Raw genomic sequence first — 57,671 nt, 5'->3', positions numbered from 1 at the left:
GGCGGGCGCGCACGTAGTTGAGGGCCTGGTCGCCGGAGATCGTGACGTCGCCGGTTTCGAGGAGGACCTTGCCGAGCACCTCGTCGTCGATGGGCTTCTCGTTGTTGATGGTGACGCCGTGGACCGCGTCGACCATGTCCTTGAAGCCGTTGAAGTCGATGCCCACGAAGTGGTTGATGCGCAGGCCGGTGATCTTCTGGATCACCTTGGTGACGCACTGCGGGCCACCCACGGCGTACGCGGTGTTGAGCTTCGCGATGCTCTGGCCCGACACGACCTCGTCGGTGGTGGCGGACTTCGAGGGGTCCCAGCGGTTGCAGTCGGGCCGGTTGATCTCGAGGTCGCGCGGGAACGAGACCACGACCACGCGCTTCCGGTCGGCCGGCACGTGGGCGACCATCACGGTGTCCGAGCGGGCGCCGGGGTTGCTCTCGGCGGTACCGACGCCTTCTTCCGCGGAGGCGCCGTCGCGGCTGTCGGAGCCGACCATGAGGAAGTTCTCGTCGTTGGCCTGGGCGTCGGCGTTGCGGATGTCGGAGGAGTTCTCGTCGAGCGCCGAGACCTGCGTGAACTTGGCGTCGAACCAGTTCACCGCGCCCCAGGCCACACCGGTGCCCAGGAAGACCAGCACCGCCAGCACGATGAGCACGATCCGCCCGATCCGGACGGTCCGCTCGCTGTGGCGCTGCTTCTTCTCCTGCAGCCGGGTCTGCGGGGCGCGCTCTTCGGGGTTCTCGTCGTCGGCGTCGGCCGGGACCGCCTTCTGGATCCCCGTGGGTGCCACCACGCGCTGCAGGGCCGTGCGCGTCTGCTCGAACAACGCGACGGGCCGCGCGGTCAGCCGCGCCATCCGCTCGCGCCGCTTGTCCTCCTCCGCCAGCATCTCGTCGTGGGCGGCCGAGAAGCGCGCGAGGGTGTGGTCGATCTTCCGGCGGTACTGCGTCGCCTCGTCGATCGCCTCCATCTCGTCCGTCATGGTCAACGGATCGAGCTCCGACCGCGGGGGCACCCCGGCGGGCCGCGCCGGCGTCCGACGCTGGCGCGGCGGCAGTTTGCCGTCGACGGGCGGGGTGAGCTGGGTGCGCTCCCCGACGGGGGAGGTGAGCTGGGTGCGCTCGGCTCCCGGGGCGGCTTCGCTGTTGTGGTCGGCTTCCGCGCCGGGGTCGTTCTCGTCGAAGCCGTCGGCCGCGAGGCCTTGGTCCGCGCCAGGCACGCCGGACCTGCCAGGCACGCCGGTCTTGCCATTGACGGCGCCGTTCGGCCCGGGCCGGCCATTCGCGCCGGCCTGGGGCCGCCGCTTGCCATTCGTCCCGGCAGCACCGTTGGCTCCCGGCACGCCGTGCGGCCCGGAGGTGCCATTCGGTCCCGGCTTGCCATTCGCTCCGGCAAGACCATCAGGTCCCGGCATCCCGCCCGGGCCTGGCACGCCGTTCGGTCCCGGCTTGCCGTTGGAGCCAGTCTTGCCATGGGGTCCGGCACCGCCATTGAGCCTGGACGCGCCGTTGGTCCCCGGCATGCCATTGCCGGCGGCGTTGCCATTCGGCCCGGCCTTGCCGTCAGGGCCGGCAACGCCGTTCGCGCCCGGCATGCCGCTGCCATTCGGCCCCGGCTTGCCATTCGCACGGGCAGGACCGCCGGGGCCTGGCATGCCGTTGGCGGGAGGCATGCCATTCGGGCCTGCCTTGCCACTGGGCCCGGCAGCTGCCGGCAAGCCATGGGGGCCGGACGTGCCATTCGGCGCGGACTTGCCACGGGGTCCGGCAGGCCCAACTGCGCCTGGCACGCCGTTTGCGCCGGTCATGCCATTCGCGTCGCCTCGCGGCGCCGGCTTGCCGTTGGGACCCGGCTTGCCGTTCGGGACGGCAGGGCCGCCGGGGCGTGGCATGCCGGTGGCGGGAGGCATGCCGTTCGGGCCCGGGGTGCCCTTCGGGGTGGCAACGCTGCCTGTGCCGGGCATGCCGTTCGGGGCGGGGCGTTGGCCGTTGGGGCGGGCGGGGCGTTCGGCCGGGGGTAGTGGGGCGGCGCCGGTCGGGCCGGGGGTGCGGCCGCGGGGGCGGCCGGTGGGGGGTTCGGGTGGCGCGGATGTGCCGTGGCGGCCGGGGGGTTCGGCGGCCGGGAGGTCGGAGAAGTCGGGGCCGTGGTCGGGCACGGCGTGGCTGCCGCCGGCGGCCGGTGGCTCGGGGGCGCGGCGGCGGCCGGTGGGGAGGGGCTGCGAGGTCGTCGGCCGGCGCGGCGACGGCGGTTCCGGGGCGGCCCGGCGGGGTCCGCGCGCGACGGACGGCTCGGGCGTATCCGCGGCGTGCGAGGCCCGGCCCGGGGAATCCGCGCGTGGCACAGGGCCGCCCGCCGAAGGTGCGGCGGGCGGATCGTCGTCGGGTCGGGCGCGGCGGCCGCGCGGTGGCGGCTGCTCGGCGCGGCGCGAGCGGGAAGAGGTCGAGTCAGCGAGGTGTGAAGTGCCGGGGCCGCCCAGGCGGGAGCTGCCGTTCGACTCCGCCAGGTGTGAGCTGCCATCGAACCCGGAATCGTCGGCGTGGCGCGAACCGGGCGCTGCTGAGCTGCCGCGGCCGTTGAGCCGGGAGCTGCCGTTGGGCTGCGCGAGGTGTGAGCTGCCGTTGGACTCGGCCAGGTGTGAGCTGCCGCCTGGCTCGGGGTCATCGGCGCGGCGCGAGCCCGAGCGGGAGCCGGGCGCGGGAGAGTAGCCGCCCAAGCGGGAGCTGCCGTTCGACTCCGCCAGGTGTGAGCTGCCGTTCGCGCGCCCGCCGGGTTCGGCGCGGCGGGAGCCCGGGTCGGAGTCTTCGGTGTCGAAGGTCGGGCGTTCGCCGGTGTGGCGGGCCACGACGTCGGAGACGCTGATGCCGCCCTGGGTTTCCATGGAGCGGCGGCGGCCGGCGCGCGTGCGGGGGGTGCCGTTGTCCGAGTGGCGACCGGTGCCGGGGAGGGGGCGATCGTCGGGCACTCGGACTCCTTTCGCACTTCGGGCGCTTACGAACCGGCGGCGGGGCCTTTCGTTCCGGCTCTCCCAGGGCACGTCGTTCCTCGGGAGGTTTTCGTTATCGTACGGATACCCGCCGTTCGTGACGACACCCTCCCGCGAATTTCTTCACCATGAGTCGACCCAAGACGGCCCGAAGCGGACGAACAGGTGAAGATTGGAGTAGGCAAAAGGGAGTAGGCCCGCGTTTACGTTACTCAGAGTGGGTAATGACGCGTATCGTTTCGCGGTCGTGATAGGCGACTTTGTTGCGCCCCGCGCGTTTCGCCGCATAGAGGAGGTTGTCCGCGCGCAGGAGCTGCCGCTGGGCGGACACCGGGCCGGCGGGAGCGTGCGCCAAGCCCGCGCTGATGGTGACATTCAAGCCGGGCTGAAGTTCTGACCAGGGGTGACGGGCGACGCGCGTGCGGGCGGCCTCGACGATCCGCACGGCCTTCGGCGCGTCGACGCCCGGCAGCACGAGCGCGAACTCCTCACCGCCGTAGCGGGCGCAGAACCCGTCGGGCGGCAGCTCTTCCTGCAGCAGGTCGGCGACGCGGCACAGCACACGATCGCCGAGGAGGTGACCGTACGTGTCGTTCACGCGCTTGAACCGGTCGAGGTCGATCAGCGCGACGGCCAGCCCGCGCGCGGCCGGCAGCCCGGGCAGCCGCTGGTCGAGGTAACGGCGGTTGTAGCTCGACGTCAGCGGGTCCCGGAGGCTGCCGGCCCGCGCGATGTCCAGCGCGGACCGCAGGTGCTCGTAGGCCCGGCGCCAGTCGCCCTGCTTGGCGAACATGCCGGCGATCGACTCGTGCAGGCTCAGCAGATCGGGAGCGGGTGTACCCGCCGTCCGCTCGTCCTCGGCCGCCACACCCACCTCCGCCACCTCATGGTTGTCGTCTTAAAGGAGCGGGGTCTTGAGGCATCGGTACGCGCGAAAGCGAATATCGCTCAAGTGGACGACGAGGGCCCGGCTTTGTCACGCACCGAAGTTCTACCCACCCAGCGACGAAAACGGCGTCTTGCCCTTGAGCTGCGCGTACTGGTCTTTGGCCCAGTAACTCACGTTTACCTCAGTTCCTTCGAGCAACTGTGCGTAATCAGGCCATGAGACCCACCGCCAGCCACCGACTTCGTCGGGGTTGGGCTCGGGGTCACCATCGACCCACGCGACGAACACCGGGCAGAACTCGTTCTCCACGATCCCCTGGAACGGCGGCGTCCGGTACCGGTACTTCGGCAGCACGCACTCCAGGTCCTGCAGCTCCGGCAGCCCGATCTCGTACGCCGCGCGCCGGCGCACGGCGTCGGGGAGCGACTCGCCCGGCGCGGGGTGCCCGCAGACGCTGTTGGTCCACACCCCCGGCCACACCTTCTTGTCCAGCGCTCGTTGCGTGATCAGCAACGCCTGGTCGCTGCGGCGCAGCACGTAACACGAGAACGCGAGGTGCAGCCGCGTCTCGCCGTGGTGGCTCGCGAGCTTCGGTCCGGTCTCTCCCGTCGGCACGCCGTCCTCCGTGACGAAGACGACGCGCTCGGACTCGGATTCGGTGATGGTGTCCACGTGACCACTGAACACCAGAGCTCCACGGACGAGGTACCGCAAGGCGGGTGGCCGTGTGGTTCATCCCGGTTCGGGTGGCGGGGCGGCACGGTGCGTGACGGCCGCGCCCCCGCGTGACCGGCTCGGGTGAACGGTTGAGTCCGAAGTGGACAAAACGCCGAGCGGCCCGGTCGGCCGACACGATCCGTCACGACCGAGACCCGAGCCCCGCCGTCCGGCCCGGCTCGGGTGAACCATCGAGCCGGTCCTTGACGCCCGGTTGCCAACCGCCCGGAAACCCGGCGACGACGGGAAATCCCCACCCCGGAGCGAAAACCGGCTCCCCGAACCGCCCGCGGCGAACCACACCGGACAGCACGGTCCGTGACACCCGCCGGCCCACAGGTCGCCGCGTGCCCGCCTCGGGTGAACGATCTTGTCCACCGGTCCGAATTGGACGGATGTCAGTAATAATTCCCGTGTGCCAACGAAACCCGGGCCGGCTCCTTCGTCAGTGGCTGCCGAGGTGCGCCACGATGAGGGAGGTGAGGGCCTCGGGGGCTTCTTCGGCGACCCAGTGGGACACGTCCTCGAGCATCTCGAACCGGTACGGCCCGGTGACCCAGTTGCCGGTGTCGAACGCCGCCGTGGAGCCGAAAGCGACGTCCTCGGTCGACCACACGTAGAGCGTCGGCACCTCGATCTTGCCGATCTTCCCGCCCGGACGGCCGCCGCGATACCAGTTCAGCGCCGCCGTGAGCGCGCCCGGTTCCTCGAGGCGCCGCACGTACTCGTCGATCCGGCTCGGCGGGATGCGGCGCTCGAAGATGTCGCGCAACGCGCGGGCGCCCTCGGCGAGCATCTTCCGCTCCGTGGCCGGGGTCGAGCGCCACTCCGTCATGTACGCCGAGCGCAGGTGCTGGTCCTCGTCGGTCTTCATCGCCGCCGCGAGAGCTGCCGGGTGCGGAGTGGACACCACCGCGAGGCTGCGCAGCCGGCCGGGGTGAGCGTCCGCGGTCCACCACGCGACGGCCCCGCCCCAGTCGTGCCCCACGAGGTCGAACTTCGGCCACCCCAGCGCATCCGCCATTGCCACGGCGTCGTCCACCAGGGTAGAAATACCGTACTCCGCCGGTTGTTCCGGTCGAACGTCCGGCGAGTACCCCCGCTGGTCGGGTGCCACGGCGCGGTAGCCGAGCACGCCGAGGGTCGCCACCTGGTGTTCCCACTCCACGGCGGCCTCGGGGAAACCGTGGAGCAGCAGCACGGGGCGGCCGTCCTCCGGTCCGGAGGCGATCGCGTCGAAAGAGCCTGCTTCGGTCGGGATGGTGAGCTGGTCGATCACGGCTCGCACTCTACGGGGGCACACCGACACTTTCCGGCGATGGCCTCTCATGCAGACCTGGGCGGAAAAAGGGGCAAGGAGCGGACCGATCAGGTCAGCCGCACCCGGGCCTTGCTGGGCCATGTCCTGTTTGTCCAGTCGTGAACGCCGTTGCCCCCGCGTCCGCGACGTGGTGTCCATAAGGGAACAACAGAGCGCGTGGCACCGCGCACTCACTTACCGTTACCTCGCCGGCTCCGGTCAGCCTTCTCGAACCTCGGAAGTGTGAAGCGGCGTCACGGCATTTGCGATGAACCGTCCTCACGACGACGTCGTGTTGGCGGAGAGCAGCTTCGACTACATGTCGACAAACGAAGAACAACCCAACCAGAGGAGAAGAGCATGGCTTCGCAGGACGGCGCCAAGGTCGATACCGGGATCATGCGTCAGGGTGCGAGCACGATCACCAGCACCGGTGACGGGATCACGAGCGTCGGGGGCCAGGTGGACTCGACCATGCAGGAACTGCTCGGCACCTGGCGGGCGGACTCCGCCACGATCTTCCACCAGGCCATGGGCGAGTTCGACAACACGGTGAAGAAGATCGTGCAGCGCCTCACCACCCTTTCCGAGCACGTCACCCAGGGTGCGGCGGACTACGACCGCGGCGACGAGGACAACACCGCCACGGCCCGCGCGCAGGCGGCTGCCATCGGCGGCGGCGGCCTCAACGGCTTCTGATCTGCTCGAAACCAACCCCCAGCTTTCTCCTGAGAGGACAGATCCATGGCTCTGGGCAACTTCCAGATCAACTTCGCCGTCATGGGCGACACCGTCAACACGGCCAAGCAGCAGGCGCAGCAGATCACCTCGCTGCTGGAAGAGATGCACAGCAAGATCCAGGCGCAGCGCGAGCACTGGACCGGTGCCGCGGCCGACGAGTTCCAGTCGACCTACGAGTGGTGCCACCAGCAGGCCCAGGTCCTGCCGCAGGCCCTCGACGCCGCTTCGCAGACCCTGTCGCACATCAACGAGGGCACCTCGACCACCGAGAGCGGCAACGCGCAGCGGTTCGCGCAGCGCTGATGCAGGCGTCGCGGGTCCCCGGGGCGCGGTGGGTCACCCGCCGCGCCCCCGGTGTCCCCACCGGGTCCGCAGACCTGAAAGGACAGTGAGCACTCATGGCATTCGACCCAGTCGTCTTCGAATCGGCCAAAACCGTCTGGGACTCGCTTCACCCGGACAACAGCGGTCCGGCGTCGACGAGCGGCCCGTTCAAGAGCCCTGGTGACCAGACCCCGCCGCCGGTCGACAACCAGTGGATCCCGCAGGGCAACGTCACCACGCCGCCCCCGGTCCCCGGTGGCGCCGACCACCCCGGCAAGGGCGTGACCGCGGTCAACACCGAGGCGATGCGCACGTTCGCCACGAACATGCAGACCCTCGCCGACGGCCCGCTGAAGGACCTGCCCGGCCAGCTCGACGGCATCACCGTCAAGCCCGGTATCTTCGCGACCGCCAACAGCAAGATCACTCAGCCGATCGTCGGACCGGGCGGGGTGCGCGACACCACGCGCGCCACGATCCAGGACCTCATCACGTCACTGCACGACCTTTCCGAAGCCGTGAACACGGCGTCGAAGGCCTACGACGACGCCGATGAGGCCAACAACATGACGATGGACAAGTACAACCAGTACTTCGGCAACGTCAGCAACGAAATCAACAACGCGGGCAACAAGCACAGCTGACCGGTCCCACGGGGGCGGCGGTCCCAGGTTCGAGGCGAACGAGGGAAGATGGCAGACAACCCGAATAACAGCAACGGGTTCCAGCAGGACGACGACGGCATCTGGCCCGATTCCAGCAGCAACGGGAAATCGAACACCACCGGTGACCCCGGCAAGGACTTCGACGGGCTGACCTGGAAGCAGATCGAGGCCGCCATCCTCGGCGGCGGTTCGATGACCGGTGGTCAGGACAACCTGGACCGGGCCTACGGCAACGTCAACTGGCAGTCGCTGCAGGCAGCCGCGGGCGTGTTCCAGACGACGCAGCTGAACCTCGCCGCCATCTCCCAAGCCATCAAGGACCAGACTGCCGCCCTCGCCGGCGACGACGGGCCGTGGAAGGGCACCGCCGCCGACAACTTCAAGGTGCTCGCAGCGAACCTGAGCGGGAAGTTCGACGCCCTCGTGCACATGATCACCGACGGCGGTGGCGGTGCGCGCGACATCCCGACCCAGCTCGTGAACTCCGCCGCCTACCTGCAGTGGGCGCAGAACACCCTTCGCTACATCGACAGCTACTACGCCGAGCAGGTCATCGCCCGCGGCAAGGTCCTCGGTGACGGGCGGGCGTTCATCTCGCAGTTCCCCGACGCGGTCGAGATGATGACCAACGACATGCGTCAGGTCGGCAACCAGCTGGCCGGGAAGTACAACACCGTCGCGACCGCGAGCTACACGCCGCCGCCGCCCGGCCAGGCCCCACCGCCGCCGCCCCCCGCGCCGCCGCCCGGTGGCGGTGGCGGCGACCTCCCGCCGCCCCCGAACATCCCGCCGCCCACCGACGTCCCGCCGCCCGGCGGTGGCGCCGGTGGTGGCGACGGCGGTGGTGGCGGCAACGTCCCGCCGCCCAACATCCCGCCGCCCCCGGGTGACACCGGTGGTGGCGACGGGACCGGTGGCGCCGGCAATCCGCCACCCCTCAACGCCGCGGCCATCCCGCCGCCGCCCGGTGACCTCGGTGGCGGCGACGGCGGTACTGGCGGTGGCGTCGGCGATCCGCCGCCGTTCAACAACCTCAGCGTGGCCCCGCCGAACCTCGACACCACCGGTGGAGGTCCCGGTGGCGGCCCCGGCCTGAGCAACTTCGACACCACGCCGCCCCCGCTCACGTCGCCGAACCTGCCGCCGCCTCCGGGCTCGATCGGTGGCGACGACGGCGGGCAGAACGGCGGCCAGAACGGTGGTCTCGGCAACCTGCCTCCGCTCACCTCGCCCAACCTGCCGCCGCCGCCCGGCTCGACGGGCAGCAACAACGGCAACTCGAACAGCGGGGGCGGGCTCGGCAACATAAAGCCGCCCGCGCTCACGCCGCCTCCCGGCGACGTCAAGGGCGGCGGTGGCCTCGGCAACCTCGGCCTCGGCGACACCGGTGGTTCCGGGAGCTCGGGTGGCGGTGGTGGCCTCGGCAACATCAAGCCGCCGGCGCTCACTCCGCCGCCGGAGACCTCCGGCCTCGGCAACAACCTGTCGAGCAACGCGCTGAACCCGTCGGACCTGCCGCCGGGCCTGCAGAACGGCGGCAACAACGGCAACCAGGGCGCGATCCCGCCGCCGCCGATGATGCCGCCGCCCACCGGCGCTGGTGGCGCGGGCGGCCTGGGCAACCAGGGGAGCGAACGGCCGGACTCGGCGGGCCTGCTCGGTGGCGTGGACAAGCCGTGGCTCACGGACATCCCGAAGGGCATCGGCGACCCGACCTCGCTCGGCGAAACCCCGCCGTTGAGCCACGCTTCGTGGGCACCGCCGCCCGGTGACGCCGGGGGGACCGGTGGCGCCGGCGGTGCGAACCTCGACGGAGTCGGCGGTCTCGGTGGCGCGGGCACGGACGGTCCCGGCGGGATCAAGGGGCTCGACTCGAGCAACCTGGTGCCGCCGCCGGATCTGCCGCAGTCGTTGACGGACCCGAACGCGTCGAACGGTCCCGGCCAGGTCGGTGCCGGTGGCGCGGGCTCGGGCATGCCGATGATGCCGCCGGGCGGCGCGGGTGGTGGCGCGGGCGGCCTGGGCAACCAGGGCAGCGAACGGCCGGACTCCGCGGGGCTGCTCGGTGGCATCGACAAGCCGTGGCTCACCGACGTCCCGCAGGGCATCGGCGACCCGACCTCGTTCGGGGAGACGCCGCCGCTCAAGTCGGCTTCGTGGGCTCCGCCGCCCGGAGCGGACGCGGGCCTCGGCGGTGCCGGTGACCTCGGTGGGGCCGGTGACAGCGGGCTCGACGGCGTGAAGGGGCTCGACTCGAGCAACCTCGTGCCGCCGCCGGATCTGCCGCAGTCGCTGGCGGACCCGAACGCGTCGAACGGTCCTGGCCAGGTCGGTGCCGGTGGCGCCGGCTCGGGCATGCCGATGATGCCGCCGGGCGGCGCGGGAGGCGCGTCGGGTGCGAACGCGCCGGCCGCCGACCGGCCCGACTCGGCCGGCCTGCTCGGTGGCGTGGACAACGCGTGGCTGGCGAGCTCGCCGACCGGTGTCGGTGACCCGAACTCGTTCGGGGACACCCCGCCGTCGAAGTCGGCCGACTGGGCGCCGCCGGCACTGTCCTCCGTGGACGGTCTCGACACGCCCGTCGTGCACGAAGGCGACAACACCGGCACGCCGGGCATGGCCGTCCCGCCGCAGAACGGTTCGGGCGGCCCCGCGCAGACGGGCACCGCGACCGAGCGGCCCGACTCCGCGAGCCTGCTCGACGGCACCACGCAGCCGTGGACGAACGGCCAGGTCCCGGCCGGCGACCCGGCCGTGGTCAGCGACACCCCGGCGGCGCCCGCGACGTCGTGGTCGACGCAGCCCGACGCGGTGCCCGCCGCGCCGGCACCGGTCGACACCACGCCGGTCACCGCGGTGCCCGTCACCCCGGTGCCGGTGGACGCCACTCCGGTCCACCCGACCCCGGTGCACCCGGCGTCCGTCGAAACCACGCCGGCCGAGCCGGTGGCCACCCCCGACGACCTGGCCCCCGTCACGGGCTGGGGCACCGGCGACCAGCCGGCCGCCGGTTCGGGTGGCTGGGCGACGAGCGCGGTCCCGGCCGTCCCGGTCGTGGTGCCGCCGGTGCAAGCGGGCTGGGGCGTGGCCGGTTCGGCCGCGACCCCGGCGAGCCCCGCAGCCCCGGCAACGCAATCGGCACAGAACACGCAGAACGCCGAGCAGCACCACGACAAGCACGACACGCACGACGACCGCGAAGGCGCGATCGCGGGCGGCGTCGGCGGTGGCGAGCCCGACGAGGTGCGCATCGCCGTGGTCCAGGCCGCGGAGGTCGTGGACACCTCGGCGTGGGATGCCGGCACGGCCGATTTCCTGCCGGGCCTGCTGCCCACCTCGGTGTTCTCGCAGCGCGAGGAGCGGGAGGAGGACTTCGTCACCGACCTGGTGGAGCGCTCGGACAAGCCGTGGCGCCCCGCGGGCGGCACGGAGGACACGCCGCACCGGTCGACCTACCGGCGCGTGCGGACCGGTCAGGGCGAGTTCTACGCCGACGAGCTGCCCACGAACGGCGGACCCGACCCCTACGAGCTCGAGTCCGAAGAGGACACTGCGGAAGCCGAGGACGGCGAGGAAGAGGAAGAGACCGAGCGCACGATGGCGGACCTGCTGAGCCAGGACGAGTCCGCGTGGGGTCGCCCGGCGAGCCGGCCTTCGGGCGTGCTCGAGTGACGGGGAAGGTTCGGAAGGAGGTGCACCGGTGAGTACGGAGACGGTCAAGCGCGGCCCGCGGGTCGCGGGTCCGGAGCTGCCCGAGGGACAGGAAGACCTGCAGGAGCCGCCGGTGCTCGCCGAGCCGGCGGCCCGGGATTTCAACTCGCTGTTGATGATGCTGCCGATGGGCATCGGGTCGATGGTGATGATCCTGGCGTTCTCGGGTGTGGGCGGCAGCTCCCCGATGACGTATGTGCTCGGCGGCGGCATGGGCGTGTCGATGATGGCCATGAGCCTGGGCCAGCTGACGCGCAGCGCGGGTGAGCGCAAGCGGAAGATGAAGGCCGAGCGCCGCGACTACCTGCGCTACATCGCGCAGGTCCGGGAGCGCGCGCGGTCGACGGCGGAGCACCAGCGGCGGGCGGTGGCGTGGAACAACCCGTCGCCGGACTCGTTGTGGTCGCTGGCGATGGGGCCGCGGTTGTGGGAGCGGCGCGTGAGCCACGACGACTTCGGCCGCGTGCGGATCGGGCTGGGGTCGCAGCAGTCGGCGCTGGAGCTGATGCCGCCGGTGACGAAGCCGATCGAGGACCTGGATCCGCTGTCGGCGATTTCGTTGCGGCGCTTCACGGAGACGTACCGGACGTTGTCGGGCATTCCGACGGCGGTCGGGCTGCGCAGCTTCACGAGTGTGGAGTTCGACGGCGACCCCGAGGCCGCCGTCGGGCTGGTGCGGGCGATGCTGGCGCAGCTGATCACGTTCCACTCGCCGGACGAGCTGCGCGTGGCGGTGCTGACGACGGAGGCGGCCCAGTCGCAGTGGGACTGGGTGAAGTGGATGCCGCACAACAACCACCCGACGTTCCGCGACCCGGCGGGCCCGTTGCGGTTGCTGGCGACCGACCACGACGAGCTGATGGACATCCTGGGCCCGGACGTCGCCGACCGCGACGACCACGACAAGGCGGTGGGTCCGAGCACGACCGAGCCGCTGGTGGTGATCGTGGCGCACCTGGCGCCGATCCCGGAGTCGTCGCGGCTGGTGGGTGCGGGTCTGCGCAACGTGGTGCTGCTGGACGTCACGGGTGCGCTGCCCGGTGGCCCGAAGGTGCTCCGGCTGACCACAAAGGACGATCTCGTCGAGTTCCCGGCCGGCACGGGCGCGGGTTCGGCGTTGCGTGACGAGCTGTCGGTGACGCAGGCCGAGGGCTTGGCGCGATTGCTGGCGCCTAAGCGCACGAGCGGCACGCTGGAGATCGCGGAGCAGCCGCTGGAGAGCGACTTCGGGTTGACGGCGTTGCTGAACATCAAGGACGTGCACACGTTCGACATCGCGGCGCAGTGGCGGCCGCGGGCGGTGCAGCGGGCGCGGATGTCGGTCCCGATCGGCGTGACCGAAGAGGGCGAGATCGTCGAGCTGGACCTGAAGGAGTCGGCGCAGGGCGGCATGGGCCCGCACGGCATGTTGATCGGTGCGACGGGTTCGGGCAAGTCGGAGCTGCTGCGCACGCTGGTGCTGGGGCTCGCGGCGACGCACTCGTCGGAGATCCTGAACTTCGTGCTGGTGGACTTCAAGGGTGGTGCGACGTTCCTGGGCATGGACCGGCTGCCGCACACCTCGGCGATGATCACCAACCTGGCCGACGAGCTGCCGCTGGTCGACCGCATGCAGGACTCGCTCAACGGTGAGATGGTGCGCCGGCAGGAACAGTTGCGCGCCAGCGGTTATCCGTCGTTGTACGAGTACGAGAAGGCGCGCGCGGCCGGTGAGCAGCTGGCGCCGATGCCGACGTTGTTCCTCGTGGTGGACGAGTTCTCCGAGCTGTTGAGCGCGAAGCCGGAGTTCATGGAGCTGTTCGTCTCGGTCGGGCGGCTGGGCCGAAGCCTCGGTGTGCACCTGCTGCTCGCGTCGCAGCGGCTGGACGAAGGCCGCATCCACCGGGTGGAGGGTCACCTGTCGTACCGGATCGCGTTGCGCACGTTCTCCTCGATGGAGTCGCGCAGTGTGATCGGCGTCGGCAGCGCGTATGAGCTGCCTTCGGAACCGGGCAACGGGTTCCTCAAGATCGACACGACGAACCTGGTGCGGTTCAAGGCGGCGTACGTGTCCGGTCCCGTCCCCGCCGGCAACGGCGAGGGCCACGCGGACGCGGCGCGCGTGAGCCGCGAGGTGGTGCCGTTCTTCACCCAGGCGCGCCCGAGCCGGTTCATCATCCGCGACGACGAACCGGACCCCGCCGAGAAGAAGATGTCCGATGTGGACGCTCTCGACGCGGCGCCGACCGGTCCGACGCTGGCCGACGTGTTCGTCGACCGCCTCACGGGCGCGGGCCCGGCGGCGCGGCAGGTGTGGCTGCCGCCGCTGGCGGAGTCGCCGAGCCTCGACTCGCTGCTGCCCAGCGTGCTGCCGGACCCGGTGCGCGGCATGAGCGTGCAGGACCCGGCGCACCACGGCCGCCTGCGCGTGCCGATGGGCATGATCGACCGGCCGTTCGAGCAGGTGCGCGAGCTGCTGATGGCCGACCTGTCCAGCGCGGCGGGTCACGTGGCCGTGGTCGGTGGTCCGAAGACGGGCAAGTCGACCATCGTCCGCACGCTGGTGCTGGCGCTGGCGATGACGCACACGCCGCAGGAGGTGCAGTTCTACGGGCTGGACTTCGGCGGTGGCGGCATCATGTCGATCAGCGGCCTGCCGCACGTCGGCTCGGTCGCCACGCGCCTCGAACGCGACCGCGTGGTGCGGACCATCGAAGAGATCTCGCAGATCATGGAGTACCGCGAGAACGTGTTCTCCGACCGCGGCGTCGAGTCGATGGAGGTCTACCGGCAGCTGCGCCGGCGCGGCCAGGTCGACGACCCGTTCGGCGACGTCTTCCTGGTCATCGACGGCTGGTACAGCCTCAAGAACGACTACTCGGAGCTGGAGCAGAAGATCGGCGAGCTGGCCTCGCGCGGTCTGTCGTTCGGCATCCACGTGGTGATCGCGTCCACGCGCTGGTCGGAGATCCGCCCGTACCTGCGTGACCTGCTGCAGACGCGGTTCGAGCTGCGCCTGGGCGACCCGATGGAGTCGGAGATCGGTTCGCGCAAGGCCAAGACGGTGCCGAACCAGCCCGGCCGCGGCATGACGCCGGACGGGCTGCACTTCCTGGCGGCGTTGCCGCGCATGGACGGCAGCTCGGCGACCGACGACCTGGCGGCGGCGACCAAGGCCGTGGCCGAAGAGGTGCACACGTTCTGGCCGGGCCGCAAGGCCCCGGCGGTGCGGATGCTGCCGAACACGCTGCCGATCAGCGAGCTCCCGCGCCCGGACGGCGACCTGCGGATCGCGCTGGGCCAGGACGAGCAGCGGCTGCTGCCGGTGTGGCACAACTTCGAGGCCACGCCGCACCTGCTCACCTTCGGCGACAACGAGACCGGCAAGACCAACCTGCTGCGGCTGGTCATCCGCTCGGTGCTCGCGCGCTACCAGCCGAGCGAGGCGAAGATCGTGCTCGCCGACCCGAGCCGCATGCTCGACACGGAGGTCCCCGAGGCCTACCGCGTCGGCTACGCCACCACCACGGAGGCGTTGCAGGAGCTGGCCGGGCAGGCGAGCGTGTCGCTCACCCCGCGCGTGCCGGACCAGTCGATCACCGCCGACCGGCTCAAGCGCCGCGACTGGTGGACGGGCCCCCGGTTGTTCTTCGTGGTCGACGACTACCAGCTGCTCACCGGCGGCATGGGCTCGCCGCTGGAACCGCTGCTTTCGCTGCTGTCGCAGGGTTCCTACATCGGCTTCCACCTCATCGTCGCGCGCAGCACCTCCGGCGCGATGCGGGCCCTGAGCGACGCGGTCATCCGCCGCGCCTGGGAGCTCGGCAGCCCCGGCGTGGTCTTCTCCTACCCGAAGGAAGAGGGCAAGTTCCTCGGCGAGGCGACCCCGCGCAACCTGCCCGCGGGCCGCGCGCAGCTGGTCACCCGCCGCGGCGTGAAGCTCGTGCAGACCGGCTACGTGCCGCTGGGCGCGGAAGCCGAACAGCAGCAGCTGGTGGGCGGCCTGCGATGAGCACTTCCCGACACAACGCGCGCGCTGGAAGGAGCGGACGTTGACAGCAATGCAGGGCGAGCTCTGCCGGATCACGGTGTACGGGCCGCAGGGGCGGGCCGACCTGGCCGTGCCGATGTCGGTGCCGCTCACGAGCCTGCTGCCGGTGTTGCTGCGCCACACCGGCGGCCGCGAGGACCTGGCCGACACGTGGGTGCTGCAGCGGCTCGGTGAGGCCCCGCTCGACGCGGCCGGCACGCCGGAGTCGCTGGACTGGAAGGAGGGCGAAGAGTTTCATCTCCGCCCCCGCCAGGACCCGCTGCCGGAGCTCGACTTCGACGACATCGCCGACGGCATGGCCACCGCCGTCAGCCGCCAGCCCGGGCGCTGGAAGCCGGAGTTCAACCGCTGGCTGTTCCTCGGCTTCGCGATCTTCGCGCAGGTCGTGCTCGCGTGGATCCTGCTCATGCCGGGCCCGCTGGGCCTGTCCGCGATCGGGACCGCCGTCGTGGCGCTCGGCCTGGTCGTGGCGGCGGTCTCGTGCGGCGTGCGGTCCGAGGACGAGGCGCTGCTCCTCCTGCTCGGCCTCGGTGGCTGCGGGTTCGCGGCCATCGCCGGTGCCGTGGGCGTGGCCGGGGTCGGCGCCGCGTTCGACCTGCAGGGCGCGCCGATCCTGGTCGGCTCGCTGACGTTCGCGCTGGCCGGCGGGCTGCTCATCGGCGGGCGCGCGGCGTGGTCGCCGGGGCTGCCGTTCGTGCCGTTCGGCACGGTGGTGGCGACGGGCGTCGCCGGTGCTCTCTCGATGTGGCTGCACCTCGGCGCCGGGCTGACCACGACGCAGACGGCGGGCCTCGTGTCGGCCGTGCTGATCGCGGTGCTGGTGTTCGCGCCCCGCATCGGCATCCGGTTCGCGCGCATCCGCGGCCCGCAGCTGCCGCGCACCGCGTCGGAGCTGCAGTACGACATCGAGCCCGCGCCCGCGGAGCAGATGGTGAGGCAGACGGCCTACGCCGACGGTTACCTCACGATCTTCTGCATCGCGTCGGCGGTCGTGTTCACGTGTGCGTTCCCGTTCCTCGCGGAGCAGGACCTGTTCCCGAAGCTGCTGGCGTTCCTGGTGGCCGCGGCAGTGCTGATGCGCTCGCGGGCGCTGCTCGGCGCGTGGCAGCGGGTGCCGCTGTCGATGGCCGGCTCGGTGGGGCTGGTGCTGCTCGCGCTGTCGCTGATCGAGCCGCTCGAGGCGAACTGGCGCGGGGCGTCGGCCGCCGGGCTGGCGCTGGTGTTCTTCCTGCTGGTGCTGGCGATGCTGCGGCCGCCGCCGCGGCGCCTGCTGCCGATCTGGGGCCATCTGGCCAACTGGACCGAGACGTTGAGCGCGGTGGCGGTGATCCCGATCCTGCTGCAGCTGTTCGGGGTCTACGGCTGGGCCGTCGGGCTCACGGCGTGAACGGGGTGAGCTGAGATGGTGCAGACGCAGAAGGACCACGTCGAGGCGTACTCGTTCCTCATCGGACGGATGACCTCGGCCCTGGTGCTGGGCGACGCGAGCCACCTCGACGTGCCCGCCAAGCGGACCTGGAACGGCCTGCTCGGCGGTGCGCTGCTCGCCCTGCTGATCGTGGTCGGGTTTTTCGTCTACGGCCTGATCGCGCATCACACCGGCGGCAGTGCGCCGTCTGCACCAGTGGGGGGCACCGGCGGGCCGTCCCACACGGTGCGCATCCCGACGTGAACCGATAGACCACGCCGCACGTGACAGCTGTGCCGGGAGCTCGGGCCGGCGCCGGTAGGAAGGACGAAGGTGAACATGGACCTCTCGCTGGTGCGCCGCGGGACCGGTGCCTCCGGTGCCACCCTCGACAAGCAGACGGTCGGGAACGCTCTTGTCGTCCACCCCTCGACCGGGATGACCGACGAGGCCCAGGCGCTCGCGCTGGGCGTCGCGGCCGACACCGAGCACGACCTGGTCGTCGTCGACCTGCCGGTGGACTCGCCGATCTCGCTGTGGGAGTCGGTGGCGAAGGTCCTGCCACGGCGGCGTCGTGGCGTGCGGCTGGTGATCGGCGGGCGTTCGCGGGAGACGTCGGCGCTGGCCGGGCAGTGGCTGTCGGAGCGGATCAACCGCACGGTGCTGGCGCCTGACGGTTCGGTGATCCCGAGCGCCGGCGGTGCCCTGTTCGTCCACTCCGGACGCGGCAGCGGCTGGGTGAAGTTCCAGCCGGGGCGTGCGCCGAAGTGGGAGGCCAAGCGGTTCCCGCGGCCGTCGTGGGACTCCGGGCTCACGGCGGAGCTGACGTCCACGAGCTCGCGCGGCGTCGCGGAGCCGTTGCCGGGCGGGTTGTGGGTGCGGCCGGTCGGCTTCGACCAGGGGCAGCGGGCGCACCGCGCGGCGCTGGTCAAGGGCCTGCCCGCGCAGCACGACACGATGACGATCGTGCTGGGCTGCCCCGGCTGCCCGCCGCTGACGCTCGACGACGCGGCCCGGCTGTGGGTGCGCCTGCCGGAGAACGTGCGGACCAACGCCCGGTTCGTCCAGTACGGGCCGATGTCGGTGCCGGCCGGGACGACGCTGGGTCAGGCGCTGGCCGACCTGCTGGGCAAGGAGGTCGCGTTCTACACCGGCCTGCCCGTCGGGTCGCCGCAGCTGGTCGACGTGCGCACGGTGCTGTTCGACGGACGGCTGGGCTGGACCACGTTCGTGCGCGAGATCGGCTACCAGCCGCGCGTGCAGGGCGGCCCGATGCAGGCGCCGCGGCTGATCAGCCACCGCGCGCCGATCCACGGCCTCAACGAGGTCGCCCCGGCCGTGTACTGGTACTCGCCCGACGCCGTGATCGAGGTCGTGCAGTCCGGCCTGCTGGTGCGCTCGCCCCACGACGGCCGCGACACCCCGGCCGTGCGCGCGCTGACGCTCGACAACTCGATCAACAACCTGACTTTCGACGCCGCGAGCGAAGACGCCGCGGACCGCATGCGGATGCTGGCGCAGGACGTGCTCGCGCGGCTCGACGAGAACACGCGGCGGATGAGCCGCGTCCTGCCCGCCCACGCGCTGCTGGCCGAACGCGGCCGCGTGCAGGTGACGACCAAGGCACTGGCGGAGATCGAGCAGGGTGACGCGGCCCCGGCTCCGGCGCTGCTGGAGGCCAGCCCGACGGAGGTCGTGGTGCCCGGCGAGTACAAGCCGGCCGCGCCCGCGGACCTCGAGGTGGACGTCACGCCGGAGCCCGCGCTGCTGCGCTCCGAGCCGACGATCACCCAGCGCCTCGACCCGGGCGTCGGGGTGCCGCGCTCGCTGGCCGGGGTCGGCAGCCCGATCACGATCACGTCGGCTCGGCCGCCGATGGTGCCGCTGGCGGAGTCCTCCGGCGGCCCGTTCGGGGACGGGCGGGACGACAAGCCGGAGGGCCGGCAGACCGAGAAGCTCGGTGGTGCCGGGTTCGCGGGTCCGGTGGGTCCCACTGTGTCCCAGGGTGGTGAGGTTCCGGCCGCACTTGCGGGTCCGTCGGCGCCGTCGAAGTTCGGCGTGCCTGAGGGTGGGGCCGAGGTTCCGGCCGCGTTCGGGGGTCCGTCCGCGTCGCCGAAGTTCGGTGTGCCCGAGGGCGGGAACGGGGGTCCGGCTGCGCTTGCCGGCCCGTCGGGTCCGTCGACGTTCGCGGCTCCAGGGGGCGGCGCCGAAGCCCCGGCTGCGTTCGCGGGTCCGTCGAAGTTCGCGGCTCCGGAGGGCGGGGCCGAGGCTCCTGCCGGGCAGCCGGTGCCGTCGAAGTTCGGCGTTCCCGAGGCTTCCGCCGGCCCGTCTGCGCCGTCGAAGTTCGTGGCGCCCGGCGGGTTCGCGGGTCCGGGCGGCCCGGTTCCTGGTGCGCCGACCGGGTTCTCGGGGCCGGTCGCCCCGCCCGCGCCGATTCCGCCGGCCGCGCCGCCCGTCGGGATGCCGTCGCCGCCGGTGGCTCCGCCCAGCCTGACCGCCGGGCCTGTGTCGATTCCGCCGGCCGCGACCCCGCCCGTGGGGATGCCGCCCGCTGCCACGCCGCCGGCCGGGATGCCGCCGGCCGCCACCCCGCCTGCCGGGATGCCGCCGGCCGCGGGCGTGCCGCCGGCGGCGCCGCCGTCGGTCGAGGCGCCGACGGTGCAGGGACCGGTCGAGAGCCCCGCCGAGAACGCTGAGAACGCCGAGACCAGCGAGAACGCCCAAGCTGCCGAAGCCACCGAGCCCGTCGCCCCGGCCGAGAAGGCCGAAAAGGGCGAAGCCCGCCTCCAGCCCACTCCCGGCGCCGAGGCCACCGCGCTGCTGCCCAAGCGTGGTGCCGAGAAGGAACGCGAGTGGCTGCGCAAGTCGCTCGGCGCGGAGTACGGCCTGATGTCCAACGCCGTGGCCCGCATCCTGTCTGAGCACCCCGGCTTCCAGGGGGCGCTGTCGACGTCGTCGGCCGAGGTGCTCACCGACGCGGTCGCCGTGCAGCTGTACCTCTCGGCCAAGGGCGCGGCCATCGACGGCGCGCTGCGCACCGGCGCCAACGGCCCCCACGTGCCCATCGCGCGCTGCGTGGTCGCGGGCCTGAGCCGGCTGCCCTCGCACCGCGGGCCGGCGACGTTCGCGACGTCCGTGTCGAAGTCCGAGTGGGACCTGTTCCGCTCGCAGAAGGTGCTCACCGAGTGGGGTTTCCTCAACACGCTCACGCAGCCGTCGTCCACTTTGGACGGCGACACCGACGTGCTGGTCTGGTCGATCACGGCCCGCCGCACGAAGCTGCTGGAACCCACCGCCGGTGGCGTGGAGAACCGGGTGCTGTTCGTGCCCGGCACGAGTTTCAAGGTGCTGGACCTGCGCGAGCCCGCCGAGGGCGTGCGCGGGCTGGTGCTGCTGCGGGAACTGACGTCGAGCGAGGTGGACGAGACCGGCAAGGTCGCGTCCGACCGGATCTCGCTCGACGAGCTGGCGCTGGTGTCGTTGCGCCGGGAGCTCGAGGTGTGGGCCGAGGCCGAGGGCCGCGACCCGATCGCCGAGGTGTCCGCGCCGCGGTTCGGGGCGCTCCCGGGGCTGGTGTGAGCGTGGTGTCGAGGCGGGAGAGGCGGATTCGATGAACCGACAGTTGCTCGTGGTCGGCGGTGATCGGCCGGGGGCGTTCCCGACGATCGGCGCCGCGCTGGCGCAGGCGCAGCCGGGGGCCACGATCAGCGTGAACCCGGGCCGCTACGAGGAGAACCTCGTGGTGGACCGGATGGTTTCGCTGGTCGCCGAGCAGGGTGCGGGCACCGTCGAGGTCGTGGCGAGCGAAGGCAGCGTCCTCGTCGCCAACGCCGAAGCGGTGCAGCTGCGCGGGTTCACGCTCACCAGCACCGACAGCAACCTCGTGGCCGTCGACGTCGTGCGCGGCGAGGCGGCGCTGGACGGCTGCCGGATCTCCGGCTCCTCCTGGGCGACACTGCTCGCGCGCCTGCAGGGCCAGCTCGCGCTGCGCGGCTGCACGGTGACGAGCTCGGCGGGCGCCGGCGTGGTCGTGGCTTCGCCCGCGCAGAGCACGATCGAGGACACGGAGATCGCCGACGCGGCGTCGTCGGGGATCGTGGTGGCCGAGGTCGGATCCGTGGTGCTGCGCCGGTGCGCGGTGCGCCGCCCGCAGGGCAACGGCATCTGCGTCAACGGCGAAGCGGTGGCAGTAATCGAACACTGCGAGATCACCGGCGCACAGAAACCCGCGATGGTGGTGGAACAACAGGGCCGCGCAACAATCACGGGCCTGGTTGTGCGCGAAAGCGCAAATGTTGATCTTTATCTCACAAGCCAGGGCCGGATCTCGGTGGCGAGCTCGCAGTTCGTCGCCGCGCCGATGCAGGCCGCGCACGTGGCCGGTTCGTCGGCGCCGCTGCTGCGCGAGTGCGTGTTCTCCGGTGCCGAGCGCAACGCGGTGCAGGCGACGGCGAACGCGGCGCCGCAGTTCGTGGACTGCACGTTCGAGGGTTCACCGGTCGCGATCCTCGTCGACGGTGAGGCGACGCCGAAGTTCGAGCGGGCCACCGTGCGCGGTTCGACGCAGACGGCGGTGCTGGTGAACGCCGAGGCGGCCGTGAAGATCACCGGCCTGCGGCTGAACACCGACGCCGGGCCGGGCATCGTCCTCTCCGGACAGTCGCGAATGGAGCTCGCCGACGCGTCGATCGAGACCGGCCGCGAGGCGGGCCTGGAGGCGACCGAGTCGGCGCGGGTGACCGTGGCCGACATCAGGGTGGGCTCGACCGCCGAACACGCCGTGACGCTGGGGGCGAGCACGCCCTCGTCGCTGACCTCGGTGCTGGTGCGCGGTGGTGGGCTTCGGGTGTCGGGCCCGGGCGAGAGTTCGTTGCAGGACTGCGAGATCGCCGAGGCGAAGGCCGACGGGATCACCGTCGCCGGCGGCTCCGCACTGAGTGCCTCGCGGTGCCGCGTGCGCGGCGCCAAGCGCAACGGTGTTGTCCTGGAAGAGGGTTCGCGCGGGTCGCTGGTCGAGTGCGAGGTGCTCGGCGCGGGCGGCGACGGGTTCCTCGTCGAGACGCGCGAACCGGTGACGATCCGCGACTGCGTGGTCAACGACGCGGGCGGCGAAGCCGTGCACCGGCTCGAGGACGACCAGGCGACGGTGGAGAACGTGAGCACCGACCAGGTGCGGCCGGAATCGTCGAGCGGGCTGTCCTCGGAGTTCCCGTCGGCGCCCGACCAGCCGGCCGGCCCGCAGAGCGTGAGCGACGCCGCGGGTGAGGTGCTGGACGGGCCGCTGGGTGAGCTCGAGTCGCTGGTGGGTCTGGCCGGGGTGAAGAAGGAGGTCACCGGCCTGATCAACCTGATCAAGATGTCCCAGATGCGCGAGCGCATGGGGCTGCCGATGCCGCCGATGAGCCGCCACCTCGTGTTCGCGGGCCCTCCCGGTACCGGTAAGACCACGGTCGCGCGCCTGTACGGCACGGTGCTGGCGGAGCTGGGGATCCTGTCCAAGGGCCACATGATCGAGGTCGCGCGCCAGGACCTGGTGGGCCAGTACATCGGTTCGACGGCGATCAAGACCACCGAGGTGGTCGAGAAGGCCATCGGTGGCGTGCTGTTCATCGACGAGGCGTACACGCTGGCCGCGGGTTCGGGTGGGTCCGGTCCGGACTTCGGACAGGAAGCCATCGACGCGTTGATGAAGATCATGGAAGACCAGCGTGACTCGCTGGTGGTGATCGTCGCGGGCTATTCGAAGCAGATGGACCTGTTCCTGCAGTCGAACCCCGGTCTGGCGTCGCGATTCACGCGCACGATCGAGTTCCCGAACTACAGCGTCGACGAGCTGGTCACCATCACCACCGGGTTGACGCGCAAGCACTACTACGAGCTGACCGACGACGCGCTGCAGGCGCTGCGCGAGTACTTCGAGCGGGTGCCGAAGGACGCGACGTTCGGTAACGGTCGTGTGGCGCGCAAGTTGTTCGAGGCGATGGTGAACAACCAGGCCTCGCGGCTGGCGTTGCAGCCGCCGTCGAAGGATTCGGAGCTCAACCGGCTGACGGCGGAGGACCTGCGGGCGGAGCTGGTGCAGCTGCCGGCCGCGGCCGCGGCGGCGGTGTCGGTGGGTTCGGACCCGGCAGCGGCCGTCGGCGCGAGCACGGGCTGGAACCGGCTGCGCACGCTCGTCGGCCAGGCCGGCGTGCGGGAGAACGCGCAGCGCCAGCTGGTGCGCCTGGGCGGGCTCAAGCAGGAGCGGCAGCCGCTGGGGCACCTGGCGAACCTGGTGATCAGCGGTGAACGCGGGTCCGGGCGCGCGGAGTTCGCGAAGCTGTACGCGTTGAGCCTGGCGGAGCTGGGGCTGGTGAACGTCGGGCAGCTCGTGCGCTGTTCGGTGGCCGCGGACCTGTACCCGCGGTGGCCTGGGCAGGCCGAGCACCTCGTGCGCACGGCAATGAACGACGCCAGCGGTGGCGTGCTCGTGCTCGATGTGGACGGTGACTGGGAGATCGCGACACACAGCTCGGGCGCGGAGGTCGTCGAGGCCGTCGCGGAAGCGGTGACGCGCCGTCCGGCCGACCCGGTCGTGGTGCTGACCGGGCAGACGCAGCGGGTGGCCGCGTTGCTGGGTGTGGTGCCTTCGTTGCGGAGCTCGTTCACCGTCGGGTGGGAGCTCGGTGAGTACACAGTGGACGAACTGGCGGAGATCGCCGTGCGGCTGCTGGTCCGGCGTGGCCACGACGTTCCCGACGACGTCCGGGACGCGCTGGCTCACGAGCTGGCGTCGGCTTCGGAGCGCACCGTGCACGCGGCCCACGAGCTGGCGCGGACGCTGTCGGTGGCGGCCGCGTCGCGCACGCTCGCGGCCGCGGACCTGCGGGGCATCCGTCCACCTGAGACCGGAGCGCTGGCGCTGGGCCCGGGCCTGGCGTCGGTCGGCTGAGGAGGTAACGCATGAGTTCGCCGTACCAGAAGATGCTGGACGAGGCCATGGGCGCCTACCAGCAGCAGCGCGAGCGGTTCGAGGAGAACCGCAAGCAGGTGGATTCGCTCACCAGCAGCGCCACGTCGGCGCGGCGCGAGGTGACCGCGACGGTGTCGCGCACCGGTGAGCTGACCGAACTTTCCTTCCCCACCAGTGTGTACAAGCGGATGGCGCCGGCCGAGCTGGCGGCGGTGATCGTGAAAACGGTCGAGGAGGCGCGGCAGAAGTCGATCAGCGCCTCGGCGGAGGCGATGGCACCCATGCTGCCGCCCGGGCTCTCGGCGCAGGACCTGATGAACGGCCGCGTGGACGTGCGGGCGTTGTTCTCGGGACGTGTTCCCGGCATGGAGGAAGGGACCCAGGCATGACTGACGACTTCTTCGTCGACGCGGACGGACTCACCAACAGCGCCAACGGGTTCGCCCAGAAGGCGGGCGAGCTGCGCAGCCTCGCGCAGCGCGTGCAGGCCCTGACCAACCCGAGCACCGTGCTGGCGGCGACCGGCAACGACAAGAACGGCACGAACTTCGCCAACGTGCACCTCGCGGCGGCCGGCAAGATCTACAACGGACTCGACGCGTGGGCCAAGGCCGTCGACGGCACGACCACGGCGGTGCGGGACATGGCCGACTCGTTCCGCGACGTCGACGAGGGCGCGACCGAGCTCGCCAGTTCGTTGCGGACGGACTTCACGCAGCTGAATTCGGACGTCAACAGCGGTGGCGACGGTGGTCCGGCCGAGCCGTTGCGGGCGCGTGAGGGGACCGCTTTGAAGCCGACGACTCCGTCCAAGCCGGCCCACTGAGTCCTTTGTAGACTATTTTGTTGAGGGGGTGAACCCGCGGTGAGCCTGATGGTGGATCCGAGCCTGAACTGGATCTTCTACATCATCGCGGGTGACGCCTGGCCGCAGGGCGACGAGGACGCCATGCGCGCGCTGGCCGACGAGTGGGACGACGTCGCCCGGCGCGTGGCCGAAGCGGGCACCGGCTTCAACCAGATCGCGGGCCGCGTGGCCGAGAACGTCGGCGGCGACGTGCAGAAGAACTTCGTCGATTTCGCCAACAACCTCGGCACGATGGGCACGGACTTCATCGCCGCGGCGCAGGGCCAGGCGCAGGCGTTGCGGGCGCAGGCGCTCGACGTCGAGAAGTCGAAGTACAGCATGTTGATCGCCATCGCGATCACGGCCGCCGACATCATCTGGGCGATGTCGAACCCGTTCACGATGCCGCTGGTGCCGGAGATCTTCGCGGCGGGGCGCACCGCGATCGTGGAGATCGAGCGGACGCTCATGCAGCGTCTGATGAATCTCGCGACGCACCTCGCGGAGGCCGCCGCGGAGGAGGCGGCGGAAGAGATCGCGGAGGAGATGCTCGCGCAGGTCATCCAGATCGCGCAGGGCAATCGTCACGGCCTCGACGGCAAGGCCATCATGCAGTCCGGCGTCCTGGGCGGCATCGGCGGTGCGTTCGCCCACAATTTCCACGGCGCCATGAACAAGTTCGACAACAAGTTCGGCACGAAGTTCGGCAAGAACGTCTGGGGCGCCGCCGCCAACGAAGCCACCACCGAAGTCGTCGTCGGCGGCGCCGGCGCCGCCCTCTTCGGCGGCGACACCGACAGCCTCGGCTGGGGCGCCCTCAACGGCGGCCTCTCCGGCGCCGCCTCCCACGGCGCCCACCACGCCGGCCAGTCCCTCCACGACTCCCTGAACAACGGCGGCAACGGCCCGACCGCCAAGGGCCCCAACGGCCCAGGCGACCTGGGTGGGATCAACGGGAATCCGGGTTTGGGGAACCTGTCGGTACCCCCGCCGCCCCCTCCGGCCACGGGCGGCTCTGGCAACAATGGCACCGGCGGCTCCGCCGGCTCTGGTTCTGGCAGCAACAACAACTCCGGCGGCGGCTCCACCTCGGGCACCGGCGACACCGGCCTCGCCAACACCGGCGGCACCAACCCCGGCGGCGGCGCAACCTCCGGCAACGGCGCCACCGGCGGCACAAACACCGGCAACGGCGCCAACTCAGGCAACGGCGCCACCGGCGCCGCGAATTCCGGCGCCGGCAACACCGGCACCACCGGCGCCGGGAGCCCGGGTAACGCCGGCGCCGGAAACACCGGGAGCGCAGGCACCGGCAACGCCGGTGCAGGCAACACGGGCAACACGGGTGTAGGTAATACCGGCAACACGGGTGCCGGCAATGCTGGTGGCGGCAACTCGGGCGACACCGGCTCTGGAAGCACTGGCAATGCCGGCGCCGGCAACACAGGCGCAGGCAACACGGGTACTGCCGGCGGCGGTAACCCGGGCAATACGGGTGCTGGAAACACCGGGAATGCCGGTGCTGACAACACCGCCAACACAAACGCCGGCAACGCTGGCAACGCCGGTAGTGGAAACACCGGCGACGCCGGTACAGGCAACACGGGCAACGTCGGCACCGGCAACACCGGGAACACGACCGGCGGAAACTCCAGCTCCGGCAACACAAACACCGGAACCGGCAACACGGGCTCGACCGGCGGCTTGAACGGCAACCCGAACACCGGAACCGGGAACACCGGTTCGACCGGCACCACAGGAGCCGGAAACACCAGCGGCAACAACTCCGGCGCCAACAACACCGACTCCACCGGCGGCCTGAACGGCAACCCGAACACCGGAACCGGCAACACCGGCTCGACCGGCAACTCGAACACCGGTGCCGGCAACGCCGGCGCGGGCAACACGAACACGGGTGTGGGTAACACCGGCTCCAACACAGGTACCGGCAACACCAGCACCGGTCCGGGAAACACCAGCGCGAACACCGGCTCCAGCGCCAACGGCACCACCAACACCGGTACAAACAACACCGGCGGTACTTCGGTGCCGCCGCCTTCGGCGCCGAACTCGGTCAACACCGGGAACCCGGTGCCGCCGCCGTCGGTTTCGGGTAGCGGGAATGTGGGCGATGGCACGACTGCGACGGCGACGCCGCCGCCGTCGGTTTCGGGCAGCGGGAATGCGGGGGATGGCGCGACCGCGACGGCGACGCCGCCGCCGTCGGTTTCGGGTAGCGGGAATGTGGGCGATGGCACGACTGCGACCGCGACGCCGCCGCCGTCGGTTCCGGGTAGCGCGAACTCGGGCGATGGCACCACCGCGACGGCCACGCCGCCGCCGTCGGTTTCGGGCAGCTTGAACTCGGGCGCGGGCACCTCGGCGACGCCACCGCCCGTCGCGGGCGGCGAACACTCGGCGACGCCACCGCCCGCGACGAGCTCCCAGAACGAAGGTGGGCTCCCCGGCTTCGGTGGCAACCAGAACACAAACACCAATTCCGGCACAGACACCACCACCGGCCCGAACACGACCGCGGGCCCCACTGCGAACTCGAGCGCTGGCCCTCTGAACAGCCCGAATTCGACCACCGGCCCGAACACAAACTTGGGGACGGGCCTCAACGCCACCCCGAACTCGGGCTCCGGCACCGGCATCAACACGGGTGCGAATTCGAACACGAACTCCAACGCGGGCACTTATACCGGTTCGAATTCCACCACTGGTAGCAATCAGAACACCAACACCACCAGCAACACCGCCGCGAACACCAACACCAAGGCCGGGCCCGCCACGACCGCCGACCCAAGCTCGACGAAGTCGGTCCCGCCGCCGGTTGCCGGGAGTGTGAGTGGGGTCCATTCGACCTCGGGTCCCGACCAGACCGGCGCGGCCTCCCCCTCGAACCACCAGACGAGCGTCGATGGGCCGAGCCTCAGCCCCGCTCCAACCCGGACGAACGCCACGCCGACACCGACGAACGTCCCACCGACGGCGACGAACACCTCGACGACGACGTCGCCAACCGGGACGAACACTTCGCCGTCGCGGAGTTCGGTGTCGACAGGTGGGGCAAAGGGCGATTCGTCGGCGAAATCGGGCCCGAACTCGGAAAACTCGACGAACTCGGACCCCGCACCGGCTCCGGCTCCGAAGATCGACACGACGCCGACGCCCGCACCCAGCGACTCGATCAACACCGAGCCGACGCCGGCGCCAGAGACGAACAGCAGCCAGGACACCGGCGCGAAGATCACCGGTGCGCCGAACTCAGCCCCGGCAACGAAGTCGGGTTCGAACCAGTCCGTGGCCCCAGACACGAACACCGAGATGAACACCGACGCCAATGCCGAGACCGACACCGGCGTCGAGACCACCGCCAACACCGAAACGGCCAGCAGCACCAACGTCGACACCAAGACCAACGTCGACACCAACACCGGCAGCAGCACCAACACGAACGCCAACCAGAACACGAACGCCAACCAGAACACGAACGCCAACCAGAACACGAACGCCAACACCAGCCCGAACCCGAAGACCAGCCATACCCCCGCCCCGAAATCCGCCGGCCGCCACACTCCCGCGCAGGCGCCGAAGCCGAAGCGGGGCACCCCGGCGGCCCTCGCGAGCACCAGTGCCAACGCCAGCAACACCGGCACCGGCCCTGGCCCGAACGTCGGCAAGGTCCCGCCCGTCACCGGCGGCAAGGACGATTTCAAGCAGGCGCAGAAGAACTTCCAATTCAAGACTGTCCATGAGACCGGCATCATCGGCACGGTCGGCAGCCGCAACGCCGGCAATCAGAACAGTGTGGGCGTGGTCGCGACCGTCGCGGCGACCACCGGCGATGATCTCATCGATCTCGCGAAGAAGTACTCCGGCGGCTTCGACGGGGATTCCCACGAGGGCCGTTTCGGGTTGGTCATCGGCCTGAACGGCGTTGGCAACGATGCGGCGATCTCGCAGAAGATCCAGGATTTCACGCAGAACTGGGACAACCGCTTCCCGGTGGCGGTGGTCGGGTTCACGTGGAAGAACCCGACGACCGACATCATCGATCAGAAGTCGATCCCCTACGGCGGGATCCGGGAAACGATCGTCCGCAACCCCGTCACGGAGAGCCTGGTCCAGCAGATCCGCGAAAACGGCGGCGACAACGAGGTTTACCTGCACATCGGCGACGCCGACGTCAACTCGCTGAACACCAAGAACGGTCCGCTGTTCGATGCGGTGAACACCACCGTCAGCAACAACCCCGAGGGCCCGCCGGAGGTGATCAGCGGCGGCTACGGTGTCCGTCCCGGCGATGGCGTCAATGCCAACAATGCCGCGCGGCTCGATCTCGACGTCCGCAACGCGATGGCGAAGGTCGACTCGCGCAGCGTCTACTTCCCGGAGCCGAACACCTTTGTGCGGCTCAACGGCGGCCGCCTGGAGAACGACGCGACGTTCGGCACGAAGAACCCGAACACGGGCAACTTCGACTACGGGGCCAAGGAAGGCCAGGGTCTGGTCGATTCCGTTCTGGCCCAGCGCAAAGCGGGTTGGGACTACGACGGTCACCTCACCGACATGGCGAAGTTCGACTCCGACCTGGCCGTCGAGACCGACGGCACGCGCATCGCGGGAAAGGTCGGTACGAACCCGGCGAACGTCACCAAGCTGACGCAGAGCCACGCCAACGAGACGACGTGGGCGGACCAGGTCGGTCACTACCTGGAAAACCACACCAGCCTCGACCCGAACCTCGCGAAGACCGCCGCGAAGGTGGCGTTCGACGGCATCAACCCACCCGGGCCCATGCCGAAGGCGCCCACGAAGTTCGGCGACCTCGGAACCAACCTGCCGCCGGCGGAGCGCAAGGCGTTCATGAAGGGCGTGCAGCAGAACGCCGAAGACGGCAAGAAGCTGCTCGGCCTCACCTTGGGCACCCGCCAGGCCCTCATCCGGAACCTCGGCGGGCACCCCGGTCAGACCTCGTCCGAGGCTCCGCCGAACCGCACGACGACCGACACGCAACACCAGGCCAACACGTCCACGAAGAACCTTCCTGGTCCGAAGGAATGGGGCGGTCGACGCGACACCGCCCCGCCGTCGCGGTTGGTGTCGGAGCGGTTCGACCCCAAGAAGGCCATCGCGAACCAGTTCGACGGTGACCGCGAAGGACTCAAGGGTGGCCAGCTCGAAGGCGCCGTCACGCACATCCGCTACGACGTCCGGCGGTTCGAGACGTCGCCGGGCAACTGGGTGCGCGAGTTCACCGTGCCGCTGGACCTCACGTCCTCGACGGGTTCCGTCTCGCTCGACACCCGCAACCAGCTCGCGCAGAACCTGCAGAACCACCTCGACGAGACCGTCAACCAGCAGTACACCCTCCCGAACGGCGACCAGTTCCACGTCACGGTCGACGCGCACGCGAACGACAACGTCGACCCGAACGACGACAGCTGGACCGCGGATCCGAAACGCGGTGTCCCCGTCAACGTCCACGATTCCACTGTGGACAAGAACTCGCCGTCGACCAACCAGACGAATTGGGACGTCCACGACGAGAACGCGGGGCTGACCCACGAGGTCATGCACTTCCTCGGCCTGGGGGAGGGCTACCGGAACAGCGACCTCCTCTTCAACCGTCAAGACCAGCCCGGCGTGATGGGGCCCGACGCCTGGACCGATTCGACGCTGACGAAGGACAACCTGGCCAAGATCGAGGAGATCTCCAACCAGGCGAACATCCGCGACCACCACCTCGGCGCCGAGCACGGCCCGACCCCGAACGACAGCCGGTCGGACATCGGGCAGCACACCGCCGTCAGCCAGAACCGCCACACCCCGGCCGCGGCCCCGAAGCCGAAGAACACGCCGGCTCCCGGCCCGGGTTCCGGGAACAACGCCGGCAAGGTCCCGCCCACCACCGGCGGCAAGGACGATTTCAAGCAGGCGCAGAAGAACTTCCAGTTCAAGACCGTTCACGAGTCCGGCATCATCGGCACGGTCGGCAATCGCAACGCCGGTAACCAGCACAGCGTGGGCGTGGTCGCGACCGTCGCGGCGACCACCGGCGACGACCTCAACGCCCTCGCGAAGAAGTACTCCGAAGGCTTCGACGGCAACTCCCATGAGGGCCGCTTCGGCCTGGTCATCGGCATCAACGGCGTCGCCGGCCACGATGCGACGATCACGCAGAAGATCCAGGACTTCCAGCAGAACTGGGACAATCGCTTCCCGGTCGCAGTGGTCGGTTTCACCTGGAAGAACCCGACCACTGACGTCATCGATCAGAAGTCGATCCCCTACGGCGGGATCCGCGAGACGATCGTCCGCAACCCCGTGACCACCGACCTCATCACGCAGATCCGCGGCAAGGGCGGCGACAACGAGGTCTACCTCCACACCGGCGACGCCGACGTCGACTCCCTGAACACCGACAACGGGCCGCTCTTCGACGCGGTGAACACGACCGTCAAGAACAACCCCGAAGGCCCGCCGGAAGTGATCAGCGGCGGCTACCGCGTGCGCGACAACGACACCGCGCTCGCGAAGTCCGCGGCCGAGCTCGACCTCGACATCCGGAAGGCGCTGGCCGACGTCGACTCGCGCAGCGTCTACTTCCCCGAACCCAACACGTTCGTCCGGGTCAACGGCGACAAGCTGGAGAACGATGCCACGTTCGGCACCGAGAACCCGAACACCGGCCGGTTCGACTACGGCGCCAAGGAGGGGCAGGGCCTGGTCGACTCCGTCCTCAAGCAACGCAAGGCCGCCTGGGACTACGACGGCCACGTTCGCGACATGGCGAAGTTCGATTCGAGCCTGGCGATCAAGACCGACGGCACCCGCATCGCGGCCAAGGTCGGCGCGAATCCGGCGAATGTCACCAAACTGACCCAGAGCCACGCGAACGAGACGACGTGGGCCGACCAGGTCGGGCACTACCTCGGCAACCACACCGATCTCGACCCGAACCTCGCGAAGATCGCCGCCAAGGCCGCGTTCCACGGCCTCGACCCGGCGGGCCCATTGCCGGCGAAACCGAAGAACATGTCCGACGTCGCCGCGAACCTCTCGAGCGACGAGCAGAAAGCCCTCGTCAAGGGGATGCGGACGAACCCCGAGCAGGGCAAGAAGCTCGCGGCCATGACGGTGGGCACCCGCACCGCCCTCATCGACGGTCTCGGCCGGATGAACACCCGCACCTCGGTCCAGGGCACCGCGCAGGCACCGCCGCGCAACCTCCACACCCCGGCCCAGGCGCCGGCCAGGAACACCGACACCGGCTCGAACACCATGCCCGGCACGTTCACGAACTCGGGCTCGAACACCGACCAGAACGTCCGCGGCCCCGAAGTCCACCTGCCGAACGTGGGCGAGGTCGGGCTCGTCGAGGCGGCGCTGCGCAGTTCACGGTTCCAGGGCGTCGACGTCGACAGCGCGAAACCGTTCCTCACCAAGGCCGAGGTGAAGACCGCCACTGACGCGGTGGTCGCCGAAGTCGAGGCGAACCCCGGCGGTTTCGAATTCACCTCACTCACCGACAAGGGCCTCGGTGACTGGGCGGCGAAGCAGCTCACACCGAGCCAGCTCAAGGACGTCGCCCCCGAACTCGAACCCGACCGCGGTGACAACGACGACGCCGGCCACGTCCGCAACTGGCGCAAGGCGCTCGCGAACCAGCTGGCGAGCCCGTCACCGCAGCACTGGCAGAGCGTCCGCGCGGCGCTCGACACCGATGCGTCCACTGTGAACACCGGCGACCGCCAGGTCCTCGACCACATCGTCGACGAGGTCACGGGGAAGGGTGCTCTCCCGACCTCGGCCGAGCTGGTGACGAAGGGCCTGCAGACGCCGTCGTGGCAGGACTCCCACGTCGGGAAGCGGCTGCCGGACACCGTCGCGCGAGCCCTCGACGTGCGTCTGATCGTGGAGCGCGGCGGGCCGGGCCGGCGATCAGAATACGGGCCGGCGGGGCGTCCCGAGGTGCGGGTCCGCACGCAGAACGGGCAGTACGGCGCACTCGGCGGTCCGTCGCGCCAGGACTTCGTGAGCGGGTTCGAGGCCTCGCTGAGCGACCTGAACGTGGACCAGGTCCGCGACGTCGTCGTCGACCTCAACACCAGTCGGCAGGACCAGGAGCTCGCGAGCATCGCGGACCGGGCGCTGCGGCTCAAGCAGGCGGTGGCGCACGAGGGCGGGCCGGAGGCGTTCGCGAAGGAGCTGCGCGACAAGTACAACGACGTCCGCACCCGGCTGCAGCAGGCGCGGGCCGAGGGCACCATCGTGCCGAAGATCCTCCAGAACAAGGAACAGCAGCAGCGGGAAGACCTACGCCGGCAGCACATCAAGAGCCTGGAGACGGTGCAGCAGGACCTCGGTGAGCGGATCACGGCGCTCGCCAAGGACGCGAACGCCCTCGCCACGATGCACCTGCTCGACAACCACGTCGCCGGGCCGAACGCCGACAACCTCGCCAAGCTGACCACCGACCAGCTCAACCGCCTTGACACCCACCTGCAGCAGCGGATCGCCGCCGCGGACAAGGCCGGGTTCGACACCACGCACCTGAAGATGCTGCAACAGCGCGTGCAGAACGAGCCGGAGGTGCGCCGGCTGGCCGGCCTGGTCGCGGCCAAGGGCGTCGACCAGTTCGAGCAGATGATGACCAGCCTCGACGAATCGCTCTCGGAGATGCGCCAGGTCCAGGCCGACGTCGCGCTGCCGACGGGGGTGTGGAGCTTCCTCGGCTACTTCGACTCCACCAGCAACGCTGAGTTCCGCGCCGACCTCGACACCAAGATCCACGAGGGCGAGCAGCACCTGGCCGATGTCCAGCGCAAGATCGGGCTGATCACGCACTCCGATTACCGCGACCGGTTCCACCGGGCCGCGCGGATCTTCACGAACATGCAGAGCCTGGAGGGCAAGACCACCGCCGGCAAGGCTGCGCGGGCGGCGGCCGAGCAGGCGCACGACGGCGGACCGCGCCCCGACCCCGGGCCTTCGCGCACCGGCCACGACTCGGACCCGACACCCGACACCGATACCTCGCCGGAAACCGAGTTTTCGCCGGACACTGAGACTTCGCCGGACATCGAGACGTCGCCGACTCCCACCCCGGCGCCGAATCTGACTCCGCGCCAGGAGCACGACGCGTTCGTGGCCTCGCTCTACGGCATGGACCAGTCCGGGCTGGAGGCGCTGAAGATCATCCACGGCGATGATCCCGACCGCCTGTCCGCCGTGAACAAGATGCTGGACCTCGACCGGATCGCGCTCACCGGCGGCTTCGACCAGCGCCGCGACGACCTGTCGACCATGATCCACGAGGCGGCCCGCAACCTGCAGGAGCTCACGAGCATCTCGGACTACCTGCCCAAGAGCTTCAAGACCGGCTCGATGGTGCACGACCAGGAGATCCGCGAGTCGAAGCAGGACTTCCTGACTCGCCGGCTGCGCCGCCTCCAGGACCAGGTCAGCCGGCTGGAACAGGACAAGGCCGCAGCGCTCACCGTCTACGGGCTGCACGTGGGCAACGACCCCCAGGCACACGGCTGGACCTCGGTCACGCCCCACGACCTGCTGTCCATCGAGAGCCACCTCGAGCAGCAGATCCACAACGCCCGGCTCGGCGGCCACCCGACGGAGCACCTGACGAACCTGCTGAACACCGCGAAGAGCATGCGCGTCAGCGACGTCGGCCCCGCACCGCACTCACCGACGGACCCGACACCGCCGCAGCGCAACCGCCACACCCCCGCAGCCGCTCCGACACACAACTGGGACCCCGGCTACGGCGGGTACCACTCGCCGTACGTCACACCGCAGACCTCCTACGGCCCGCCGCCCAGCCAGTACGCGCCGCAACAGCAGCCACCGGGGTGGGTGCAGCCGCAGCAGCAACCGCCCGCGTGGCTGACGCAGAACCACCTGCCGCCGCCGCATTCGTGGGGCCAGCAGACGCCGGCGCCGCCGGCGTGGCACGGGCAGCAGAACCCGTTCCAGCACTACAAGCCCCACCAGAGCACGGAATCGGACGACGAGTACTCGCCGAACGCACAGCCGCTGCCGTTGCCGCCGGTCGTGGACCCGAACCCGATCCCGTACCTCGGCCCGGGCAAGAACAAGCTGTACCACAAGGCGATCGCGATGCCGGGCGCTCCGGGGTCGCAGCGGCTGAGCCCGCACCTGCGAGTCCGCCCGCTCGACTACGACCCGTTCGACGTGCAGACGCAGGCGAACTTCGAAGCCTCCGGAAGCCTGAACAAGAAGGGCCGCCACCACGCGACGGCCCAGGTGTTCGACGACGCCACCCGCCAGGCGGTGACGCCGCAGACCATGTGGCGCAGCGGTGACGACCCGACGTCGTTGGGGATGTCGCAGTCCGAGCGGCGCAACATCAGCCACACCGAGGCGAAGATCATCCGCGACCCCGACGTCCGCGCGACGTTCGGGCGCGGACGGACGTTGGTGATCAGCGGCGAATCGGAACCGTGCACCTCGTGCCGGACCTTGATGACGAACTTCGCCGCGCAGAACGGCGGCCGCATCGACTACGTCTACCGCGACAAGGTGACCGGGGAGAACCGGCGCTGGAGCTCGGCCGACTACATCTCCACACCCGCGCAGTTCAAGGACTACTACGGATACCGGCCCGGCCAGTACCCCGGCGGTCACGCGTCGGCGCCGGATCGCGACTCGACGACGACGTCGCAGACCACCCGGCCCGCAGATCTGCCCGGGCCACAGACCTGGGGCGAGCGCCGAGACACCGCCCGGCCGTCGCGGTTCGTGTCGGAGCGGTTCGACCCGAAGAAGGCGATCGCGGACCAGTTCGACGGCAACCGCGAGGGCCTGCGCGGAGGCCAGCTCGAGGGCGCCGTCACACACATCCGCTACGACGTGCGCCGGTTCGAGACGTCGCCGGGCAAGTGGGTGCGTGAGTTCACCGTGCCCGTGGACCTCACTTCCGCTTCAGGCTCTGTCTCGGTCGACGCACGCCACAACCTCGCGCAGGACCTGCAGGAGCACCTGGACCGCACGGTCAACCAGCGCTACACGCTGCCGAACGGCGACCAGCTCCACGTGCGGATCGACGCGCACGCGAACGAGTCCGTGGATCCCGACGACGACCGCTGGACCGCGGAGCCTTCCCGCAGCGTCCCGGTCGACGTTCACGATTCCACTGTGGACGATGGTCCGAAGGACTCCCACGGCTGGCTGCCCACGAACCAGCTGAACTGGGACGTGCGCGACCCGCGCGGAGGCCTGACCCACGAGGTAATGCACTTCCTCGGTCTGGGCGAGGGTTATAAGGACGGCGCACTGCTGTTCAACCGCGAGAACCAGCCCGGGGTGATGGGCAAGAACGCCTGGTCGGACTCGTCGCTGACCCCGGACAACCTGGCGAAGATCCACGACGTCTCCACGGGCGCCCTGATCCACGACCACGGGCTGGCCGCCCAGGGCCACGATTCGGACGGGCCGGCCCGTGACACCGCCGGGCCGTCGACTCGCACTCCGGAATCCGGCAAGGGGCCGGGCCTGCACACGCCGTCGTCCGCGCCGGCGCACGGCTGGGGCACCGACCCGTACGGGAATCCCTACGGCCCGCCTCCGGCCTGGGCACAGCAGGGGCCGCCGCCTACCGCGTGGGCGCAGCAGGGGCCGCCGCCTCCGGCGTGGGCACAGCAAGGCCCGCCGCCTCCGGCGTGGGCACAGCAAGGCCCGCCGCCTCCGGCGTGGGCGCAGCAGGGCCCGCCGCCGCCCGCATGGCACAGCCAGTCGGACCCGTTCCACTACTACAAGCCCGACCACAGCTCGCTCAACAGCGCCAAGTACTCGCCGAACCCGCAGCCGCCACTGCCGTTGCCGCCCTCGCCGGACCTGAACCCGATCCGGTACCAGGGGCCGTCGAGCAGCGACCTTTACAACCAGGCGCGGATCATGAACCCGGCGCCGTCGTCGGCGCGCCTGAGCCCGCACACGCGGATCCGGCCGCTCGACGACGACCCGTTCGACGTCCAGCTGCCCGTGAACTTCGAAGGCGGGGGCGGTGGCAACAAGGCGGGCCGCCACCACGCGACGGCCCAGGTGGTCGACTCCTACTCCGGTCAGGCCCTGACACCCGCCACCACGTGGCGAAGCGGCGAGGACCCGACCTCGCACCACCTGCCCGACCACATGCGGCGCAAGATCAGCCACACCGAGGCGAAGATCATCCGGGATCCGTCGGTGCGCGCGCTGATGGGCAACGGCCGCACGCTGCGGATCAGCGGCGAGTCGGAGCCGTGCGTGTCGTGCCAGTCGCTGATGATGGCCTTCGCCGCGGAGACGGGCGGGCGGATCGAGTATCTCTACCGGGACAAGTACACGAACGAGAATCGGAAGTGGTCGTCCGACTCGCACATCACGGCGCCGAAGCAGTTCGAGAGCTACTACGGCTACCGGCCGTCGAACGCGCGCCCGCGCGGCAGCCGGCACACACCCGCGTCGGCCCCGAGCCGGCCGACCGGCGCCACCACCGGGCCCGCGAATCACGCAACGCTCGTTCCGCGATCGGCGCTTTCCCCGGCGCAGAACACCCAGCTGAACAGCCACGGGCTCGAGAGCGTGCTCGTCGGTGGCGCGCACGGCCCGGAGAACTTCCGGCTCGCCGTGGCCGAGAGCATCTCGCAGGACGCGCCGGACGAGCACGCGCGGATCACCACCGCGCTCGAAAACGCGTCGGCTCTCACCGACCCCGACGCGATCGCGACGGCAGGTGGCGTTCGCGTCCACGTGCTCGGCTCCGACGGTACGTGGACGAGCCACGGCCCTGAAACCGGTCGCCCGGTCCACGTCGTCAAGACCGAAGTGGACGGTCGCGAGACCTATGTCGGTACCAGGAAAACCGTCGAGACGTTCGGCGAGACGCCGGGCCGGTCCGGGACCGCGGAGCAGGAGCGCGTCGTCACCGTCGCCGACGACGATCCGGCGCCCGACACCCGCTCGCTCACCGACCGGCTGCCCGAGTACGCCAAGAAGGGCCAGGCCCTCGGCTCGCTCGTGCCGGTGAACCCGCAGGGCGTGAAGCAGGTCGGCGACACCATCAAGCGCCTGGTCACCTCGCTGGACTCCCGCCGGAACCCGCCGGATCCGGTGGGCATCGACGCCATCACCGGCACGCTCGACAGCGCCGCCTTCGAGTCGTTCCTCGGGCCGGGGCGCAAGTCCATGGTGCGCGTCGGCGAGAAGTGGTACGAGGTCCACGTGCGGGCCGAGCTCGACCTGGACGCGGTGCCGGCCGACGCGATCGCGAAGCAGCCGCACGCCACGATCAGCGACGTCAACGACCAGACGCAGGCCACGCACGCCCAAGGCCAGAACGACACGATCGCGCGGACCTTCGGTACGTCGTACTTCGCGCTGATCCCGCCCGGCGCCTACGTGTCCGTCGCGCCCACGGTTCAGCTCGCGACGGCGGCGCAGACGCACACGTCCACCGTCACCGGTACCGAGCAGCGGGTGGTGCGCTCGGCGGGCGACGTGGACGGCGCCGACGTCAACGTGAAGTACTCGATCACCGTCACCGACCAGGTCGGCGGGCTCACCGGCTCCACTGTGGACGGCAAGGTCTCGCTGCTCTGGTCGCAGGACCTCGGCAACCTCAAGCAAGACGCCGAGGCCAAGGGCGACCCGAAGCCGGACTGGGCCGAGAACATCGAGCTGCTCGCGCCCGAGGCCGTGCTGCTCGACGAGCAGGCGCTGTTCGACAAGGTGGCCAAGCGGCTGCACCCGTCGGTCACGAAGTTCGGCGCGCCGGGGCGGCAGGCGTTGCGCGAGTTCGTCAGCGGCGGCGGCATCCGCGGTGTGCTGGGCACCGCGCTGCAGGGTGGCCCGGTCGTGTCCAGCGACTTGCTCAGCCCCCACGGCAGCCACCGCGACGCCGTGCAGCTGCAGGCGCGGCCGAAGGACGTCGAGCTCGTCGGCGTGGTGCCGGGCGACAGCGAGCTGCGGTTCAACGACTCGTCGGTGAACGGCGGGGCGACGGCGGCGGCGTCGAAGTCCGGAATGGACCTGGCCGTGACGGTCGGCGGTGGCTCCTACCTGCCGGGCACGGTCAGTGGGCTCGTCGGCGTCAGCGGGACGGTGTCCTCGAAGGTCACCGAGACGGCGACGGGCGGCACCGGCGTCACGGCGAAGAACACGGTCGAGGCCAAGGGCGACATCGGGATCTACAAGGTGAAGGTGGACGTCGACGTCGTCACCTCGGCCGGCGAGGTCGAGACCGTCGAGGCCACCGCGTACGTCCGCATGGGCCTGCCCGAGGCGAAAGCCCAGGGCCTGCCTGTGCCGGGCGACACCCGCGACAAGCTCACCGACGTCGGCAAGCGGTACGAGCCGCCCTACCTCGCCGCGGCCGCCGCCGCGGGCCACGTGCGCACGGGCTCGTTCAGCCCGGCCGCGAAGGTGCAGCCGCAGATCGAAAACGCGCTGCGCGACCGGCCCGGGATGGAGAAGTTCCTGCCGCGCTGGGACAAGTTCCAGGCCGACGACAAGAGCTCCAGCCGCGACATCGCCGAGCGCTTCGCCAACCTGCGCAAGCTCACGGCCACGTTCTCGCCGGCCGCGCTCAAGGCCAAAATGGATACTCTGCTGGGTCCGGGTGTGTCCGTGCAGCTCAAGCGGCGCGGCCTGTTCACCGACGAGTACATCAGCGTCACGGTGAAGGCCAAGCTGTCGCCGGGCCGGCACCTCGGGCAGGCCACCGGACGCTCGGTCAAGGGCTCGGTCGCCACGGCGCCGTCGCTGAGCAGCGCGACCACTGTGGACAAGAGCTGGTCGGTCGGGTTGGAGGGCCGCATGGTCATCCCGCAGCCCACGTCGATCGCGACCTCAAGCCTCAGCCCCGCGGTCGTGCCGATCCAGTACTCCGACGCGTACAGCTGGAAGAACTCCGGCGGCCCCACGGTCACGACCACCACGAGCCTTTCCGGCAGCCCCGACGCGCAGGTGTTCGAGCACGACGTGGAGTTCGAGGTCGAGATCACCAGCTACACCCGCAACCGCCCGTGGGTGAAGCGCCTGACGCCCGGCTCGCCGTTCCGCGCGACGCCCAAGGTGTCCACTGTGGCCAAAACCGGCGACCCGGCGCTGCCGAAGATCTCCGGCAAGGTCGACCTGTGGGTCAACGACGGCTCCGCGCTGAAGAAGGACCCCGGCGACTTCCTGCCCGGCAAGCCCGGCACCACCGTGCTCAACAAGAACGACACCCCGACCATCGACGACCTGCTGGCCGGTCCCAAGCCCGACCAGCCGAAGTTCCTGCACGTCGAGGCGTTCACCAACACCGAGGCCCTCCGTGACGAGGCCCTGCGGCAGCTGGAACGCGCGTCCGACGGCGACGGCGTGCTCGGCCTGTCCGGCGGCGAGGCCCGCAAGCGCGTGGACCGCATGTTCTCGCCCGAGACGTTCCGCGGCGGGCTGCCGAAGTTCCTGCGCCAGGGTGCGCGGGCCGGCGGGTTCCGCTACGAGCGGCGCGTGGCCGACCGCGTCGGCGGGCTCGGCATGAACGTGGCGCTCAGCAACCCGAAGGTCGTCGTGGCGTCCGACGCGGGCGGCAGCGAGACCACGTTCGCCGGTGGCGCGAAGGCCGCGTTCGAGCAGACGCACAAGCAGGCGCTCGAGGGCAACCTGCAGCTCGGTGTCACCATCCGGCCGGACGGCAGTATGGCCACGGCCCACGGTCAGGGCCAGGTCTACGCGTCGGCCAAGTGGAGCCCGTGGACGCGCACGTCGGGCAGCTCCACGGAGGTCAGCGCGAGCGTCGACCACCTCAACCGCGCCAACGCCAAGGGCCGCACCGTGCTTGTGCAGTACGACGCCGACGTGCGGCTGGTCGCCGAGACCCGCCAGGAGAGCCTGGTCAACGGCTCGACCTCGCGGGCCGGCGCCGACGTGAAGCTGCCCGGCGCGGTGTACGTGCGCATGTCCGAGGACCAGGCCCGCGAGCAGGGCCTGCTGCCGGAGGTCGAGCCGCGCACCGCGCCGCCGGGCAAGATGGCGCCGCCCGCGCTCGTCGGCCGCGAGTCCAGCGCGCTGGGCGCCGCCGTGATCGAGGACGCGCCCGACCTGTCGCAGCTGGTGCGCGACGCCCGCACCGCGCTGGGCCGCACCGGCGACAAGCTGCTGCCGAAGTCGGTGCTCGACGACTCGATGACCAACCTGCAGCGCACGCTCGACCTCGCCTCACCAGACGCCGTCACGTCCCTTGTGGACAGTGCCCTCGACGGTGGCGCGCCGCTGCTGCTGCACGACGCCGGCGTCTTGTCCACCGACACCTACCAGGTGCTGCTCAAGGCGACGATCACCGACACCGAGTTCCTCGACGTCGTCCACGACGGTGGCGAGATCGACCACGTCGTGAGCGCCGCCGAGACGGACAAGGAGAACGCCGGCCACGGCTCGTCCTACGGCGGCCAGTTCCGCGGCGCCGGGCGCGGCTTGTTCAGCGACACCAAGCCGGACGTGAGTGGCTACGAGGGGCTCACGCTCGGCGTTTCCGGTTCCAAGACGAAGACCGACCAGACGGTGTCGGCCACCGCGACGACCAAGGGCAGCAAGGCTTCGCAGAGCGGCCCGGCCGTGCGTTACCGCCACCAGCTGAAGTTCGAACTCGTGGTGCAGCGCGGCGGCAAGACGTACCCGGTCACCGAGCAGAACGCGAACGTGACCGTGCGCTCGGCGGCCGACGACCACCAGATCAGCACCGAGGGCCAGGCCCCGAAGGCGTACGCGCCGCGAACCACCGAGCTCACCGCCGCCGACACGACGCCCGAGAAGCTCGCCGAATGGCAGGCGCAGGGCGTGGGCAAGCTGCCGCCGTCGGCGCACACCGAGGGCGTACGCGGGTCGGCTGCCGTGCAGGCCGGGGCCGTGCGTGCGTTGCGGCTCGCGGGCGCCGGCACCGGCCTCACCGGCTCGGGCACCGGCGCGAACAACACGCTGGTCACGTCGCTGACCAACGAGGTCCTCCAGGGGCACCTGCCGGCCATGCTCGACGGCCCGCTCGCCTCGCCCGACCTGCACGAAGCGTCGCTGATCAAGAACGGCCACGGCAGCGTGAAGGTCTACTCGCGCCTGGTCAACCCGGACCTCACGGCCCTGAGCGACACCGTGAAGCTGGAGCGCACCGACCAGACCACGGCCACGTTCACGGGCGAGGCGAAGGAAGCGCTCAGCGGCGAGAACCAGTACATGCCCGGCGTCGGCGGCATCACCGACCCGAAGGACAACTCGCATTCGTGGAGCGGCGCGGACATCCGCAACCCGGCCGCGATGAGCGACCCGACGGCGACTGTCGCGGGTGGACAGCGGTCCACCGTCGCGAAGCCGAAGGGCCGCAGCGGGCTCGTCGGGTTCGACGTGGAGTACCGCGTGGTCGCCGACCTCGGCCGCGGCCGCACGGCGGCGGTCGAGGTGAAGGTGTCGGCGTCGGCGCTCGTGCGAATGTCCGATGTGGACCTCGAGAAGCTGCTCGGCGAGGCGCTGCCGGACGCGATCACCAAGGCGCAGGACGCGGTGAAGGACGCGGCCGCGAGCTGGCGCAAGGCCGAGGAGGCCGTGGAGACGGCCCAGCACGAGGCCGACGACCGCTGGCTCGACGGGCGCGACCGCGTCAAGACGTTGGCCGAGGACGCGAACGGCCTGGCCGTGGAGACCGACGCCGACCCCGCGCGTGAGCTGCGCCAGGCCCTGACCGACGCGGAGAACGACGCCAAGGACGCCGGCCGTGAGCTGCGCGAGGGCAATGCGGAGATCACGCGGCTGCAGGACGTCTCCGAGCAGGCGCTGGCCCTGGCGGCGGTCACCGACGAGGGCTCGCCCGAGCGGCAGCTGCTGCTGGACCAGGTCGCGCGTGCCGAGCAGGGCGTGCGCGACATCCGCACCGCGCAACCCGCGCTCGTGCAGCGTCGCCAGGACGCGCAGGACCGTGCGGAGCAGCTGGCCGACGTCCTCGACGCTTACCGCAACGACAATTCCGACTTCACCTCCCGCCGCGAAGACGCCCTGCGCGACGTGCGCGAAGCGCGTGAGAAGGCTGACGAGGCGCGCAAGAAGTGGTGGCAGGCCAAGGAAGAGGTCGACTGGCGGTTCGCCACGCACGTGTGGCCGGCCAAGAAGGTCGAGTCCCGCTTCGACCCGCGCTCGGCCGAGCACGTCGTCGAGGCCCCGGACACCGCACCCGACACCGAGCCCGCGACGATCTCGGGCTGGGACGTCAACGCGGACCGGCCGTACGACTTCGACGTCGACGAGGTCCAGCTGCACCAGGTCACGGACCGCTCGGGCAAGGTCGTCGCCGTGTCGTTCCTGCCGGCCGCCGAGCAGACGTCCGCGGTCGAGCACGACTGGGTCGCCGACAACTCCGGTGAGGTCTCCTCGCTCGACGAGGGCGTGACGTCCAAGACGCTCGACCCGGTGGTCGCCGAGGCACGCCGCAACGGCACCACGCCTGACCTGGGCGGACGGAGCTTCGGCGACTGGGCGGCGAAGTCCGCGGCGCCGTGGGGCAGCGACACCGGCGACACGTTCTTCGTCTTCGCCCACGGCAAGCCGCAGTCGGTGAAGCTGACGTTGCTCGGCGGGCAGACCGTTCGGGTGGACGGCAAGACGTTCGCGCGGATCGTCGCGAGCTCGGCGCCGTTCGCGCAGGCCGGGCCGAAGTCGTCGGTCACGCTCATCGCCTGCAGCACCGGCCAGACCGACAGTCCCGGCGGCGTCGCCCACGACTTCCGGCGCGCGCTGAGCGACCTCGGCGGGCCGGCAACGGTGCACGCGCCCACGAAACCCACGCTGTTCGGCCGCGACACCGCGACGCTCGGCAAGGCGCTCGGCTCCACCGGCGCGTTCACGGCGGTCACGGACGGCGGGCACTTCCGCACGTTCGGCGGCCGCCCGGGTGACGAGACGATCGTCGACCTCGTCCGCGAGCTCGACACCAGCCCCCGCACCGAACCACCGGCCGGGCCGATCTCGCCGGCCGACCACGGCGGCACGCTGGCGCTGGCGTCCACTGTGGAGCGACAGCTGGCGGACACCGCCGCCCGCACCGGTGAGCTGCGGCTCACCGACGTCCACGACCTCGTGGCCCGCCACGAACGGCCCGACGTCGTCTACTCGGCCGTGCTCACCCACCTGGCCTCGGGTGACACACCGGTGCACGCCGTGGTCGACGTCCGCCGCGACCCGGACACCGGCGAGTGGACGCGCGTGCCGCTGCCGCCGATGGCGCGGGGCCTGATCACGGTGACCGGCAAGGGCACCTGGAGCGCCGACGAGCTGGCCCGGCCCGCGCGGCTGAACCCCGCGTGGACCGAAGGCCCGGCGCGCGAGACCACGCACACGCGGCCCGACGCCACCCACTACGCCGAGACGCTCGCCGAGCACCACCTCGACGGCGAGCCACTGCCGCCGGTCACCGTGCCCGCGGACCGCGTGGACCAGTTCAACGCCGACGTCACGCGCCTGCTGGGCGAGCGCGGCTTCGGCGACCTGGCGTTCGGCCACCTGGTGCGCGCCGACCACACGCGCCTGACCGGCGAGGTCGTCGGCGAACCCGGCGTGACCGTCGACTTCGCGCCCGGTGCCGTCACCACGACCGTGCTGACCGACCACACCGGCACCGCGCGCGGGCTGACGTTCCTCGACCCCGCCGAGGCCACGAAGGTGCAGACCTGGCTGCAGCAGACCCGGGGCGAGAACCTCGTGGTCGAAGCCGACCCGGACGAGATGCGGGCCTTCGCCACCGGCGCGGCCAACGACCTGCGCGGCCGAGGCCCCGGCGACGGCGGCATTCCCGTGCGCACGCCGTGGGCCGACGAACTGGCCGAGGGCCGCACGTTCCTCGTCACGGGCCACGGCGAGGAAACCCGGGTGAAGGTCGCCGTGACCGGCCCGGACGGCACGCGGCGCGAGGTCTACGTCGACGGCGAGACGCTCGCGCGGATCGTCACCGCGTCGCCCGAGTTCGCCGACGCGCAGCCGGAGTCGGTCACGCTGTTCCAGTGCGCGGCGGCCCGGCGGCTGGGCCCCGGCGGGGTCGCGCACGACTTCCAGGCGGCGCTCGAAACGCGTGGCGGGCCGTCGATCGTCCACGCGGCCACCGACTCCGTGCTGGCCAACCACCGTGACGACAGCCCCGATGACGAACCGTCGGCCCCGCTCTTCGGCGCCCGCGACGACGCGTTCACCGCGGTGGTCCGCGGCGGTCACTGGGAGACTCTCGGCCGTCCGCTCGACGCCGACGCCGTGGTCGACGAGCTCACGAACGCGCTGCTCAAGAACTGGCGCTACGCCCGGGTTCCCGCCACGGCCGGCCCGATCCGTCTCGCCGACCGCGCCCGCACGCTGTACCTGACGGCCGAGGTCGTGAACGCCGTCTACGACCGCGCGCCCGACGACGAGGTGCAGGCGCTGCTCGGCCGGCACGAGGATCCCGAGCTGCTCGCTGCCGTGGTCAACGAGTACCTGCGGGCGACGGCCGCGCCCGATGAGCTGCCGCCGTACGACTCCGCCGCCGAGCTCACGCAGGACCTGCGCGCGACCTCGGCCGACCACGGCCCGGCGCCCGCCGGCGCGCCGCTGCTCGGCCCCGACCTGTTCGGCTTCTACCGCGCTCCGGAGCCGCCCGACTTCCTGCGTGGCCACGACCATTCGAATCTCACCGCGGGCCAGGGCCTCGCGCTGCTGGACACGCTCGATCTCACCCGGGGCGTGCCGGTGCTGCGCGACTTGGCCGACCCCGCGAACCTGCCCGACCTGCGGGACTGGACCGTCGAGCACACGCGCGCCGACGACCGGCTGTCCGCCTGGGCGCCCGGCGACGTCGAGCCGCTGGAAAAGACCACCTCGACACCGCTGCTCATGCACGCCATCTGGCTCGGCGGGCCACTGCGTGACGCCGGCACGATGAGCGCGTTCCGCGACAACTTCGGCGGCGCGGCTTCCCGGCTGCACGACGGCGTGGTGCCGGTGCTGTGGACGGACGTCCCGCGTTCGCAGATCGAGCTCGCGCTGACCACGGAGCCGCCGGCCGAGGGCCCCGACCCGCTCGCCGACGTGCGTGACTTCGTGAACTGGGCGCAGCAGCACCACGTGCGGCTGGTGAACGTCGACGAGGTGTTCTCGAGCGAGAACCCCATGCTGCTCAACGAGTTCTACCAGTCCGAGACCGGCAAACTGACTGGTCCGGGCTACGCGGCGGCCAGCGACATCCTGCGCATGGAGCTGATGAACCGCTTCGGTGGCCTCTACACCGACGGCGACAACGTGGTGGAAAGCCTCGAGGACCTGTTCCACGCGGCGACCTCGCGCGAGGGCTACGCGACGCACCGCATCGGCATGAACGTGGCCAACTCGGCGTTCGCGATGAGCAAGGGCCACCCGTTCGCGCGCGTGCATCTCGACGTCGTGCGCGAGAACTACGGCAAGACGCAGCGCAACCTCATGCCGCCCGAGGCGTACGACCTGCCGCCGGTGTTCTTTCAGATGCCGCAGGGCCGCGTGCACCGCAACTCGATCATCGTCCGCACCGGGCCCTCGGCGTTGTCGGGCACCGCGCGGCGCATCGGCCTGCCGTCGGCGTTCGACCTGCCGGAGATGACCGACATCCGGATGAACAGCGACGGCAGCTGGCTCAAGCCGCCCGCCGCGGGGACGCGACCGGTGTCGGGGCGCGACGAGACGCTGGAGCTGACCCAGCACGTGGTGCAGAGCCTGGTGCGCGGGCTGTACAACCGCGCCGGCGACCTGCACCTGACCGCGGTCGAGCCGGCCGTGCGCCGCCACGCGGACCCGGACCTGGTGTGGGATGCCGCGTTGTCGTTCCTCGCGGCGGACCCGGAGCTGGCGCCGCTCGTGCGCACGGTGACCGACCGGCACACCTACACCGGAACCGACCACGACGTGCAGTTGCCTGCTTCCGCGCGGGCTCTGCTGGACATCGATCCGGGCCGGGTGCACCGCGCGCTGGGCGAGGTGCAACACGGGGCCACGCTGCGGAACCCGGACGACGCGGTGCTGGTGTCCGATGTGGATAGTCCACTGGAGACCGGCGCGCGCGAGCTGGCGCAGGCGTTGCGGGCCGTTGAGGGTGAGCTGCCCGCGATCCACGTGACCGGTGGTGATCGCGCGCGGGCCCGCGAGGCCGCGCGGGAGCTGGCCGGACACCTCGGCCGCGAGCTGGGCGACCGCGACCTGCTGGCGCGGGTGCCGGTGAAGATCCGCGTCGCCGACGGTTCGGGTGTCACCGTCTCGTTCCGGCCGACGCAAGGTGCCGCGGTGGAGTTCTCGCTGGACGCGCCGGCCGTTTTCAGCGGTGTCGACGGGAAGCCGTACGCCTCGGAGTCTGCGCCGTTCGCTGGCTACCGCGGTGCGAAACCCGGTGTGGTCATGAAGATCGACGCCGCGCCCGGCGGCAGCGCCGAGCTGACGCAGGCGGCGGACCGGCCGCCCACGCTCGTGCTCGCGTCGGGCGCGCTGGCCGCCGAGTTCACGCAGCACGTGCGTTCGTCCGGAATGGACCTTCCGGTGCACGCCACCCCGAAGCCGTCGCCGGACAACGTCGTGGACACCTTCCCGGCCGTCTCCTACCTGGTTTCGGGTGACCACGCGCTGACCGAGGACGATCGCCGCACGATCGCCGAGCTGGGCCAGGCTGCCGAACACGGCTGGTGGTACCGGCCGTCGATTCCCGCCGGCCCGGTGCGTCTCGACGACCGCACCGGCACGCTGGCGCTGCTCAGCGGCGCCGTCAGCGCGTTGCGCTCGGGCGGGACGGCGCTCGACCTCACGGCTGCCGCCGACATCGTGGCCCGCCACGAGCAGCCCGATCTCCTGTGGACGGCGGCACTGGAGCTGGCTTCGCACAACGCCGACGTGCAGCACGTGATCGACCACCGGCTCGTCGACGGACGCTGGCAGCAGGTCCGGCTGCCGCAATCGGCGCGCGAGCGGTTCACGGTGACGGGCAAGGGCGTCTGGCGCGACGGTGCGGTTTCCCGGCCCGTGCGCCTGAACACCGGACCCGGTCCTGCGAGCGACTTCGGCGTCGAGCCGGTGCCGTTGCCGCTCGACGACTCCGTCGCGCAGTGGATCGCGGAGTCCACAGTGGAACGCACGGCGGACGGACTGCCCGCGCCTCACGTGCAGGTCAGTGGCCCCGACGACGTGCGGGCCGAGTTCGTCGCGCAGGTCCAGGCCAAGCTGACGGAGCTGACGCCGGCCGGTGTCACGCCGCACGCGGCGGCCTCGATCGTCACCCCCGGTCCCGGTACCGACGCGCTCGCCACGATCTCGCTGCCCGCCACCGCGGCACCGGCCACGCTGTCCGCCGCCGAAACCGCCGTCGCCGTCGGGCTGGCTGAGGAGTACACGCTCCTGCAGCTGCACGGCGTCGCCGACACCCTGCTCGCCAAGACCGGCCGTGAGGCCTTGCTGGACCTGGCCAACGAGGTCGCCCAGGGCACGGACGTCGGCCGGGCCGCCGACGCCGTCGAGGTCCTCGACCGTCACGGCGCCCTCGACGCCGCGCTGGACAACGGCCTGTTCCTGGGCCAGTTCCGCAAGATCCTGGGCCACGCGGACGCCGAGTCCTACGCGCGCGACCTCGCCACGGCGATCCGCGCGTTCGCCTCGGAGAAGCTCGCGCCGGACGTGCTGAAGGAGGCCGTGCGCGGCGCGCTGGAGGGCTGGCGCGGCGGGCCGGGTACGTTCGAGCAGCGCGTGGAGCGGACCCGCGACACGCTGTGGGTGATGCGGCGCCTGCACCTGAGCAGCCTGGCGTGGCTGAACCGCTGGCGTACCGCCGAGCACATCCGGCAGTACGCCGCGCGGATGAAGGAACAGGCAGCGAAGCAGGACGCGATGCTCGCCAAGGTGAGCGAGTCGGAGGACGCGTTCCTCGCCTCGGTGGGCGAGCCGCACGCGAGCGGAGGAGGCGCAGGCGATGGCGAATGACCAGTGGGTGCTGCTCGTCGACCCGGCGTGGACGCCGTCGTCGACCGAGGACGGCGCCGAGGTCGCGGCCCCGCCGCTGGCCGCCGTCGTGGGTGGCTGGCTGGCCGGTGAGGACGGCGCGGTCGGCCGCTTCGAGGCGAACCCCGCCTACGAACCGTCGGGTCCGGGTTCGCCGAGCGACCCTCTCGACGCCGTGCTCCGTCTGGTCGCCCGCGGTGACGCCGACGCCGGCCGGCTCGCCGCGATCCTGCGCGAGTCGACCGTGTCGGTCGCCCTCGACGTGGACGACGAGCCGCTGGTGGCGCCGTCGCCGGACAACATCCCGTGTGTGCTCGCCACCACCGCCCCGGCGCACCGCACCCGCGTCCGGGCCGCCGGCTGGCTGCCTGTCGCGGCGCGCGACCTGCCGGCGTTGCTCGAAGGCGGCGTTGACCTGCTGCTCAACCCCGGAGCGCCCGGATGCACCCGCCTGCTGGCCGACACCGTCCGGGACGCGCTGGCGGGTTGACCGTGTCACACTCGAGGTGATGGCTGATCTCCGGAACCGGGTGGCCCTGGTGGCCGGCGCGACCCGCGGCGCCGGGCGCGGCATCGCGGTGGCCCTCGGCGAGGCCGGCGCGACGGTGATCTGCACCGGCCGCAGCAGCTGGGAACGCGACGGTCACTCCGACTACGACCGCCCCGAGACGATCGAGGAGACGGCCGCGCTCGTCACCAGCCTCGGCGGCACCGGCGTGCCCAGGCAGGTCGACCACCTCGACCACGAGCAGGTGCGGGTGCTGGGCGAACGCGTCCGTCGTGAACACGGCCGGCTCGACGTGCTGGTCAACGACATCTGGGGCGCCGAGCGGCTCAAGGGCGGCCCGGCCGACTGGAACACACCGATCTGGGAGCACGACCTCGACGACGGCCTGCGGATCCTGCGCCTCGGCGTGGAAACGCACCTCGTGACCTCGCACTACCTGCTGCCGCTGCTCGTTTCCCAGCCCGGTGGGCTCCTCGTCGAGATCACCGACGGCACCCTGGCGTACAACGCGTCCCAGTACCGGATCTCCGTGTTCTACGACCTCGCGAAAGCCTCGGTGAACCGGCTGGCGTTCTCGCAGGGCCACGAGCTCGCGGCGCACGGCGGCACGGCCGTCGCGATCACGCCGGGCTGGCTGCGTTCGGAGATGATGCTCGACAACTACGGCGTCACCGAGGAAAACTGGCGCACCGCGCTTGATTCCGACCGCCCGGGCGGCCTCCCGACCGCCCCGCCGCCCTTCGCGCAGTCCGAGTCGCCCCGGTACGTGGGCCGCGCGGTGGCGGCGCTGGCCGAGGACCCGGAGCGCGCACGGTGGAACCAGCGGTCGGTGAGCTCGGCGGAGCTGGCCCGCGAGTACGGCTTCACCGACGTCGACGGCACACAGCCGGACAGCTGGGCTTGAAACGCGTTTCGCGTTTTCCGGCCCGGGAGTCCGTGAATTTCGGTTCTATCGGGCACATTTGAGAATGGCTTGAGGTTCGCAGCTCAAATCAACCCTAAGTTATCGCCGCTCCCGTTGCGGCCGGATGCGGTCCGACCACATCATGATCTGGCACGACACAGTGGTCGGCCGACCCCTGCGTCACGACACGCACTTTGTTGTCAGAACAGGGGAATCACATGTCGCCCTCGGATCAGACGGCGGTCGCCGAGCCGCCGGAAACCTCGTTCAAGCACGAGGAAACCGGGTACCACAAAGGACTGAAGAACCGTCAGGTCCAGATGATCGCCATCGGCGGCGCCATCGGGACCGGCCTGTTCCTGGGCGCCGGCTCGCGCCTGCACAGCACCGGTCCGGCGCTGGCCGTCGTCTACGCCGTGGCCGGGATCATCGCGTTCTTCGTGGTCCGCGCAATGGGCGAACTGGTGATGCACCGGCCGTCTTCCGGATCCTTTGTGTCCTATTCGCGAGAATTCCTCGGCGAGAAAGCCGCGTTCTTCGCCGGCTGGATGTACTTCCTGAACTGGGCCACGGCGGGCGTCGCCGATGTGACCGCGGTGGCCAAGTACACGCAGTTCTTCTGGCCCGACCTGCAGCAATGGATTCCCGCGCTCATCGCGTTGTTCGCGATCCTCGCGGTGAACATGGTGTCGGTGAAGCTGTTCGGCGAACTCGAGTTCTGGTTCGCCGCCATCAAGGTGCTCGCGCTCGTGGTGTTCATGGTCGTGGCGATCTTCGTGTTGATCAGCCGGACGCCCGTCGACGGCGTGGTGACCGGCCCGAGCCTGATCACGAGCAACGGCGGCCTGTTCCCGACCGGCGTGCTGCCCGCGCTACTGATCCTGCAGGGCGTCGTGTTCGCGTACTCCGGAGTCGAGATGGTCGGGGTGACCGCGGGCGAGACCGCCAACCCGCGCAAGGTCATCCCGAAGGCCGTCAACTCCGTCGCCTGGCGCATCGGCATCTTCTACGTGGGTTCGGTGCTGCTGCTGGTGATGGTGCTGCCGTGGACGGCGTACAAGAGCGGGGAGAGCCCGTTCGTCACGTTCTTCTCGAGGCTCGGCATCCCCGCGGCCGGCGGCATCATGGACGTCATCGTGCTCACCGCGGCGCTGTCCAGCGTGAACTCGGGCCTCTACTCCACCGGACGCATCCTGCGCTCGCTCTCGATAGCCGGCTCGGCCCCGAAGTTCACCTCGAAGATGAGCAAGAGCGGCGTCCCCTTCGGCGGTGTGCTGCTGACCGCCGCGGTGTACGTGCTCGGTGTGGTGCTCAACCTCGTGGTGCCGGGCGAGGCCTTCGAGGTCGCGCTGGAGTTCTCGGCGCTGGGCATCATCGGCATGTGGTCGATGATCGTGATCTGCCACCTGGCGATGACGCGCAAGGCCGCGCGCGGCGAGATGTCCCGGCCGGCGTACCGCCTGCCGGGCGCGCCGTACACGAACTACGTGACGCTGGCGTTCCTCCTGCTGGTCCTCACGATGAGCTGGTGGGGCGGCACCACCGGGCGGATCCTGATCTACAGCATTCCCGTGCTGGCGCTGGTGCTGGTCGCCGGCTGGCTCGGGGTCCGCGGCCGCGTCCGCCGGATCGCGGCGGAGCGGCAGGATGAGCTGACGTAGGGTCGTTCCCGATCTCCTGGGCCTCCGGCGTGGTTTCTCTGCCGGGGGCCCAGGTTCAGTTCGCCAGCACCTCGTCCGTCGTCCTGACCTCCACTAACGGCCCATAGAGCCGCAGGATCGCCAGCGTCTGCTCGTGGCTTTCGTCCGAGACCCCGGCGCACGCGTCGGACACCACGGTCACCGGGACGCCCGCGTCGGCGGCGGCCAGGGCGGTGGACAGGACGCAGCAGTCCGTGGAGACGCCGGCGAGCACCAGGCCGCCGTCGCCGACCAGCTGTGCCATCTCGGGCGTCCACTTGCCGAACGCGTAGGCGTCCACAGTGGACTTCACGGGGAACTCGTCGACCACCGCGTACGCCCGTGAATCCGGTTTTTGCAGCGCGAACGGCCACTGCTGGTAGTACTTCACCCAGACCCCGGCCGGTTTCTCCGGAGCCAGGAACCGCGTGAACGCCACCCGCGGCCCGAACGCGTTCACCAGCCGCCGCACCTGGGGCAGGATCGACGCGAAGCCCGGCATGAACCAGCCGCTCGCCGGGTCGGCGAAGATGTTCTGCAGGTCGATCACCCCGAGCAGCGGCTTCACGCGGCGGCCTCCTGCGCGCGCACGCGCGAGCGGCTGACCAGCAGCGTCACCACGAACCCGAGCGCCAGTGCCACCAGCACGCTGAGGTTGGCGAACGCCCACGAGCCCTCGCGGCCGCCGAGGCCGAACGGTGCCAGCAGGTAACCCTGCCAGTGCAGCCAGCTCGCGGACGCGTTGGTGACCAGCCCCCAGCCGATGGCCGTCGCGACGACGATCAGGGCGATGGGGCCGAAGCGCACGTCGCCGTAGCGGCCGCGGCGGTCGTAGAGGTCGGCTTCGGCGTAGTCGCGGCGGCGCAGCAGCACGTCGGCGAGCATCACGCCGCACCACGCGGCCACGGGCACGCCGAGCGTCGTGAGGAAACCCTGGAACTGGCCGAGGAAAGTGCCGCCGAAGAAGACTATGTAGACGGTGCCGGCGATCATGATCACGCCGTCGATCAGCGCGGCGACGTAGCGCGGGATCCGCAGGCCGGCGGACAGCAGCGACAGGCCTGAGGAGTAGATGTCCAGCACCGCGCCGCCGACTAGGCCGAGCACGGCGACGATCGCGAACGGCACCAGGAACCACAGCGGCAGGATCGTGGTCAGCGCCCCGATCGGGTCCGCCGCGATGCTCGAGTTCAGCTCCGGCGACGAACCCGCCAGCAGCAGCCCGAACACCAGCAGCACGAGCGGCGCCACGGAAGCGCCGAACGTCGTCCAGCCGATCACGCCGCGTCCGGACGACGAGCGCGGCAGGTAGCGCGAGTAGTCGGCCGCCGCGTTGACCCAGCCGAGGCCGAAGCCCGTCATCAGGAACACGAGCGCGCCGATGAACTCCTGCGCCGAACCCGCGGGCACCGCGCTCACCGCCGACCAGTGCACGTGGCCGGCCACGAGGATCACGTAGACCACGGTGAGGACGCCGGTGATCCACGTGATGATCGTCTGGAGCCGCATGATCAGGTCGAAGCCCATCACGCCGCTGAGCACAGTGAGCCCCGCGACCACGATCAGCGCGATCACCTTGGTCGTCGTGCCGCCACCCCAGCCGAGCCGCTCGAACACGGTCGCGGTGGCCATCGTCGCGAGCGCGGTCAGCACCGTTTCCCAGCCGACGGTGAGGATCCACGAGATCGCCGACGGCAGGTGGTTGCCGCGCACGCCGAACGCCGCGCGGGAGAGCGTCATCGTCGGCGCGGAGCCGCGTTTGCCCGCCACCGCGATGAAGCCGCAGAGCAGGAACGAGAACACGATCCCGACGACACCGGCGACGGTCGCCTGCCAGAACGAGATCCCGAACCCGAGCGCGAACGAGCCGTAGCTGAGCCCGAGGATCGACACGTTGGCGCCGAACCACGGCCAGAACAGATCCCTTGGCCGGCCCCGGCGCTCGGCGTCGCCGATCACGTTGATGCCGTGCGTCTCGACCTTGAGCCGGCTGCCTGTTTCCGGTGCCCGTTGTTCGGTCCTGGCCATGATGCCCGCCTATCTGAACCTGTTCATATTTGGTCGGTGCGACGGTAGAAGTCGCCCGTGTTGCCGTCAATATTCCGACAGAACTCGTTCAGTTCCGCACGCGTTGGCGCCGTGGCGGGCCCGTGTCGGGTTACGGACATCGCGGCGGCGGCGTTGGCGCGGCGGGCCGCGTTCGGCAGGTCGGCGCCGCGCAGGAGTTCGGCGGCCAGGACGCCGCAGTGGGTGTCGCCGGCGCCGTTGGTGTCGACCGCGGTGACGCGGAAGCCGTCGATCCGGGTGGCCTCGCCGCCGTGGTGGATCGTGCAGCCGGCGGGGCCGTCGCGGACGATCACGGTCGTGGTCTCGGCGAGTTCGGCGACGTCGAGGGACTCGGCTTCGCGGGAGTTGCAGCTGATGCTGTCTACTGTGGACAGCAAAGTCGCCAGCGCTGGCGGGTCCAGTTCGGACACCAATGGGCCGGGGTCGAACAGCACCCGCGAACCCGGCAGGTCCGGCAGCCAGTGCAGCAGGGCGTCGCGGTTGGCGGCGTGCAGGAGGCTGTAGCCGGTGACGTACACGAGGTCGTCCGGCGTGGCGGCGACTCGCGCGAGCTGGTCGGCGCGCAGCCGTCCCTCCGCGCCGGTGCCCGTAGCGAACGTCCGCTCACCCGACGGGTCCACGAGCGCCACGACGACGCCGGTGTCGCCGCTGGCCGTGGGTTCCTGCGCCGTCGTGATGCCCTCGGCCTCCAGCGCGGCGCGCACGAGGTCGCCGAAGCTGCCGGTGCCGTGCGTGCCGGCGTAGGCGACCTCGGCGCCCGAGCGCGCGGCCGCGGCCATCACGTTGAACCCGCCGCCGGGCAGCAGGTTCGTGGACGTGGCCAGCACGTCGCCGCCAGGAACCGGCAGCCCCGGCACGGTGAGGACCAGGTCGACGACGACCTGCCCGGTGTGGATCAACCGGCTCACGGGATGGTCCTGCGCACGGCGACGAGGCCGTCGACGAGCGGGCCGAGGTCGAGGCCGTTCACCCGGACCACGGTTTCGCCGAGCTCGGCCGGGATCTCCTCGCCGCAGGCGCCGAGCAGCGCCCCGCAGATCGCCGCGACGGTGTCGGTGTCGCCGCCCAGCCGCGCGGCCGTCGTCAGCGCGTCGGCCGGGTCGAGCACCTCGGCCAGCGCGAACGCGGCGACCACCGACTCCTGCGCGGACACGGAAGTGCCGATCACGTCGGCCACGGCGTCGTCCAGCTCGGTGCGCCGCAGGCCCCGCACCCAGTCGCGCGCCCAGTGGATGCGCGCGGCGACACTGCCGCCCGCGCTCCAGTGCGCTTGCGCCGCACCGAGCGCGGCCGCGCGTTCGGCCAGGTCGAAGGCGGCCATGCGGTCCGCGCCGTCGACGCCCGCCGACACCGCGGCGGCGACGGCGGTCGCGGCGGCGAGGCCGACTGAGGTGTTGTGGGTGACGCGCGCGGTCTCGGCCACGGCGTCGACGAGCGTGGCCAGGTCGTCGACCGGGGTCGCGATGCCGACCGGGGTCACGCGCATGGCGGCGCCGTTGGTCGTGCCGCCGCGGCCGGCCTCCTCCGGGGGGACGCCGCTTTCCAGCAGGGCCAACGCCCTCTTCGTCGACGGCCCGAGGAGGTCCGCCGAGCCGCGGCGGACCATGTCGGCTTCCCAGGCCAGCAAGGCGTCGGCGAACACGCGTGGCTCGACGTGGCCGCCGCCGTCCACGAGCAGGCGCGCGAGCAGGAGGGCCTGCTCGGTGTCGTCGGTGATCGTGCCCGCGGGCAGGCCGGGTGCGATGGGCTGGCCGGCGATCGCGTCGCGGAACCCGTCGACCGTCCCGTACGCGGCGCGGATTTCGGCGCGGCACATCGACTGGGTCGGCATGCCGAGCGCGTCACCCACGGCCAGCCCGGTCAACGCGGCGAGCGCGCGGTCGCGGGGGCTCATCGCCGGCCGAAGGTGAGGTGGAAGCTGAAACGCGTGGGGTCGAGCAGGCTCACGACGTGCTCGACGAGCCGGGAATCCGCGTCGAGCGACGTGCGCGTGGCCTTGAGGAACAGCTCTCCGGCGGGGCGGCCGAGCAGCGCGGCCGAAGCGGCGTCGAGCGGCTGGGCGGTGATCCACTGGTCGCCGCCCACGGGGTGCAGGCCGGCTTCGCGCAGGGTGGCCGTGATGGAGCCGTCGACCAGGCGCAGCTCGGCCAGCGGCCCGACGGGCGGCAGGGTGGCCTCTTCGAGCGAGACACCGCGGCCGGTGTCATCGCGGAGCAGCCGTTTCACGCGCACGAACTTCGGTGTGGTGAAGCGGCGGGTGAGCTCGGCGTCCTCGACCTCGGTGATGCCGAGCAGCTCCGTCGTCACGGGCGCGCCGGAGTCGGCAAGTGCGCGAGCCCAGCCGACGCCCTGGTCGAGCGTGACCCCGTCGAACGTCACGAACGACCCGACGCCGGCGTGTGTGGAAATGAGCGCCTGGTGTTGCAATTCGGACAGCGCGCTGCGCACCGTCCCGCGGCTGACCTGGTACTGCTCGGCGAGCTGGTGCTCACCGGGCAGCTGGTCACCGTGGGCGAGCCGGCCGGAGCGGATGAGCTCGGCGAGGTCGCCCACGAGCTGCTGTTTCTTTCCGCCCATGGACATGTTCATACCTGTACACCGGGTGGTGGCCGTCTGACAACTCCACACTGTGATGTGCGTCAAACGGGAACAACTAAGTTGAGTGGGTCGTTGTCAGCTTCGTAAGGTCCGGTCAGCCGCCCAGGAGCTGATCGAGGCCACCTGAAGGAGGAACGCAGATGTTGATCCGGACCGACCCGTTCGCCCAGTTCGACCGCCTGACCCAGCAGTTCTTCGCCGGCCAGCCCACCAGCTCGCCGCGCACGATGCCGATGGACGCCTACCGCAACGGTGACGAGTACGTCGTGCAGTTCGACCTCCCGGGCGTGGCCCGCGAGTCGATCGACGTGAGCGTGGAGCGCAACGTGCTGACCGTGAAGGCCGAGCGCGCCGCCGCCTTCGGCGAGGACGCCCGTGTGCAGGTCTCCGAGCGTTCGCGCGGCAAGGTTTCGCGCCGCCTCGTCCTCGGTGACACCCTCGACACCGACCGCGTCGCCGCGGAGTACGTCGACGGTGTGCTGACCCTGCGCATCCCGGTTGCCGAGAAGGCCCAGCCGCGCAAGATCACCGTCGGTGGCGAGCCGCAGCAGCTCGAGAACTGAGTTTCAGGCTGATTTCCCGGCCCCGTCGCTCCTCTTCGGAGTGACGGGGCCGAACCGTATCCGTCCACAGTGGATTTTCGGGCGGGGATTCTTCCGGGCAAGTACGTTGCCCTGTCTCACCTTCACCAGGTGATGTGGCCGCCGTCACATCAAGATCGTGAACCGTTCACCGGACGGGACCCGTGTCTGCGGGTGTCCGGCACCGAGGTGCGGAGCCGGGAAACCCGACAAGGTTCTGGAGAATCCCATGCTGCGCAAGACTGTTCTGTCCCTGGCTGCTTTCGGTGCCGTCGCCGGCGCGGTGCTCGGCGGTGCCGGCATCGCCTCCGCTTCGCCCGCCTCCTCCGGCGCGAGCGGCATCCTCGACTCGGGCATCAACTTCTCGGAGCCGCAGGGCTCCCAGGGCATCGGTGGCGACGGCGGCGAGTGCATCACCGTCAACATCCCCGCCACCGGTTCGCTGCAGAGCTTCGGCGGCACGATGACCCTGTGGACCGGCGCCGACTGCAAGACCGGCGACGCCGCGGTCCTCACCGACAGCGTCTCGAACATCCCGGCCACCTTCGGCGCCGGCTTCGCCCACGTCCAGTCGATCTTCATCGGTGACAACGCCCCCGCGAAGCCGCCGGTCGCCGGCGCCAGCGCGATCATCGACTCGGGCAAGAACTTCTCCGAGCCCCAGGGCTCGCAGGGCATCAACGGCAACGTCGGCGACAAGGTCAACATCAACATCCCGGCGACCGGCTCGATCCAGTTCGTCTCCGGCACCTTGACGC

Annotated in this window: 29 protein-coding genes (2 of these 29 only partly in view); 17 read left to right on the top strand and 12 right to left on the bottom strand. The window is 70.9% G+C overall.

Annotated features, from left to right (window positions below; all coding sequences use genetic code 11):
* The 4 genes from ACQPXB_RS47675 to ACQPXB_RS47660 all read right to left on the bottom strand — a co-directional run.
* Positions 1 to 1,213, bottom strand: partial view of an LCP family protein gene (locus ACQPXB_RS47675; RefSeq protein WP_432848658.1) — the 5' portion only. Its footprint begins 410 nt before the window's first position; the window shows 1,213 of its 1,623 coding nt (coding positions 1–1,213); it begins with the start codon at positions 1,211 to 1,213; its stop codon lies off the left edge, out of view.
* Between the two features lie 1,972 nt (positions 1,214 to 3,185).
* Positions 3,186 to 3,860 carry a GGDEF domain-containing protein gene (locus ACQPXB_RS47670; RefSeq protein WP_432848657.1) on the bottom strand — a complete coding sequence of 225 codons (675 nt, stop codon included), beginning with the start codon at positions 3,858 to 3,860 and terminating at the stop codon, positions 3,186 to 3,188.
* A 108-nt stretch (positions 3,861 to 3,968) separates the two neighbouring features.
* Positions 3,969 to 4,538: an isopentenyl-diphosphate Delta-isomerase gene (gene idi / locus ACQPXB_RS47665; protein ID WP_432848655.1), complete on the bottom strand. Its 570-nt coding sequence runs from the start codon at positions 4,536 to 4,538 to the stop codon at positions 3,969 to 3,971.
* Between the two features lie 490 nt (positions 4,539 to 5,028).
* Complete coding sequence (locus ACQPXB_RS47660; protein ID WP_432848653.1) at positions 5,029 to 5,862, bottom strand: alpha/beta fold hydrolase; 834 nt, start codon at positions 5,860 to 5,862, stop codon at positions 5,029 to 5,031.
* Between the two features lie 381 nt (positions 5,863 to 6,243).
* On the opposite strand from ACQPXB_RS47660, the gene ACQPXB_RS47655 reads away from it, so the two are divergent.
* The 11 genes from ACQPXB_RS47655 to ACQPXB_RS47605 all read left to right on the top strand — a co-directional run bounded on the left by ACQPXB_RS47655 (position 6,244) and on the right by ACQPXB_RS47605 (position 24,540).
* Positions 6,244 to 6,582 (top strand): WXG100 family type VII secretion target, encoded by a 339-nt coding sequence (locus tag ACQPXB_RS47655; RefSeq protein WP_386944404.1) that lies wholly within the window; start codon positions 6,244 to 6,246, stop codon positions 6,580 to 6,582.
* Between the two features lie 45 nt (positions 6,583 to 6,627).
* Positions 6,628 to 6,927, top strand: coding sequence for a WXG100 family type VII secretion target (locus ACQPXB_RS47650; protein WP_364051833.1), 300 nt, complete (start codon positions 6,628 to 6,630; stop codon positions 6,925 to 6,927).
* 95 nt (positions 6,928 to 7,022) lie between these two features.
* Complete coding sequence (locus ACQPXB_RS47645) at positions 7,023 to 7,592, top strand: hypothetical protein (protein ID WP_432848650.1); 570 nt, start codon at positions 7,023 to 7,025, stop codon at positions 7,590 to 7,592.
* 48 nt (positions 7,593 to 7,640) lie between these two features.
* Positions 7,641 to 11,285 (top strand): hypothetical protein, encoded by a 3,645-nt coding sequence (locus ACQPXB_RS47640; RefSeq protein ID WP_432848648.1) that lies wholly within the window; start codon positions 7,641 to 7,643, stop codon positions 11,283 to 11,285.
* Positions 11,286 to 11,313: 28 nt separating this feature from the next.
* Positions 11,314 to 15,315 (top strand): type VII secretion protein EccCa, encoded by a 4,002-nt coding sequence (gene eccCa / locus ACQPXB_RS47635; RefSeq protein ID WP_432848646.1) that lies wholly within the window; start codon positions 11,314 to 11,316, stop codon positions 15,313 to 15,315.
* A 49-nt stretch (positions 15,316 to 15,364) separates the two neighbouring features.
* On the top strand, positions 15,365 to 16,741 hold the full coding sequence (gene eccD / locus ACQPXB_RS47630) for a type VII secretion integral membrane protein EccD (protein ID WP_432857146.1): 1,377 nt from the start codon (positions 15,365 to 15,367) through the stop codon (positions 16,739 to 16,741).
* Between the two features lie 15 nt (positions 16,742 to 16,756).
* Positions 16,757 to 17,026, top strand: coding sequence for a type VII secretion protein EccB (locus ACQPXB_RS47625; protein ID WP_220245042.1), 270 nt, complete (start codon positions 16,757 to 16,759; stop codon positions 17,024 to 17,026).
* 75 nt (positions 17,027 to 17,101) lie between these two features.
* Positions 17,102 to 20,341, top strand: a complete 3,240-nt coding sequence (locus tag ACQPXB_RS47620) for a hypothetical protein (RefSeq protein ID WP_432848644.1) — start codon at positions 17,102 to 17,104, stop codon at positions 20,339 to 20,341.
* 31 nt (positions 20,342 to 20,372) lie between these two features.
* Positions 20,373 to 23,693 (top strand): right-handed parallel beta-helix repeat-containing protein, encoded by a 3,321-nt coding sequence (locus tag ACQPXB_RS47615; protein ID WP_432848642.1) that lies wholly within the window; start codon positions 20,373 to 20,375, stop codon positions 23,691 to 23,693.
* A gap of 11 nt (positions 23,694 to 23,704) precedes the next feature.
* Complete coding sequence (locus ACQPXB_RS47610; protein WP_366580517.1) at positions 23,705 to 24,103, top strand: YbaB/EbfC family nucleoid-associated protein; 399 nt, start codon at positions 23,705 to 23,707, stop codon at positions 24,101 to 24,103.
* Positions 24,100 to 24,540: a hypothetical protein gene (locus ACQPXB_RS47605; protein ID WP_366580518.1), complete on the top strand. Its 441-nt coding sequence runs from the start codon at positions 24,100 to 24,102 to the stop codon at positions 24,538 to 24,540. The genes ACQPXB_RS47610 and ACQPXB_RS47605 overlap by 4 nt, the downstream gene beginning before the upstream one ends.
* A 77-nt stretch (positions 24,541 to 24,617) precedes the next feature.
* On the opposite strand, the gene ACQPXB_RS47600 is transcribed toward ACQPXB_RS47605, so the two are convergent.
* From ACQPXB_RS47600 to ACQPXB_RS47590, 3 genes are all read right to left on the bottom strand, one after another.
* Positions 24,618 to 25,031, bottom strand: coding sequence for a hypothetical protein (locus tag ACQPXB_RS47600; RefSeq protein ID WP_432848640.1), 414 nt, complete (start codon positions 25,029 to 25,031; stop codon positions 24,618 to 24,620).
* Between the two features lie 114 nt (positions 25,032 to 25,145).
* Positions 25,146 to 27,251 (bottom strand): hypothetical protein, encoded by a 2,106-nt coding sequence (locus tag ACQPXB_RS47595; RefSeq protein WP_432848638.1) that lies wholly within the window; start codon positions 27,249 to 27,251, stop codon positions 25,146 to 25,148.
* Positions 27,252 to 27,293: 42 nt separating this feature from the next.
* Positions 27,294 to 27,938, bottom strand: coding sequence for a hypothetical protein (locus ACQPXB_RS47590; RefSeq protein ID WP_432848636.1), 645 nt, complete (start codon positions 27,936 to 27,938; stop codon positions 27,294 to 27,296).
* Here ACQPXB_RS47590 and ACQPXB_RS47585 point away from each other — a divergent pair.
* From ACQPXB_RS47585 to ACQPXB_RS47570, 4 genes are all read left to right on the top strand, one after another.
* Positions 27,892 to 48,558, top strand: coding sequence for a TcdA/TcdB catalytic glycosyltransferase domain-containing protein (locus tag ACQPXB_RS47585; protein WP_432848634.1), 20,667 nt, complete (start codon positions 27,892 to 27,894; stop codon positions 48,556 to 48,558). The two genes, ACQPXB_RS47590 and ACQPXB_RS47585, sit on opposite strands and share 47 nt — an antisense overlap.
* Positions 48,548 to 49,066 carry a type VII secretion system-associated protein gene (locus tag ACQPXB_RS47580; RefSeq protein WP_366580527.1) on the top strand — a complete coding sequence of 173 codons (519 nt, stop codon included), beginning with the start codon at positions 48,548 to 48,550 and terminating at the stop codon, positions 49,064 to 49,066. The genes ACQPXB_RS47585 and ACQPXB_RS47580 overlap by 11 nt, the downstream gene beginning before the upstream one ends.
* Before the next feature lie 19 nt (positions 49,067 to 49,085).
* The gene (locus ACQPXB_RS47575) at positions 49,086 to 49,988 is read left to right on the top strand and encodes an SDR family oxidoreductase (protein ID WP_432848632.1); all 903 of its coding nucleotides are present in this window, start codon (positions 49,086 to 49,088) and stop codon (positions 49,986 to 49,988) included.
* Positions 49,989 to 50,206: 218 nt separating this feature from the next.
* On the top strand, positions 50,207 to 51,649 hold the full coding sequence (locus ACQPXB_RS47570) for an amino acid permease (protein WP_432848631.1): 1,443 nt from the start codon (positions 50,207 to 50,209) through the stop codon (positions 51,647 to 51,649).
* Positions 51,650 to 51,704: 55 nt separating this feature from the next.
* Here ACQPXB_RS47570 and ACQPXB_RS47565 read toward each other — a convergent pair whose 3' ends face one another.
* From ACQPXB_RS47565 to ACQPXB_RS47545, 5 genes are read right to left on the bottom strand one after another with little or no spacing between them, the layout of a single operon-like run.
* Positions 51,705 to 52,235 carry a cysteine hydrolase family protein gene (locus ACQPXB_RS47565; protein WP_432848630.1) on the bottom strand — a complete coding sequence of 177 codons (531 nt, stop codon included), beginning with the start codon at positions 52,233 to 52,235 and terminating at the stop codon, positions 51,705 to 51,707.
* Positions 52,232 to 53,695 carry a purine-cytosine permease family protein gene (locus tag ACQPXB_RS47560; protein WP_432848629.1) on the bottom strand — a complete coding sequence of 488 codons (1,464 nt, stop codon included), beginning with the start codon at positions 53,693 to 53,695 and terminating at the stop codon, positions 52,232 to 52,234. Before ACQPXB_RS47560 ends, ACQPXB_RS47565 begins: the two co-directional genes overlap by 4 nt.
* A 23-nt stretch (positions 53,696 to 53,718) precedes the next feature.
* Complete coding sequence (locus ACQPXB_RS47555) at positions 53,719 to 54,642, bottom strand: PfkB family carbohydrate kinase (protein WP_432848627.1); 924 nt, start codon at positions 54,640 to 54,642, stop codon at positions 53,719 to 53,721.
* Positions 54,639 to 55,628: an ADP-ribosylglycohydrolase family protein gene (locus tag ACQPXB_RS47550; RefSeq protein WP_432848626.1), complete on the bottom strand. Its 990-nt coding sequence runs from the start codon at positions 55,626 to 55,628 to the stop codon at positions 54,639 to 54,641. Before ACQPXB_RS47550 ends, ACQPXB_RS47555 begins: the two co-directional genes overlap by 4 nt.
* Positions 55,625 to 56,317, bottom strand: coding sequence for a GntR family transcriptional regulator (locus ACQPXB_RS47545; RefSeq protein WP_432848624.1), 693 nt, complete (start codon positions 56,315 to 56,317; stop codon positions 55,625 to 55,627). Before ACQPXB_RS47545 ends, ACQPXB_RS47550 begins: the two co-directional genes overlap by 4 nt.
* A gap of 155 nt (positions 56,318 to 56,472) precedes the next feature.
* Here ACQPXB_RS47545 and ACQPXB_RS47540 point away from each other — a divergent pair, with 155 nt between their 5' ends.
* Positions 56,473 to 56,895: an Hsp20/alpha crystallin family protein gene (locus ACQPXB_RS47540; RefSeq protein WP_364051779.1), complete on the top strand. Its 423-nt coding sequence runs from the start codon at positions 56,473 to 56,475 to the stop codon at positions 56,893 to 56,895.
* Between the two features lie 247 nt (positions 56,896 to 57,142).
* On the top strand, positions 57,143 to 57,671 hold the 5' portion of the coding sequence (locus ACQPXB_RS47535) for a hypothetical protein (RefSeq protein WP_386944436.1). It continues 116 nt past the right edge of the window; only the first 529 of its 645 coding nucleotides appear in the window; the start codon lies at positions 57,143 to 57,145; its stop codon lies off the right edge, out of view.

This window comes from Amycolatopsis sp. CA-161197 (assembly GCF_050942255.1).
Taxonomy (GTDB): Bacteria; Actinomycetota; Actinomycetes; order Mycobacteriales; family Pseudonocardiaceae; genus Amycolatopsis.
Note: the sequence above shows the minus strand (reverse complement) of the source record. Positions and strands in the feature narration are given on the sequence as shown.

What these genes read in the sequence shown, in the direction of transcription:
- ACQPXB_RS47540 (WP_364051779.1), top strand. Translation starts at nt 56,473, where the DNA reads ATGTTGATCCGGACCGACCCGTTCGCCCAGTTCGACCGCCTGACCCAG.
- eccD (WP_432857146.1), top strand. Translation starts at nt 15,365, where the DNA reads ATGCAGGGCGAGCTCTGCCGGATCACGGTGTACGGGCCGCAGGGGCGG.
- ACQPXB_RS47605 (WP_366580518.1), top strand. Translation starts at nt 24,100, where the DNA reads ATGACTGACGACTTCTTCGTCGACGCGGACGGACTCACCAACAGCGCC.
- ACQPXB_RS47645 (WP_432848650.1), top strand. Translation starts at nt 7,023, where the DNA reads ATGGCATTCGACCCAGTCGTCTTCGAATCGGCCAAAACCGTCTGGGAC.
- ACQPXB_RS47655 (WP_386944404.1), top strand. Translation starts at nt 6,244, where the DNA reads ATGGCTTCGCAGGACGGCGCCAAGGTCGATACCGGGATCATGCGTCAG.
- ACQPXB_RS47625 (WP_220245042.1), top strand. Translation starts at nt 16,757, where the DNA reads ATGGTGCAGACGCAGAAGGACCACGTCGAGGCGTACTCGTTCCTCATC.
- ACQPXB_RS47585 (WP_432848634.1), top strand. Translation starts at nt 27,892, where the DNA reads ATGAACACCGACGCCAATGCCGAGACCGACACCGGCGTCGAGACCACC.
- ACQPXB_RS47550 (WP_432848626.1), bottom strand. Translation starts at nt 55,628, where the DNA reads ATGAGCCCCCGCGACCGCGCGCTCGCCGCGTTGACCGGGCTGGCCGTG.
- ACQPXB_RS47545 (WP_432848624.1), bottom strand. Translation starts at nt 56,317, where the DNA reads ATGTCCATGGGCGGAAAGAAACAGCAGCTCGTGGGCGACCTCGCCGAG.
- ACQPXB_RS47640 (WP_432848648.1), top strand. Translation starts at nt 7,641, where the DNA reads ATGGCAGACAACCCGAATAACAGCAACGGGTTCCAGCAGGACGACGAC.
- ACQPXB_RS47570 (WP_432848631.1), top strand. Translation starts at nt 50,207, where the DNA reads ATGTCGCCCTCGGATCAGACGGCGGTCGCCGAGCCGCCGGAAACCTCG.
- ACQPXB_RS47615 (WP_432848642.1), top strand. Translation starts at nt 20,373, where the DNA reads ATGAACCGACAGTTGCTCGTGGTCGGCGGTGATCGGCCGGGGGCGTTC.
- ACQPXB_RS47575 (WP_432848632.1), top strand. Translation starts at nt 49,086, where the DNA reads ATGGCTGATCTCCGGAACCGGGTGGCCCTGGTGGCCGGCGCGACCCGC.
- ACQPXB_RS47610 (WP_366580517.1), top strand. Translation starts at nt 23,705, where the DNA reads ATGAGTTCGCCGTACCAGAAGATGCTGGACGAGGCCATGGGCGCCTAC.
- ACQPXB_RS47600 (WP_432848640.1), bottom strand. Translation starts at nt 25,031, where the DNA reads ATGAGCGTCCGCTCGATCTCCACGATCGCGGTGCGCCCCGCCGCGAAG.
- ACQPXB_RS47650 (WP_364051833.1), top strand. Translation starts at nt 6,628, where the DNA reads ATGGCTCTGGGCAACTTCCAGATCAACTTCGCCGTCATGGGCGACACC.
- ACQPXB_RS47580 (WP_366580527.1), top strand. Translation starts at nt 48,548, where the DNA reads ATGGCGAATGACCAGTGGGTGCTGCTCGTCGACCCGGCGTGGACGCCG.
- ACQPXB_RS47620 (WP_432848644.1), top strand. Translation starts at nt 17,102, where the DNA reads ATGGACCTCTCGCTGGTGCGCCGCGGGACCGGTGCCTCCGGTGCCACC.
- ACQPXB_RS47560 (WP_432848629.1), bottom strand. Translation starts at nt 53,695, where the DNA reads ATGGCCAGGACCGAACAACGGGCACCGGAAACAGGCAGCCGGCTCAAG.